General features: G+C 68.5%; 46 protein-coding genes and 1 riboswitch. Of the genes, 17 read left to right on the forward strand and 29 right to left on the reverse strand.

Translation table 11 applies throughout. The annotated features are described in order from the left end of the window. Positions 1-194 precede the first annotated feature (194 nt). The 3 genes from VFU06_08145 to dnaE all read right to left on the reverse strand — a co-directional run bounded on the left by VFU06_08145 (position 195) and on the right by dnaE (position 5,733). On the reverse strand, positions 195-1,424 hold the full coding sequence (locus VFU06_08145) for a crosslink repair DNA glycosylase YcaQ family protein (protein ID HEU5209366.1): 1,230 nt from the start codon (positions 1,422-1,424) through the stop codon (positions 195-197). Between the two features lie 67 nt (positions 1,425-1,491). Continuing rightward, on the reverse strand, positions 1,492-1,905 hold the full coding sequence (locus tag VFU06_08150; protein ID HEU5209367.1) for a VOC family protein: 414 nt from the start codon (positions 1,903-1,905) through the stop codon (positions 1,492-1,494). Between the two features lie 24 nt (positions 1,906-1,929). Next, positions 1,930-5,733, reverse strand: a complete 3,804-nt coding sequence (dnaE, locus tag VFU06_08155) for a DNA polymerase III subunit alpha (GenBank protein ID HEU5209368.1) — start codon at positions 5,731-5,733, stop codon at positions 1,930-1,932. Positions 5,734-5,954: 221 nt separating this feature from the next. Here dnaE and VFU06_08160 point away from each other — a divergent pair, with 221 nt between their 5' ends. Both VFU06_08160 and VFU06_08165 read left to right on the forward strand, forming a co-directional pair. Beyond that, positions 5,955-7,919, forward strand: coding sequence for a serine hydrolase (locus VFU06_08160; protein HEU5209369.1), 1,965 nt, complete (start codon positions 5,955-5,957; stop codon positions 7,917-7,919). Between the two features lie 177 nt (positions 7,920-8,096). After that, entirely contained in the window at positions 8,097-9,500 is a 1,404-nt protein-coding gene (locus VFU06_08165) for an NAD-dependent succinate-semialdehyde dehydrogenase (protein ID HEU5209370.1), read from the forward strand. 89 nt (positions 9,501-9,589) lie between these two features. Here the strand turns inward: VFU06_08165 and VFU06_08170 are convergent, their stop codons facing one another. The 3 genes from VFU06_08170 to VFU06_08180 form a co-directional block, all read right to left on the reverse strand. Further along, the gene (locus VFU06_08170; GenBank protein ID HEU5209371.1) at positions 9,590-10,969 is read right to left on the reverse strand and encodes a hypothetical protein; all 1,380 of its coding nucleotides are present in this window, start codon (positions 10,967-10,969) and stop codon (positions 9,590-9,592) included. Continuing rightward, positions 10,966-11,823 (reverse strand): hypothetical protein, encoded by an 858-nt coding sequence (locus tag VFU06_08175; GenBank protein ID HEU5209372.1) that lies wholly within the window; start codon positions 11,821-11,823, stop codon positions 10,966-10,968. The genes VFU06_08170 and VFU06_08175 overlap by 4 nt, the downstream gene beginning before the upstream one ends. Before the next feature lie 993 nt (positions 11,824-12,816). After that, complete coding sequence (locus VFU06_08180; protein HEU5209373.1) at positions 12,817-13,524, reverse strand: DUF559 domain-containing protein; 708 nt, start codon at positions 13,522-13,524, stop codon at positions 12,817-12,819. A gap of 673 nt (positions 13,525-14,197) precedes the next feature. On the opposite strand from VFU06_08180, the gene VFU06_08185 reads away from it, so the two are divergent. Beyond that, the gene (locus tag VFU06_08185) at positions 14,198-14,803 is read left to right on the forward strand and encodes a TetR/AcrR family transcriptional regulator (protein ID HEU5209374.1); all 606 of its coding nucleotides are present in this window, start codon (positions 14,198-14,200) and stop codon (positions 14,801-14,803) included. After that, positions 14,803-15,672, forward strand: coding sequence for an alpha/beta fold hydrolase (locus VFU06_08190; GenBank protein HEU5209375.1), 870 nt, complete (start codon positions 14,803-14,805; stop codon positions 15,670-15,672). Before VFU06_08185 ends, VFU06_08190 begins: the two co-directional genes overlap by 1 nt. 213 nt (positions 15,673-15,885) lie before the next feature. On the opposite strand, the gene fusA is transcribed toward VFU06_08190, so the two are convergent. The 6 genes from fusA to mutS form a co-directional block, all read right to left on the reverse strand. Then, the gene (gene fusA / locus VFU06_08195; protein HEU5209376.1) at positions 15,886-17,994 is read right to left on the reverse strand and encodes an elongation factor G; all 2,109 of its coding nucleotides are present in this window, start codon (positions 17,992-17,994) and stop codon (positions 15,886-15,888) included. Positions 17,995-18,245: 251 nt separating this feature from the next. Beyond that, positions 18,246-19,115, reverse strand: a complete 870-nt coding sequence (locus tag VFU06_08200) for a rhomboid family intramembrane serine protease (protein ID HEU5209377.1) — start codon at positions 19,113-19,115, stop codon at positions 18,246-18,248. A gap of 60 nt (positions 19,116-19,175) precedes the next feature. Further along, on the reverse strand, positions 19,176-20,195 hold the full coding sequence (locus VFU06_08205; GenBank protein ID HEU5209378.1) for a D-alanine--D-alanine ligase: 1,020 nt from the start codon (positions 20,193-20,195) through the stop codon (positions 19,176-19,178). 110 nt (positions 20,196-20,305) lie between these two features. Continuing rightward, entirely contained in the window at positions 20,306-21,697 is a 1,392-nt protein-coding gene (locus tag VFU06_08210) for a cystathionine beta-synthase (GenBank protein HEU5209379.1), read from the reverse strand. Further along, positions 21,690-22,082, reverse strand: a complete 393-nt coding sequence (locus VFU06_08215) for a TonB family protein (protein HEU5209380.1) — start codon at positions 22,080-22,082, stop codon at positions 21,690-21,692. Before VFU06_08215 ends, VFU06_08210 begins: the two co-directional genes overlap by 8 nt. Positions 22,083-22,093: 11 nt before the next feature. Beyond that, entirely contained in the window at positions 22,094-24,727 is a 2,634-nt protein-coding gene (gene mutS / locus VFU06_08220; GenBank protein HEU5209381.1) for a DNA mismatch repair protein MutS, read from the reverse strand. A gap of 147 nt (positions 24,728-24,874) precedes the next feature. On the opposite strand from mutS, the gene VFU06_08225 reads away from it, so the two are divergent. The 7 genes from VFU06_08225 to VFU06_08255 all read left to right on the forward strand — a co-directional run bounded on the left by VFU06_08225 (position 24,875) and on the right by VFU06_08255 (position 30,674). Beyond that, positions 24,875-27,679: a 2-oxoglutarate dehydrogenase E1 component gene (locus tag VFU06_08225; GenBank protein ID HEU5209382.1), complete on the forward strand. Its 2,805-nt coding sequence runs from the start codon at positions 24,875-24,877 to the stop codon at positions 27,677-27,679. A gap of 140 nt (positions 27,680-27,819) precedes the next feature. Then, positions 27,820-27,999 (forward strand): hypothetical protein, encoded by a 180-nt coding sequence (locus VFU06_08230; GenBank protein ID HEU5209383.1) that lies wholly within the window; start codon positions 27,820-27,822, stop codon positions 27,997-27,999. Positions 28,000-28,149: 150 nt separating this feature from the next. Next, positions 28,150-28,710, forward strand: a complete 561-nt coding sequence (locus tag VFU06_08235; GenBank protein HEU5209384.1) for a hypothetical protein — start codon at positions 28,150-28,152, stop codon at positions 28,708-28,710. Positions 28,711-28,820: 110 nt separating this feature from the next. Next, positions 28,821-29,654 (forward strand): uracil-DNA glycosylase family protein, encoded by an 834-nt coding sequence (locus VFU06_08240; protein HEU5209385.1) that lies wholly within the window; start codon positions 28,821-28,823, stop codon positions 29,652-29,654. 48 nt (positions 29,655-29,702) lie between these two features. Beyond that, positions 29,703-29,942: a hypothetical protein gene (locus VFU06_08245; protein HEU5209386.1), complete on the forward strand. Its 240-nt coding sequence runs from the start codon at positions 29,703-29,705 to the stop codon at positions 29,940-29,942. A gap of 8 nt (positions 29,943-29,950) precedes the next feature. Next, on the forward strand, positions 29,951-30,253 hold the full coding sequence (locus tag VFU06_08250) for a hypothetical protein (GenBank protein HEU5209387.1): 303 nt from the start codon (positions 29,951-29,953) through the stop codon (positions 30,251-30,253). Positions 30,254-30,449: 196 nt separating this feature from the next. Continuing rightward, the gene (locus tag VFU06_08255) at positions 30,450-30,674 is read left to right on the forward strand and encodes a hypothetical protein (protein HEU5209388.1); all 225 of its coding nucleotides are present in this window, start codon (positions 30,450-30,452) and stop codon (positions 30,672-30,674) included. On the opposite strand, the gene VFU06_08260 is transcribed toward VFU06_08255, so the two are convergent. The 5 genes from VFU06_08260 to trpS all read right to left on the reverse strand — a co-directional run bounded on the left by VFU06_08260 (position 30,671) and on the right by trpS (position 36,205). Continuing rightward, positions 30,671-32,911 carry a carboxypeptidase regulatory-like domain-containing protein gene (locus VFU06_08260; GenBank protein HEU5209389.1) on the reverse strand — a complete coding sequence of 747 codons (2,241 nt, stop codon included), beginning with the start codon at positions 32,909-32,911 and terminating at the stop codon, positions 30,671-30,673. The two genes, VFU06_08255 and VFU06_08260, sit on opposite strands and share 4 nt — an antisense overlap. Before the next feature lie 149 nt (positions 32,912-33,060). Continuing rightward, on the reverse strand, positions 33,061-33,906 hold the full coding sequence (locus tag VFU06_08265) for a zf-HC2 domain-containing protein (protein ID HEU5209390.1): 846 nt from the start codon (positions 33,904-33,906) through the stop codon (positions 33,061-33,063). Continuing rightward, the gene (locus VFU06_08270) at positions 33,890-34,387 is read right to left on the reverse strand and encodes a sigma-70 family RNA polymerase sigma factor (protein ID HEU5209391.1); all 498 of its coding nucleotides are present in this window, start codon (positions 34,385-34,387) and stop codon (positions 33,890-33,892) included. The genes VFU06_08265 and VFU06_08270 overlap by 17 nt, the downstream gene beginning before the upstream one ends. A gap of 117 nt (positions 34,388-34,504) precedes the next feature. Beyond that, entirely contained in the window at positions 34,505-35,143 is a 639-nt protein-coding gene (locus VFU06_08275; protein ID HEU5209392.1) for a DUF2911 domain-containing protein, read from the reverse strand. 48 nt (positions 35,144-35,191) lie between these two features. Continuing rightward, on the reverse strand, positions 35,192-36,205 hold the full coding sequence (gene trpS / locus VFU06_08280) for a tryptophan--tRNA ligase (GenBank protein HEU5209393.1): 1,014 nt from the start codon (positions 36,203-36,205) through the stop codon (positions 35,192-35,194). A 158-nt stretch (positions 36,206-36,363) separates the two neighbouring features. On the opposite strand from trpS, the gene VFU06_08285 reads away from it, so the two are divergent. Beyond that, positions 36,364-36,861 carry a DUF892 family protein gene (locus tag VFU06_08285; protein HEU5209394.1) on the forward strand — a complete coding sequence of 166 codons (498 nt, stop codon included), beginning with the start codon at positions 36,364-36,366 and terminating at the stop codon, positions 36,859-36,861. A gap of 2 nt (positions 36,862-36,863) precedes the next feature. After that, positions 36,864-37,190 carry a Rieske 2Fe-2S domain-containing protein gene (locus VFU06_08290; protein HEU5209395.1) on the forward strand — a complete coding sequence of 109 codons (327 nt, stop codon included), beginning with the start codon at positions 36,864-36,866 and terminating at the stop codon, positions 37,188-37,190. Here VFU06_08290 and VFU06_08295 read toward each other — a convergent pair whose 3' ends face one another. Further along, positions 37,191-37,517: a hypothetical protein gene (locus VFU06_08295; GenBank protein ID HEU5209396.1), complete on the reverse strand. Its 327-nt coding sequence runs from the start codon at positions 37,515-37,517 to the stop codon at positions 37,191-37,193. Between the two features lie 118 nt (positions 37,518-37,635). Beyond that, entirely contained in the window at positions 37,636-38,070 is a 435-nt protein-coding gene (locus tag VFU06_08300; protein HEU5209397.1) for a 6-carboxytetrahydropterin synthase, read from the reverse strand. A gap of 170 nt (positions 38,071-38,240) precedes the next feature. Here VFU06_08300 and VFU06_08305 point away from each other — a divergent pair, with 170 nt between their 5' ends. Both VFU06_08305 and VFU06_08310 read left to right on the forward strand, forming a co-directional pair. Then, a complete protein-coding gene (locus VFU06_08305) occupies positions 38,241-38,666 on the forward strand; it encodes a response regulator (protein ID HEU5209398.1) in 426 nt (141 codons plus the stop codon). Between the two features lie 68 nt (positions 38,667-38,734). Then, entirely contained in the window at positions 38,735-39,310 is a 576-nt protein-coding gene (locus tag VFU06_08310) for a YIP1 family protein (protein HEU5209399.1), read from the forward strand. Positions 39,311-39,316: 6 nt separating this feature from the next. On the opposite strand, the gene VFU06_08315 is transcribed toward VFU06_08310, so the two are convergent. The 6 genes from VFU06_08315 to VFU06_08340 form a co-directional block, all read right to left on the reverse strand. After that, positions 39,317-39,886, reverse strand: coding sequence for an HNH endonuclease (locus tag VFU06_08315; protein ID HEU5209400.1), 570 nt, complete (start codon positions 39,884-39,886; stop codon positions 39,317-39,319). A 180-nt stretch (positions 39,887-40,066) separates the two neighbouring features. Beyond that, on the reverse strand, positions 40,067-42,430 hold the full coding sequence (gene priA, locus VFU06_08320) for a primosomal protein N' (GenBank protein HEU5209401.1): 2,364 nt from the start codon (positions 42,428-42,430) through the stop codon (positions 40,067-40,069). Position 42,431: 1 nt separating this feature from the next. Next, complete coding sequence (locus VFU06_08325; protein HEU5209402.1) at positions 42,432-43,121, reverse strand: GvpL/GvpF family gas vesicle protein; 690 nt, start codon at positions 43,119-43,121, stop codon at positions 42,432-42,434. After that, positions 43,121-44,308 carry a M24 family metallopeptidase gene (locus VFU06_08330; protein HEU5209403.1) on the reverse strand — a complete coding sequence of 396 codons (1,188 nt, stop codon included), beginning with the start codon at positions 44,306-44,308 and terminating at the stop codon, positions 43,121-43,123. Before VFU06_08330 ends, VFU06_08325 begins: the two co-directional genes overlap by 1 nt. A gap of 104 nt (positions 44,309-44,412) precedes the next feature. Then, entirely contained in the window at positions 44,413-45,384 is a 972-nt protein-coding gene (locus VFU06_08335; protein HEU5209404.1) for a histone deacetylase, read from the reverse strand. After that, positions 45,381-46,976, reverse strand: a complete 1,596-nt coding sequence (locus VFU06_08340) for a hypothetical protein (protein ID HEU5209405.1) — start codon at positions 46,974-46,976, stop codon at positions 45,381-45,383. Before VFU06_08340 ends, VFU06_08335 begins: the two co-directional genes overlap by 4 nt. Positions 46,977-47,150: 174 nt before the next feature. On the opposite strand from VFU06_08340, the gene VFU06_08345 reads away from it, so the two are divergent. Next, complete coding sequence (locus VFU06_08345) at positions 47,151-48,779, forward strand: SpoIID/LytB domain-containing protein (protein ID HEU5209406.1); 1,629 nt, start codon at positions 47,151-47,153, stop codon at positions 48,777-48,779. 98 nt (positions 48,780-48,877) lie between these two features. Here the strand turns inward: VFU06_08345 and carB are convergent, their stop codons facing one another. Next, on the reverse strand, positions 48,878-52,114 hold the full coding sequence (gene carB, locus VFU06_08350; protein ID HEU5209407.1) for a carbamoyl-phosphate synthase large subunit: 3,237 nt from the start codon (positions 52,112-52,114) through the stop codon (positions 48,878-48,880). A 335-nt stretch (positions 52,115-52,449) separates the two neighbouring features. Between carB and VFU06_08355 the strand changes: the two genes are divergently transcribed. Beyond that, positions 52,450-52,734, forward strand: coding sequence for a hypothetical protein (locus VFU06_08355; GenBank protein HEU5209408.1), 285 nt, complete (start codon positions 52,450-52,452; stop codon positions 52,732-52,734). A gap of 54 nt (positions 52,735-52,788) precedes the next feature. Here VFU06_08355 and VFU06_08360 read toward each other — a convergent pair whose 3' ends face one another. From VFU06_08360 to VFU06_08370, 3 genes are all read right to left on the reverse strand, one after another. After that, the gene (locus VFU06_08360) at positions 52,789-53,349 is read right to left on the reverse strand and encodes a cytochrome c (protein HEU5209409.1); all 561 of its coding nucleotides are present in this window, start codon (positions 53,347-53,349) and stop codon (positions 52,789-52,791) included. A 561-nt stretch (positions 53,350-53,910) separates the two neighbouring features. Further along, complete coding sequence (locus VFU06_08365; GenBank protein ID HEU5209410.1) at positions 53,911-55,368, reverse strand: S8 family serine peptidase; 1,458 nt, start codon at positions 55,366-55,368, stop codon at positions 53,911-53,913. Positions 55,369-55,415: 47 nt separating this feature from the next. Beyond that, positions 55,416-55,490, reverse strand: a riboswitch (cyclic di-GMP riboswitch). A 224-nt stretch (positions 55,491-55,714) separates the two neighbouring features. After that, positions 55,715-55,991: copper-translocating P-type ATPase (locus VFU06_08370; protein ID HEU5209411.1), on the reverse strand; the 277-nt coding region annotated here is incomplete at its 5' end.

Raw genomic sequence — 55,991 nt, forward strand, 5'->3', positions numbered from 1 at the left:
AAGTTGCCGTCCTGGCGCAAGGGAATTACCGACGCACCAGCGTGACAGACATTGAGTGTCGGCAAGTCGACGCGAGATGATTCCTGGTCGTGGCACTCGAGGGCGGCCTGTTTCCGTGCAAGACCTGATCTCGGCGGGCCTGGAGGCGACGCTGAACGGGAGAAGCTGCGCGTGGCTCGCCGCTGCCCTGCTGATCAGGTCTTTGCGAGCGCGCTGCGCAGCGAGCGCGCGAACCCGGCGGGCGCGGTACGGCTCACGACCACGTCGGGCGTCTCGTGCCAGTCGGCGAACGCCCGGAGCGACGTCGCAAGGGCGGCAGCCAGCTCGTCGCTCGCATCGACGCCATCTTCCAGGTACAGGCTGCGGATCTCCATGCGGCCGTCCGCGCGATGCGCCTTGGGATCCAGTCGGCCGACGAGCCTGCCCCGGTGGAGGATCGGCAGCGTGAAGTAGCCGTAGACACGCTTCGGTGCGGGCGTGTAACACTCGAGCCGGTAATCGAAGCCGAAGGTCGTGAGCGCACGACGGCGATCCCAGACGAGCGGGTCGAACGGGGAAAGCAGCGTCGTGTGGCGGGGCCGGATGCGTCCACCGGCAGCACGCTCGATGAGCTCGGCGCTATCGGCGTGCGTGTACGCGGGTTCCTTCCAGCCGGCGACGTCGATGCGCAGCAGCTTCCCTTCCCGCGCGAGTGCCTCGACGCGCATGGCCGTTTCACCGGGCCGTGTCCGGTAGTAGTCAGCGATCCATCGTGCCGTCGCGACGCCGAGCGCCTGCACCGCCTGCAGCACGAGCGTGCGCTCCGCGGTCTCATGATCCGGCAGCATGGTGTCGTCCCAGTCGGGCAGCACGCGTTCGCGCAGATCGTAGACGCGCTGGAAGTTGTCGCGTCGCCTGACCATCAGGTGGCCGGCGGTGAGCATCACCTCGAGCGCACGCTTCTCCGGCTTCCATCCCCACCATGCTCCGCTGCCCTGGTCGATGCGCTCGAAGTCCGCGGAGCGCACCGGCCCATGCTCGCGGATCACGTCCAGCACGTGCGCGATGGTGTCGCGATTCTTCTCGACCCAGTCGTGCCGGTACTTCCAGCCCTTGCCATCCAGGTCGAGCATGCGGTGGCGCAGCAGCGGATAGTCCTCGATGGGCAGAAAGCTCGCCTCGTGCGCCCAGTACTCGAACAGGTTGCCCTTCGCGAGGTGCGCATCGAGCCAGCCCTGCCGGTAATCGCCCAGTCGGCTCCAGAGGACGAGGTACGGGCTGCGCGCGACGACGTGGATCGTGTCGATCTGGAGCACGTGCATCGCGCGTATGGCGGCGAGCACGTCCTTCATGCGGGCGCGGCGCCGCGGCGGTTTGGCGAGCCCGAGCGCTTCCAGCTGCGCGTGGCGCGCGGCGGTCGGGGTGATGCGGAGCGGCGCGCTCACGCTCGCCCCGAGGATCGCTCGCCTCCGCCGCGCGCGACCGGCGATCCGGTATGATCTGCGTGAACGCTCATGTGGCCGGCAGTGTCGGATCGATCTCCTGCTGCGTCGCGACCCACCATGTGTGGCCGGTGGGGTCACGGAACCCGCCGCGCTTGTCGACGTCCCCGCGCCGAACCGGCTCCTGGACGGGCTCACCGCCCGCCGCGAGTCCGCGCGCGTACACGGCGTCCACGTCCTGGACGTAAACGTGGATGTTCGCAGGCGACGAGGGCCATTCCGGCACGGCGTCGGACATCATCACGACCGTGTCGTCGATGCGCACTTCGGCGTGCATGACGCGGCCGTCCGCATCGAAGCGACGCAGCTCCTGCGCACCGAACACCTCCTTCAGGAAGTCGATCAGCTTCTGCGCCCCGTTCACGCCCAGGTACGGTGACACGGAGTTGAAGCCCTGCGGTTTCCAGTCCACTGCGTCTGCCATCCCGTCCTCCCCTGGTTCACTGGTTCAATGGAAATCCCGCGACCGGTAATTCACCTTCTCCACCTGCGGCCGGTAGTTCACCGTCTCACGCTGCGGCCTGTGCACACGCAGCTCGCGGAACCGCCGCCCGACGATGCTGACTGCACGATCCTCGCGCTCGAGCCGCCCCTCGATCAGCAGGAACGGCGCGTGGCGGACGACTTCCCGGTTCGCTGCATACAGATCACGTGAGACGATTACGTTCAGAAAACCGAACTCATCCTCGAGCAGCACGAATACCGTGCCCTTGGCAGTGGACGGATGCTGGCGTGCGACGACCAGCCCGCCGACACACACCCGCCCGCCGTCCGGCACCCCGTCCAGCTCCGCACTGGAGCACACGCCCGCCTCGTGCAGCCGCGCGCGCAGGTGCTGCATCGGGTGGCCGTTCGTGCTGATGCCGGTCGCGAGATAATCGAGGAAGATCATCTCCGCGCCTTCCAGCTCGCGCGGCTCGAAAGGCAGCACGCGCGCGGGCGCCAGCGGCAGCAGGTCGCCTGCCACCCGCAGCGCCTCCCACGCCGCACGCCGACGGCCGGGCTCGAACGCCTCGAACGCGCCGGCGCGCGCCAGGTGCAGCGCGTCCGCCCGGGAAAGTGAGGCACGCCGCACGACGTCCGCAATCGATTCGAACGGGCCGTCCTGGTGGGCTCGCTGGAGGGCGTTTCTGGTTTTTTCGCCCAGGCCACGGATATGGCGCCAGCCTATGCGCAGGGCTGGCTGTTTTTCTACCACGGAGAGCACGGAGGACACAGAGTCGCTTTCGGTATCGTTCTGCGACTCCGCACGTTCATTAACGGCATTTACCGCATCGCTCTGCGACTCCGCACGTTCATTAACGGCATTCACCGCTGAGAGCGCAGAGGACGCTGAGGATTGTCGCTGAGAAGCTTCTGCAGTGCTGATTGAGTCGTCTGCCGCTGAGCTCCGGCCACCATTCAGAACAGGATTTGTAGCTGCTTCATCCTCTGCCGCAGGTCCGCGGCCATTGTATAGAACATTGTTTGTGGTTGCTTCGTCGCCGAAGTCGTGCGGCCGGCGAGAAACATCACTGTTCGTATCTGTTGAGTCTCTGTGAGCACTGTGTTCTCTGTGGTTGAAAGCTGTTCCGCTCTCCGCGTGCAGTTCTCCGCGCTCTCTGCGCTCTCCGCGGTGAAACTGCTGTTCTCCGGAAGCAGTCTGCCCATCAGACTCCAGCTCGATCGTGCAATCCCACTCGCCGTGCGCGAGGCACGGTGGCCGTACGATGACACCGTGGCGCATGGCGTCGTGGACGAGCGTGGCCGGCGGGTAGAAGCCCATGGGCCAGGCGTTCAGCATGCCGAGGTAGAACTCCGTTGGAAAGTTGGCCTTGAGCCAGGCCGTCGCATACGCGATCAGCGCGAAGCTCCACGCGTGCGACTCGGGGAAACCGTAGTTCGCGAAGGAGACCAGGTCGTGCGTGATCTGCTCGGCGACCTGCTCATCGATGTCGCGCGCGACGATCGCACGCTTCAGCTTTTCCAGCGCGGCCTGCAGCTTCGGGAGCTTGCGGTGGTGACCCATCGTCCGGCGCAGCTCGTCCGCTTCGCTGGCGCTGTAGCCGCCGAGCGCCATGGAGATGGCCATGGCCTGCTCCTGGAAGATCGGCACGCCGTAGGTGCGGCGCAGGATTGGCTCCAGCAGCGGGTGCGCGTAGCTGACGTCCTCCCTGCCGCGGCGTCGCTCCGTGTACGGATGGACGAAACGCGCCTGGATCGGGCCGGGGCGGATGAGCGCGACCTGCACGACGATGTCGTAGAGTCGCTCGGGTTTCGTGTGCAGGATCGACTGGATCTGTGCGCGGCTCTCGATCTGGAACGTGCCGACCGTGTCACCGGCACTGATCATCTCGTACGTCTTTCTGTCGTCGACCGGCAGCCGGTACATCTCCATCTTCTCGCCCGTGCGCTTCTCGATCGCGTCGAAGGCGAGGTGGACGGCGGAAAGGCCGCCGAGCCCGAGGAAGTCGAACTTGGGAACGCCGGCGGCGTCGAGGTCGTCCTTGTCGAACTGCAGGATCGTCCGACCCATCGACGTGTGCTCGATCGGCAGGTACGCGCCGAGTGGATCGGACGAGAGGACGAAGCCGCCGGGATGCGTCGAGCGCATGCGGGGGACGTCGTCGAGGGATTGCAGTGACGAGAGCAATGCGCGGCCGCGCGGATCGTCCAGCTCGAGGCCGTACTCCTTTGCCATGCCGCCCTTCAGCTCCTCCGCGAGCTGCGACGGCTCCCAGTGGTGCGAGCGCTTCGACAGCGTGAACGCGAGGTCGGCCGGATAGCCGAGCGCGCGCATCATGTCCTGCAGCGCGGTCGGTGCATGGTAGAGCTGCGTGACCGCCGTGATCGCCGAGTGCGCGCGGCGGTAGCGGTCGTACATGTAATCGAGCACCTCCTCGCGACGGTGCATCTCGAAATCGACGTCGATGTCCGGTGCTTCCGTGCCGCCGTCCGTGCGCACTTCCGAGAGGAAGCGCTCGAAGAGCAGACCGTGTCGCACCGGATCGACCGCCGTGATGCCGAGGCAGTACGCGACCGCGCTGTTCGCGGCGCTGCCGCGCCCCTGGCAGAGGATGCCGCGCGAGCGCGCGAAACGCACTGCGTCCCACATCACGAGGAAGAAGCCCGCAAAGCCGAGACTGCGGATCACCCGTAACTCGTGCTCGAGCTGCGCGCGCTGCCGCTCGTCCGGCTCGCCCCACCGCTCGCGTGCACCCGCCCACGCACACTGCGCGAGGAACGAGTCGTCGTCGTGGCCGGCTGGAACGTCGAAATGCGGAAGCGGCGGCCGCAGCCAGCGCAGATCGAACGCGGCACAGTCGGCGGCGATGTCGCAGGAGAAGCGAAGGCCGGCTTCCCTGCCCTTCCACAGCGACGCCATCTCGCGCGGCGACTTGAGCCGCCACTCGCCGTTCGGCAGCAGCAGCCCCCACGACGCCGCGGTGTTCACGCACACGTCCGCGCGGTTCGCGGTCAGCAGGTCGTGAACCAGACGGCCGCCGTTGTCCAGATAGCGCGGATCGTTCGACACGACCCACGGCAGCCGCTGCCGCTCCGCCAGCTCGATCAGTGCATTCGCGAGCGCCGACTCGCGACCCGAGACGTGATGGAGCTGCACCTCGATCGTGAGACGGTCGGCAAAGACATCGCGCCAGCGCTCGAGCAGGAACATCGCTTCCGACGTACGCTCACTCCCCACGTACGTCGCCACCTCGCCCGATGCGGGACCGGTCATGCACCACAGGCCGTCCGCGCACTCGGCCACGTCCTCGAAGGTGAGCTCCGGCCGGCCGCGATCGGGCAGCGGCGTCGCATAGCGCTTCACCAGGTCGTGACCGCGGCGATCGACTGCCGGGCGCGCACTCGTGTGGTGCAGCACCGGCTGTTCTGGGGAGTGCAGAACGTTGCGCCCGCCATGCGACGTCCCGTCCGCAGCACCAGCCGCCTCCTCGCCATCCCGCAGCCGCCACGACTCGACCCGGCCGATGCGCGCGCGCGTGACCAGCCTGGCGAGGTTGCGGTAGCCGCGCTCGTTGCGCGCAAGGAAAGCCGTCGGATACCCGTCCACCTTCAATTCCGCGCCAACGACCGGCTTGATGCCCTGCGCGTTCGCCTCCAGCGTGAACCGGATGATCCCGCCCAGGTCCGACGTGTCCGTCAGGCCGAGAGCGCCGTAGCCGAGCTCGGCCGCCCGCGAGACCAGCTGCTCGGGGCTGCTCGTTCCGTCGCCGAAGGAGTAGGCACTGTGGGCTCGGAGCTCTGCGTACATCGGGTTCCTGCGGTCGAAGGGCCGGGCGGCCGCCTGGCAGGTGCGGCTCGCTTCGGGAGCATACCGAACAAATCCCGAACCTGCAACGGGCTGCGGCCGGCAAGGGACGAACGTCGTTCTCCTGTCTGCGCTCCGCGCTTGCGCGCGGCGTGCATCGTATACCAACTTGTCGACAGCTTGCCCGCTGACATTGCCGATACGTCCGCTGCCCAGGACCCATCATGAAAACCGCGATCCCATTCGGCCTGGCGCTCCTCCTGTCCGCCGGCCCTGCCGCCGCGCAGCAGCCGCGCCTCGAGGTCGGCCAGACTGCAAACGCCACGGTGTCGCCGAGCGACACCGTCCGCTACGCGCTCGACCTGCCGGCCGGTCATTTCGTTGCCGGACGCGTCGAGCAGACTGGAGCCGATGCCACCGTGACGGTTACGAGCCCGGGCGGTGAGCGTGTGCTGCGTGCCGCACGTGTAGGTCGCGGCGGCCCGGAGGCGTTCGCGTTCGCTACGGACTCGGCCGGTCGCTACGTGATCGAGGTCGCTCCCGGGGACTCCGCTGCGAGCGGCGCGGTGAAGGTGCGCCTCACGCGATCCGAGCCGGTCGCGACGACGCCGGAGGGCAAGGTGGACCAGGCGGCGGCGTTCCTGTACGAGGACACGCCGGGCGCCGTCGTCGGCGTGATCCGGGATGGCGAGCTGGCGTTCGTGAAGGGGTACGGCGCTGCCGACCTCACGTACGGCATGCCGTTCACGCCGGAAACGCCGACCAACATCGGCTCCACGTCGAAGCAGTTCACCGGCTTCGCGCTGGCGGTGCTCGAGTCGCGCGGCGCGCTGTCGCTGGACGACGACGTGCGCCAGCACATCCCGGAGCTGCCGGACTTCGGCACGAAGATCACGCTGCGTCATCTCCTGACGCACACGACCGGGTACCGCGAGTTCATCAACACGCTGATCATCGCAGGCCGGCAGGTGCTGGAGGGCGACTACATCGGTCCCGACGAAGTGATCCGGGTGATCCAGAATCAGCCGGAACTGCAGAACGAGCCCGGCACGGAGTTCAACTACAACAACTCGGCGTTCAGCCTGGCGACGATCGTGGTGGAGCGCGTCACCGGCCGTCCGTTCGCGGAGTGGATGCGCGACGAGGTGTTCCTGCCGCTCGGCATGACGAGCACGCGCGTGCGCGCGAATCCGGGACAGATCATTCCCGGCCGCTCGATCGGCTACATCCCCGGCGAGGGTGGCTTCCGCGAGGTGCGCGACCTGCACGGTTCGGCTGGCGCGGGCGGCATCTACACGACGCCGGGCGATGTCGCGAAGTGGATGGGCAACTTCCGTACGGCGAAGCTCGGAGGGCCGGAGGTGATCCGGAAGCTGACGACGTCGTACGTGCTCGAGAGTGGAGACTCGACGAACTACGGCCTGGGCCTGTTCGTCGGCACGGACCGCGGGCTGCGCCGCTGGCAGCACGGCGGCAACGACATCGCGCACAGCTCCACGTTTGTTTACTACCCGGATCTGAATGCGGGTTACGTCGTGTTCAGCAACTACCAGGGCGTTCCGGGCAGGATCGCGTCCGTGGTGGCGGACGCGTTCTTCGGCGAGCACATGACGGAGGCCGAGCGTCCGACGGCAGCATCCAGCGTGGACGTGCCCGTTGCGACGCTGCGTCGTTACGCCGGCAAGTACGAGATGACGACACTGGGCGGCATGCTCGTCACGGTCGAGCTGGAGGACGGCGAGCTGCGCGTGGAATTGCCCGGCCAGCCGCCGCTGCCGCTGCAGGCGACGTCCACGACATCGTTCCAGGTCGTGGGTGCACCCGCGCAGATCTCGTTCGAGACGGCGGACGACGGCACCGTGGAAGGGATCGTGTTCCACCAGGACGGCGAACATCCGGGCCGGCCCGTCGCCGCGGCCACGCCGCCCGACTTCGCCGCCTATGAAGGTCGCTACTTCAGCGAGGAGCTGGAGACGTTCTACGACCTGGTCGTGGAGGACGGAAAGCTCGTGATCCGCCACCGGCGCTTCGGTCCGGCACCGCTGACCTGGACGGAGGGGGACAGTTTCTCGGGCACGATGCCGGTTTCGCAGGTGGTCTTCCAGCGCGATGCGCAGGGCAACATCACCGGCTTCCTGGCAGGCAACGGGAGAGCGCGCGACATCCTGTTCGAGAAGGTCGGGCAGTAGCGAGGAAACGAACAGGCGGCGCGCCCGCACGCGGATACGCGCGGGAGTCGATTCCAACGCCGAACGTCAGCGGCTCCTTGCGCTGCGCGGACCTTTCCCATCAAATGAGATGAGACTGCGGCCGGTCGCACTCCACGTGCACCGGCCGCTCGTTTTTCGAACAGTGAGGCAGTGACGATGGCAACGGCCACGATCAACCCCGCCACGGGTGAAACCCTCGAGACCTTCGACGAGCTGAGCGACGCCGGCGTCGAGCGCGTACTCGAGCGCGCATGGCGGACGTTCCTGTCCTACCGCGAAACCAGCTTCGCCGACCGTGCGACGTGGATGCACGCCGCCGCGGACATCCTCGAGCGCGAGAAGGAACAGTGGGGCGAGCTGATCACGACGGAGATGGGCAAGCTGCGCTCGGCCGCGATCGGCGAGGTCGAGAAGTGCGCGTGGGTGTGCCGGTTCTATGCGGACAACGCGGAGCGTTTTCTCGCGGACCGCATCGTCGAGACGGACGCGGAAGCCAGCTATGTTAAGTATCAGCCCCTCGGCCCCGTGCTCGCGGTCATGCCCTGGAACTTCCCGTTCTGGCAGGTCTTCCGCTTCGCCGCGCCGGGGCTGATGGCCGGCAACGTCGGGCTGCTCAAGCACGCGTCCAATGTGCCGCGCTGTGCGCGCGCGATCCAGGAGATCTTCGAGCGCGCCGGCTTCCCGGAAGGCGCGTTCCAGAGCCTGGTCATCGGCTCGAGCCGTGTTGCCGCGGTCATCGATGACGATCGCGTGCGTGCGGTCACGCTCACCGGCAGTGAAGGCGCCGGCAGCAGCGTGGCGGAGCGCGCGGGCAAGCGGCTCAAGAAGGCCGTGCTGGAGCTGGGCGGCAGTGACCCGTTCATCGTCATGCCGAGCGCCGACCTGGAGCGCGCCGTCGCGACTGCGGTCAAGGCGCGAACGGTGAACAACGGCCAGTCCTGCATCGCGGCGAAGCGATTCATCGTCCACCGTGACATCGCCGACGAGTTCACCCAGCAATTCGTCCGCGCGATGGAATCGCTGCGCGTCGGGGATCCGATGGATGCGGACACGGAGATCGGCCCGCTTGCAACGCCAGCCATCCGCGACGAGCTGCACGAGCAGGTGCAGCAGACCGTGCGTGCCGGCGCACGCGTGCTGACTGGTGGCGAACCGCTGGACGGCAACGGCAACTACTATCCGCCGACCGTGCTGGTCGACGTTCCCGAGAACTCACAAGCCTGGCGCGACGAGCTGTTCGGGCCGGTTGCATCGGTGTTCGTCGTGCGCGACGTCGACGACGCGCTGCGCGTCGCGAACGCGACCAGGTTCGGGCTCGGCAGTGCGGCGTGGACGCAGGATCCCGACGAGCAGCTGCGCTTCATCGAAGGCATCGAGGCGGGCGCCGTGTTCATCAACGGCATGGTCGCATCCGATCCGCGCCTGCCGTTCGGCGGTGTGAAGGCGTCGGGCTTCGGGCGCGAGCTGGGCGAGCACGGGATCCACGAGTTCGTGAACATCAAGACCGTGGTCGTGAATCCTGCGCAGCAGTCGAAGGGGAAGACGGCCGCGCCGGAGTAGGGGCGGACGCCGGCCCAGGAATCCCGGGACGATCTGTTCGCCGGGCGCCTCTTCGATCGCGTCGGCCGTCCGGCAGAGTTCGTTGATGGTCAGTCCCACCAGCCGTGCAGGTACCACTGCGCCTGCACGGCGTCGCGGAAGATCCAGAGCAGCAGTCCATCCTCCGTCACGACCCGAAAGTACTCGCGCGCGTAGCTGCGATCCCACTGCCCGCCCGACAGCCGGTCCGGCCCCGCTACGTCCATGATGCGCTTCCACGCGCCGTCATGACAACGCACTGGTGCCTCGTGATCGCGACGTCGTACGGTTTCCACTTCGATCGGCTTCGGCTTCGCGAGAAGCTGCAGCGTGAGCTGGTCGGGCCGGCCGTCGAATGCGTCCGTCGCGATCGCATCCGCATTGCGTGGCGCGCTGACGCGCGAGGAGCCTGCAGCTGCGTCGCGTGCTGCAGGCGACGTCGCACGCGAGCGTACCGCGTCGCTTTCCTTCACTCTCCGCTCCGCCACCGCCGCGAGCGGCACCGGCTCCAGGACGGTGCGCTTTTCCGCCAGCGGGTGCGCGTTTGCATCCGGCTCGTATACGACGCCGCCGATGCTCTCCAGCAGGCGCGCGACAGCGGCCTCGACCGCCGCGGCGGTTGCGAAGCCGGCGTCGAAGAGATCACCCTGCACCGCCCGCGCGGGCTCGGTCGCGCCTACCTCGAGCGCGATGCCCGCGATCGAGTCGGGTACCGTCAGCTTCTCGAGCAGAGAGCGCACCAGCCGCAGCCATGCACTCCGGCTCGCGGTCGGTCGCGCCGCGCGCAACGTGCGACGCCACTCGCTCCCGTTCGCCAGCGACAGCGTGAGCAGCAGCGCACGCGCGTGCAGCCCGCGCGCGACCAGCTCGTCGCACAGCCGGCCGAGCAGCGCGTTCACCGTGAACGCGAGCCGCTCCGGGTCGCTGACCACGTAATCGACGAAGTCGAGCGATGCACGCGCACGTTCGGGCACCGGCGCGCCGAAGAGCATGCGGTCATCTTCCGCACGCGCGCGTCGCCAGAGCTCCACCGCCTCCGCGCCGAAGCGCACTTCGACCGCTTCGCGTGCGAGCGCGGCGAGGTCGCCACACGTCTCGATGCCGACGCCGAAGAGCAGCGTGCGCAGTCGCTCCTCCGGTTCGAGCACGTCGATCGGCTGACCCGCGATGAACGATGCCTCCTCGCCGGATGCAATGACACGCACGTCGTCGCCCGAGCCCGCTGCAACCCATGCAACGATCGGCACGACGGACACACCGCAGCCCACTGCGACCTCGATGCGCTCACACGCCGCGCGTGCAACCACGGCGGCATCGAGCCCGCGCGCATCCAGCCACACGCAATCGTCCGCATCCACCGCGACGCGCGGCGCCACGGCGAGGAGGACCTCGGCGGCGCCCTCGGCCCAGCCGGCCGGCGCTTCGTCCCTGCGTCGCAGACAGACGATCATGCTTCACGCACGCGACGCTGCACGTCGCCCTCGCGGTTGAGGTTCGATTGCTCGTCGTGGGCAGGACGCGCGGTCGTGCTCGCATCCATTGCCGCACGACGTCGGGCGGCCAGCTCCGCCATGCGCTTCGCATACGCACGCCGCCACGCCGTTCGCCGGTCCGTGACGCCGCGGCGGTCGACGAGCAGGTCGTCCACGCCGCTGCGCGGCGCATGCGTCCATACGGGCAGATCGAACGACGTCGCACCGCTCCAGCCGAGTGCACGCGCCTCCAGTCGCAGGCGCACACTCACCAGCTCGCCCGGACCGCCGAACGGATCGCGCCGCCAGCGCAGACCACCCTCCTCGATCCGGCACCCGACACGCAGTGCAGCTACTTCGGCGGCATCGCCCACGAGCACGAGACCGCTGCCACCCGCCTTCGCCGCGCGCGAAAGCCTCACGCTGCAGCGCGCACCATGGCGGCCAAGCCCCGTCACGACGACCAGGCCGAAGCCACCGCTCTGCAGCAGCTCCTCCGCACACGCCAGCGCCTCGACCTCGCCGTTCGGCCGCAACAGCAGCGGACCGCGCGTCCAGCCGTCCGCCGTCACCGTGTGCGCACCATCGATCCACGCCGCGCGTTCACCACGCGCGATCACCGCACTGCACGTGGAACGCAGCACCGCACTCGAACCGCCACCCGGCGCCCACGACGTGAGCCGGCCACGCGGCAGCCCCGAACCGGGCAGCAGCGCGTCCACCGCGCCGATGCCAGTGGGCACGGACGATGGGGTCGCCGCATGGTGCAGCGGCAGCGCGTCGGGAAAGCGCTGCTCGATCGCCTGGCGGAGTGCGGTCAGTGGGGAGGCCATGAACCGAATATAAACCGAAATGGCGGGGCGGACGAGGGTTCGTTGAAGGCGGGCCGGGGCCCCGGGCCAGGGCCTGGGCCAGGAACTGCCGGTAGTTCGCAGGGGATCGCGGGACGCCGGAGCTTTGTCGGATCGCGGACCCTGGACCTTTGGACTTCTTGGGAACCGCGGAATCGCTGAACCGCTGAACCGCTGAACCGCTGAACCGCTGAACCGCTGAACCGCTGAACCCCTGAACCCCTGAACCGCTGAACCGCTGAACCGCTGAACCCCCTGAAACCTTTGCCGTGGACCGGCGGACCGGACCGCGCACCGGCGACCTCGAGGACGAGTTCGAGGCGAGGCCACTATGGCCTCAACCCCGGAGCCAGAACCGTGGATGGCCCCACCCTGGAGCCTGAGTTCCCTGGCGAGCAAGGCGCCACCCGTGCGCCGCCACGGATAACAACCTCTGCGACTCCCCGGCGCTTTAGCGGTCCCGGTGACCGCTCCGCCGCCAAGGATATGCGGCCGATCCGAGAAGAGTGGCGGCAAATCGGTGTTGCCGACCATCCCGACGCCACGCATCGGCTGGGCACGCCATCCTTGGCGCCGCACCGGTTGAGAGCCTCCTTCAAGCCCGTCGCACCCGGGCTGGTGAAGCCGCAACGGCACCCGTGCCGGTCGCCTGGCCCAGCTCGAGGTGCCGGACCTACGCCCCCGACCGGCCCGCCGCCACGCATCGGCTGGGCACGCCATCCTTGGCGCCGCACCGGTTGAAGCCTCCTTCAAGCCCGTCGCACCCGGGGCTGGTGAAGCCGCAACGGCACCCGTGCCGGTCGCCTGGCCCAGCTCGCGGTGCCGGACCTACGTCCCCGACCTTCCCGGCGCCACCGGTGCCGACCTGCGCCCCCGACCTTCCCGGCGCCACCGTGCCGACCTGCGTCCCCGACCTTCCCGGCGCCAACGGTGCCGACCTGCGTCCCCGACCTTCCCGGCGCCAACGGTGCCGGACTACGTCCCCGACCTTCCCAGCGCCAGGGCCACCTTCACCAGCGTAGCCTGCGAGCGCGTGGTCAGGTCGGTCCAGGTGAAGCGCAGCACGCGGATACCGGCTGCTCCCAGGCTGCTGTCACGGCGACGATCGCGCTGCTGCGCAGCGGGCGTAGCGTGGTAGGCGAACCCGTCGATCTCCACCGCGACCGCATGCGAACGCCAATAGAAGTCGATCTCGAATCCATGGACACGCACGTTGACCTGCGGCACTGGGAGTTCGCCGCTCCGGATCAGCGCAAGGAAACGCTCTTCGGCCTCCGAGCGTGTCATTGCCGGCTGCTGCTCAGCGGCGAGGATCGCGCGCAGCCTCGGCGCTCCTGCTCGACGCGGGTAGCGTGCGATGATGCGCCGCAGCTCCAGCTCCGTCACTCTGCCAAGCCGAAGGCCACGCGCCATTGCCTGTTCCAAACTGCGATTCTGGAGCACGGCAGCCAGATCGAGAATGGTGCGGGCAACGGATGTGACAGGCACACCGTCGCAGACTGTGCGTTCATCAGCAGGTAGTTGCACGCGGTGCAGCTCCACGCCGTCACGCCGAGCGGGGTGGCCGCGCCACGTGCTCACGACAACTGGCGTTGTGATGTCCACCAGCAGGTCGTGGAGACGTCCGGCGGTCTGGTGGCTTCCGACGGCGTGCGGCCCGAAGCCGTAGACGCTGGCGAGCACGTCGCGATGCGGACCGTCGAGTCCCGGCACGCGATATACGCAGTGCCCGACCCGCACCAGTCTCCCGCTCTTGACCCGTTCGTCGATCAGCGTGCGAGGCACACCGGATGACACGAGTTGCCAGCGTGTAACGACGCCGTGCTGCGCCTGGCCGAGCGCGAGAATCCGTTCATCTGCATGGAGCGAGCGCATGCACCATGATCAACGGCGAACGTGTGCGTGAGTATGGCTCGACGGGTCGGGCATGGGCATGTCGGCCGGCATGGAGTTCGGCGGAAACCCAGCGTCGCAGTGACGCTGCAGCCCGCACGCAGAGAGCATTCACCGATGCGTCGCCAGGAACGCGGTGCATGGGAGATCCGTGGCGGGTAAACGGTTGCCAGACCCGATCTGCCGCCATTCATCCCGACCGGCCGCCCGATACCTGGCGGCAGAGCGGTGGCGAGGACCGTTGGCACGCCAAACAGTCGCAGAAGTTCTGTTCCGTGGCGGCGCACCGGGATGTCAGGGGCCAGTCCGTACGGCCGCCCTCGGCCTTGGCACGATGCCGCGTCTACGCACTGCCGCAATCGCCGCAGACCTCTACGGGCAGCTGCCGGTTGCCTCGCGGCCTCGCCTTCGCTACGATTGAACAATCGTTCATTCAACCGTCGCCAGCACCCCGTCGAGACGCATGCCCCGAACGCCCGAACAGCTCGAGACCATCCGCGCCGAAAGCCGCGAGCGCATCCTGGAGGCGGCGCTGCGGCTCTTTGCGCGCCAGGGCTACGCAGCGACGTCGGTGCGCAGAATCGCCGAGGAGGCCGGGGTCTCGCAGGGGTTGCTCTACAACTATTTCGAGGGCAAGGAAGCGCTGCTGCGGGCGATGTTCGAGCGGAGCACGACGGACGTGGAGCAGTCGCTGTCGGAGGCGGAGACCGGTGCAGCGCCACAGGAGCGGATCGAGCGGCTGGTGCGCTCCGCGTTCGCGATCGTGGGCGAGCATCTCTCGTTCTGGCGGTTGTCGTACCAGCTGCGGATGCAGCCGGGAGTACTGGAAGGGCTGGAGGAAGCGACCACTGCCTGGACGGAGGCGACGCGAGCGCGCATCGAGCGGCTGCTTGGCGGTGCGGGTGTGCGCGATGCGGCGATCGACGCGCGGGTGTTGTTTGCGGCGATCGACGGTGCGGCGCAGCACTTCGCGCTGGACCCGGAGGGATATCCGGTGGAACAGGTGACGCGCGCGCTCGTGCGGCGCTTCACTCGAATCGAGCAGCACGAGCAGAACGGGAGGGAGTGATGGGTGGACGTGAGTGGGTGGATCGGGATCTCTATCCGTTTGAATCCAGGTACCTGGACGTCGGTCCGGGCCGCATGCACTACGTTGATGAGGGCAGCGGTCCCGTCGTGCTGATGGTGCACGGCACACCGACGTGGTCGTTTCTGTACCGCGAGCTGATCCGCGACCTCGCGCGCGATCATCGTGTGATTGCACCGGATCATCTCGGTTTCGGTCTGTCGGACCACCCCGACGAATTCGGTTACCGTCCGGAAGACCACGCGCGCGTGCTGGAGCAGTTCATCGAGCGGCTCGGTCTGCGCGACATCACGCTGGTCGTTCACGATTTCGGCGGACCGATCGGGCTCTCGTACGCGGAGCGGCATCCGGAGAACGTGCGCGCGCTCGTGCTGTTCAACACGTGGCTGTGGTCGCTGGCGGGATCGAGCGCGGAGCGCGTCGCACGCGTCATGGGCAGCGGGTTCGGCCGTTTCCTGTACACGCGGCTCAACATCTCCCCACGCATGATCGTGCCCGCTGCGTTCGGCGATCGCCGCCGGCTCTCGAAGGCGGTACATCGCCACTACATCGACGCACTCGACACACCGCGGGCGCGCTACCCGTCCTGGGTGTTTGCGCGGGAGGTGCTCGGCTCAGGCGAGTGGTACGAGCAGCTGTGGAAGGACCGCGGCACGCTCGAGCAGCACCCCGCGCTCCTGATCTGGGGCAGAAAGGACCCTGCCTTTGGCGGCGCCCTGTCCCGCTGGAAGGAGGCCTTCCCCGCGGCGCGCGTTGTCGAGCTGCCGGATGTCGGCCACTTCGTGCAGGAGGAAGCGCCGCGCGAGGCGACGTCGGCGATCCGCGAGTTCCTGGCGAGCCTCACGTTCTGAAACGGAATTCACCGCAGCGAGCGCTGAGAGCGCAAAGGTACGTGACTTCGAAATGAACGCCATTACGGAGTGAGTCCAACGTGCAGGTAGCAATCGACAGACTTGGCACCTGCGTCGAAAAAAAGGCGCCGAAGACGAAACTCCGCGTCCTCGGCGCCCTATGCGGTGAAATGACGTTCCTCCGGTGAAAGTCTTCCTGCGGAGGAAATACCGCTATGCGTGCACTTCCACTTCCTTCTCGCGCTTCGCCTCCTCGACGATCTTCCCGGTCACGTGCTGCGGCGCCTCCTCGTAGCCGTAGAAGCGGCGCGTGTGCACCGCGCGGCCCTGCGTGAGTGAGCGCAGCATCGTCGCGTACTTGTAGAGCTCGGCCTGCGGCACGAGTGCCTTGATCCGCGTTTTGGCGCCTTCCTGCTCCATGCCGAGGATGCGGCCGCGGCGGTGGTTCAGGTCACCCATCACGTCGCCCATGTACGCTTCGGGCGTGATCACTTCGACTTCGACGATCGGCTCGAGGAGCACGGGATCGGCACTGGCGGCCGCCTTCTGGAAGGCGAGCGACCCGGCGATCTGGAACGCCATGTCGCTGGAGTCGACCGAGTGGTAGGAGCCGAAGAACAGTTCCGCCTCGAAGTCGACGACGGGGTAGCCGGCGATGATGCCGCGGCGGGCGGCTTCCTGGACCCCCTTGTCGACGGACGGAATGAACTTGCCCGGTACGACACCGCCCGTGATGGCGTTGGTGAACTCGTAGCCCGCTCCGCGCTCGCGGGGACGGAGCCGCACGTGGGCGTCGCCGAACTGGCCGTGGCCGCCCGTCTGCTTCTTGTGCTTGCCCTGCGCCTCGGCAGGCTTTCGGATCGTCTCGCGGTACGGGATGCGCGGCTCTTCCGTGACCACCTCGACGTGGTACTTCCGCTTGAGCCGCTCCATCTGCACGTCCAGGTGCAGCTCGCCGAGCCCGCGGATGATCGTCTGGCGGATCTCGGGGTCATAACCGAACACGAACGTCGGGTCCTCCTCGTGGAGGCGGTTCAACGCGCCGCCGATCTTGTCCTCGTCGCTGCGCGAGGCCGCGCGGACGGCGAGGGCGATATCGGGCTCGGGGAAGCGGATCGGATCCAGCTCGACCGCGTCGTCCTCGGCGCTCAGCGTGTCATTCGTGTGGCTGTTCTTCAGCTTCGCGACGACGCCGATGTCACCGGCGTGCAGCCGCTCGACCTCGATGCGATCGCGCCCGATGGGCACGGAAAGGTGCGCGAGCTTCTCGGCCGCGCTGCGCGTCGCATTGTAGACGTCCTGCCCGTTGGCGACGGTGCCGCTGAAGATGCGGAAGTAGCTGAGCTCGCCGACATGCGGCTCGGCCATGGTCTTGAAAATCAGCGCGGCGAACGGGCCCTCATCGGTGCCGAGCAGCTCCATCTCGTCGTCGCGACCGACATGGTGCGTGAACTCGTGGTGTGCCTGCGCGGGATTCGGCACGATCTCGACGAGTGCCTCGAGCAGCGCACGCACGCCCCAGGTCTTTTCGGGGGCGCCGCAGAACACCGGAAACAGCTGGCCGTGCAGCATGGCGTCGCGGCAGGCGGCGAGCGCTTCCGCCGTGGTGATCTCGCCGCCTTCGAGGTAGCGCTCGAGCAGGGCATCGTCGGTTGCCGCGATCGCTTCGAACAGCTCCGTGCGCAGCTGGTTGGCGCGCTCTTCCAGCCCGGCCGGGATCGGCTCCGCCGTGTACTCGCCTGTTTCTGTGCCCTTCCGGTAGATGTGGGCCTGGCCCGTGAACAGGTTCACGATGCCGCGGAAGTCCTCCCCTTCCCCGATCGGCAGTTCCGCCGCGAAGGCGTTCGGCGTCATGTGCCGCTTCAGCTCGTCGAGCACCTTCTCGAAGTTGGCGTGCTCGCGGTCCATCTGGGAGATGAAAAAAAGCCTGGGAATCGACCGCGCCTCGCAGTACTCCCAGACCTTCTCGGTCCCGACCTCGACGCCCGTGGTGGCGCCCACCACGATTACAGCCCCATCGGCGACCCTGGTCGCGGCGACGGCGTCGCCGGTGAAGTCCAGGTATCCTGGCGTATCGAGCAGGTTGACCTTGACCCCATTCCAGTCGGCGAATGCGACGGCGGTCTGTATCGAGATGCCGTGCTCCGTCTCCTCGTCGGTGTACATCGTCAGCGCGGTGCCGTCCCGCACGCTGCCGTGCCGGCGCGACGTCCCCGTCGCGAAGCAGAGCGCATCGATGAGAGTGGTCTTTCCGGAGCCGCCGTGGCCGAGCACGGCGACGTTGCGGATTCGATCCGAGGTGTATTCCTTCGCAGCCGCCATGAAGCCTCCTGACCGGAAGAGCCCCTGAGGGTGGGTGGGGATCCGGATCGTACCGCAAGCGCCGACGAGGCGTCAAGCGTCGCTGCTCACAGCACGGAAAGATCCGGGAAAAACCACCATCCGGTCGGGAGAACCCGGGTAGTGGATGGGGTTTCGACCGACTGGTCAGGACGCAGGAATGACGCCGGGCAGGCGGGCCAGCGCGCGAGGGGAGCGGCGGCCTCGATTGACGGCCGCGCTCCGGGCAGCGCCTAGTTCTGTCGGTACCGCTTCGATGCCTCGTCCAGCAGCCGCCGCTCGTCCGCGGTAAGGCTGGCGATGCCCTGGGTGCTGATCTTGTCCAGCACGCGGTCGAGCTGATCGAGCATGCGCGCATCGTCGGCCCGCCGCTGCTGCGGCGGCGGCTGCTGCGGTGGCGGCGGCGCGGCGCTGCTGCTGCCGCTGCGCCCGCCGGGAACGACCGTGAGGTTCTTGTTCCGGCGCTTCGGCATCGCCCCGCGGATCCGGGACATCATCCCCCCGCTTCCGTAGCGTCGGTGTCCGGCGAAGCGCAGGTAGAGGTAGCCACCCGCGAGGCCGCCCAGGTGGGCGAAATGTGCGACGCCGTCTCTCGCTCCACCGACCGCGTTCATCAGGCTGAGCACGAACATGAACGCAACGAGCCACTTCGCCTTCACGGGCAGGATGCCCCAGATGTAGATCGGCATGTCCGGATAGAACATGGCGAACGCGAGCAGCACGCCGTAGACGCCCGCGGAGGCGCCGATGATGGGCGCATCGTAGGCGAAGAAGAACGAGAGGGCCGCGCCGCCCAGCCCGGACACGAGCCAGAAGATGAGGAAGCCCCGCGAGCCGAGCCGGTCCTCCAGCGGCGGCCCGAAGAAGAACAGGGCGATCATGTTGAAGATCAGGTGCCCGAACCCGCCGTGCGCGAACATGTACGTGATCAGCGTCCACGGCCGCACGAGTGTGAGTGCGGGGACGAACGCGAGCTGCATCGTGAGGGACGGAATCACGTTCTGCAGCAGAAACACCACGGTGTTCGCGATCAGCAGCCGCCCCACCCAGGGAGACATGCTGAAGCCGCCGAAACCGCCGAAGGAAGAACCTCTGTACGCCATCTGATCGTCCTGGTGCGCGCGACCGCACGCACCTCGAATTTCGTTTGTCGGAAGAGAGTGCTAGACCCCGCGACGGCGGGCGTGTTCCTCGATGCCGAGCCTGCAGATGCGCTCGCAGACTTCCGGGAACGGCATTCCGGCCGCTGCCGCGCCCTTCGGGAACAGCGAAGCGGCGGTCATCCCCGGCAGCGTGTTCGCCTCGAGACACCAGAACGTGTTCTCGGCATCCAGCCGGAAATCGACGCGGCTGTAGCCGCGCAGCTTGAGTGCGCGGTGTGTCTTGAGCGCAAGCATCTGTGCTGTCACGACCTGCGCTCCCGTCAGGTCTGCCGGGAAGATCTCTTCCGCCATCCCCGGCTGGTACTTGCACTCGTAGTCGAAGATCTCGTGCTTGGCGATGATCTCGCCGACCGGCAGCGGATCGTCCCCCAGGACGGGGACGGTCAGCTCGCGGCCGGGGATGAAGCGCTCGATCATTACCTCGTCGTCGTAGCAGAACGCCTCCGCAACGGCGGCGTCGTAGTCCTTCGGGTCCTTCACCACCGTGAGGCCGACCGTGGAGCCCTGCTTGCTCGGCTTCACGACCGCCGGCCACCCGACGACTTCCGTCACGTCGTCGACGGTGGCGGGCGCCATCAGCCACTCCGGTGTCGGCACGCCGGCGCCGAGCATGAGTCGCTTCGAGATGTCCTTGTCCATCGCGATCGCGCTGCCCAGCATGCCGCTGCCCGTGTACGGAACGCCGGTCAGGTCCAGCAGCGCCTGCAGCGTGCCGTCCTCGCCGGATCCGCCGTGCAGTGCGAGAAAGGCGACGTCGACACCCGCCAGTTCCGGCGCGCGCAGCAGCGCGGCGACGTCGCCGGTACGCAGCACATCCAGCTCGCCGCGCCCCGGCGGCAGTGGCGACACACCCGCATCGAGCAGCCGCGCCTCCTCCTCGCCGCGCAGCACACCGCGCGCGGTGTCCACGGAAACGACGTCGTGGCCGCGCGAGCGCAGTGCCTTCACGACCTGCGCGCCGCTTGCAATGGAAACGTCCCGCTCCTCACTGGTTCCGCCGAACAGCACCGCGATCTTCATCCACGCCACCCTTCAGGGGCCCTGCCCCTCTCGCTCCACTCGCCTCGTTGCAAACCGATCTACCCTGTTCACGAGCTGGCCGCCGCACCCGACGGGCCGCAGCGGCCCGCTTACTGGGTCAAGTACCGTACCACGTCGTAGCGTGTGATGATGCCGCGCAGCTCGCCATTCGACGCCACCAGCACGGCCGGGTTCTGCCGAGTCAGCATGCGACCCACCCCGCTCATGGGCGTGGCCGCATCCACGACGGGGAGCGGCTCGTCCATCACTTCCTCGACGGTCCGGTCGAGCACGGCCGGGTCCTCGATGACGCGCGCCATGAGCGACGACTCGGCGAGCGAGCCCACGCAGCGGCCGTCGTCGCAGACCGGAAGCTGTGAGATGTTGTACGTATTGATCAGCGCGAGTGCCTGGCGCAGCTTCGCGTGCGGCTCGACGGACACGAGTGCCGGCGCCGGGCCCTCCTTGCGCTCGATCATCTCCTCCGCGCGCAGGCGCTCGGGCTCGAGCAGCCGGTTCTCCCGCAGCCACTCGTCGTTGTAGACCTTGCTCAGGTAGCGCTCGCCGGTGTCCGGCAGCACGCAGACGACGAGCGCGTCCGGATCGTCCACCTGCTGCGCGACCTGGACAGCGAGCGTCGCGATCAGCCCCGCGCTGCCCCCCACGAACAGGCCTTCCTCGCGCGTCAGCCGGCGCGCCATCCGGAAGGCGTCGCGATCGCTCACGGAATGGAACTCGTCGATGATCTCGAAGTCCAGCGTCGAGGGCAGCTTGTCGTTGCCGATCCCCTCCACCTTGTACGGTGCGCCCTCCCCCTTCTCGTGCGTCGCGTGGTAGTGCGCGAAGATGGAGCCGACCGGGTCGCCGGCGATCACGCGCACCTTCGGGTTGCGCTCCTTCAGGTAGCGCGCGACGCCGCTGGTCGTGCCGCCTGTCCCGGCCGAGCCGACGAAGTGCGTGATGCGCCCCTCCGTCTGCTCCCAGATCTCGGGGCCCGTCGTACGGTAGTGAGCCTCGGGGTTGACCGGGTTGTAGAACTGGTCGGCGAGGATCGCACCGGGCGTCTCCTGCACGATGCGCTTGGCTGTCTGCACGTAGTTGTCCGGGTGATCGGGCGGCACGGCCGTCGGTGTCACGACGACGTCCGCGCCGAACGCCTTGAGCAGCCGCACCTTCTCCTGGCTCATCTTGTCCGGCATCGTGAAGATGCAGCGGTAGCCCCGGATGGCGGCGGCGATCGCGAGCCCCACACCCGTGTTGCCGCTCGTCCCCTCGACGATGACGCCACCCGGCTTCAGCCTGCCGTCCCGCTCGGCCGCCTCGATCATCGCGAGGCCGATGCGGTCCTTGACCGAGCCGCCCGGATTGAAGAACTCCGCCTTGGCATACACCGGCGTACGGGCGGTGCCGGTCACCCGGTTGAGGCGGATGAGCGGCGTCCACCCGATCGTGTCCAGCACGTTCGCGTACGGGCGCGCATGTGCACGCGGTGCATCACTCATCCGAGCCTCCGGTCGGGGTGCCCATCGCGTCGAGCGTATCCACGCGGAAGCGCACCGGCACACGCGTCCACGCCGGCACGCGACGATCCGCCCGACGAGCCGGCGTGAAGCGCAGCTTCCACGCGCCGCGCACGGCGGCGGAGTCGAACTGGTTCACGCCGCTCGACACGTCGACGCTCACGCTGTCCACGTCGCCGCGCTCCGTCACGTGCACGAGCAGCATGGTCTCACCCTCGGCCTGCGCGTCCCACAGCTCACCCGCGGGATACTCGAAGGGGGTACCATCCGGGATGAGCGCGGGTGGCTCTTCGGACGACTGCAGCTCACCCTCGCACGCGGCCAGGAGCGCGGGCACCAGGAGAAGCAGGGGCAGGCGGATCTTCATCGGTCCTCGGGTCAGGGGTTGTGCCGCGTCGGCGTGCCGGGGGCAGCGCCGATCATGTCGTGCAGCTCGGCAAGGATCGTCAGTGCCTGGATGGGGGTCAGCCGGTCCACGTCGAGTCGACGCAGGCGCTCCAGCACCGCCGGCTCCGGCTGGTGGAAGAGCGAAAGCTGATCACGCGCCGCTGCGGCCGGCGCATGAGCGCCACTGCGGCCGAGCCCCGCACCCGCGCCGCCGTGTGCGCCCTCGAGCTCGTGCAGGATTTCGCGGGCCCGTGCGACGACCTCCGCCGGCAGCCCTGCCAGCCGGCCGACCTCGATGCCGTAGCTGCGGTCGGCGCCGCCCGGCTGCAGGTGGTGCAGGAACACGATGTCGTGACCGACTTCGCGCACCGCGACATTGAAGTTCACGAGTGCCGCCAGCAGCTCCGACAGCTGCGTCAGCTCATGGTAGTGCGTCGCGAAGATCGTCTTGGCGCCGGTCGTCTCGTGCAGGTGCTCGGTGACCGCCCATGCGATGCTCACCCCGTCGTACGTTGCCGTACCGCGGCCGATCTCGTCGAGCAGCACGAGCGAGCTGCGTGTGGCGTTGTGCAGGATCGCCGCGGTCTCGTGCATCTCGACCATGAACGTCGACTGCCCGCGCACGAGATTGTCGCTCGCCCCGACCCGCGTGAAGATGCGATCGCACACCGGCAGCCGCGCCCGTCCCGCAGGCACGAAGCTGCCGATCTGCGCGAGCAGCTGGATCAGTCCGACCTGGCGCAGCAGCGTGCTCTTGCCGGCCATGTTGGGGCCGGTCAGGATCATGATGCGCTGGTCTTCGTCGAGCACCACGTCGTTCGGGATGAACGCTTCGCGCGGCATCATCGTCTCGACGACGGGATGGCGGCCCGCCCGGATCTCGAGCGCGTAGCCGCTGTGCACCTCCGGGCGCACGTAGTCGCGACGTTCGGCAAGGTGTGCAAGCGTGCAGAGCACATCGAGCTCTGCAACCGACGCGGCGGTATCCTGCAGCCGCGTCGTCTGCTCCGCCACCTGCGCGCGCACCTCACCGAACAGTCTGACTTCGAGCGACGCGATGCGCTCCTCGGCGGTGAGCACCTTCTGCTCCCACGACTTCAGCTCCGGCGTGACGTAACGCTCCGCATTGGCGAGCGTCTGCTTGCGCTCGTAATCGGCCGGCACCCGCTCGGCGTTCGCGCGCGTCACCTCGATGAAGTAGCCGAACACCTTGTTGTACCCGACCTTGAGCGAGCTGATGCCGGTGCGCTCGCGCTCCTGCGCCTGCAGCCGCGCGATCGTGTCCTGCGCACCGTCGCGCAGCAGGCGCAGCTCGTCCAGCGCCTGGTCGTACCCCTCGCGGATCACGCCGCCACTGCCGGCCGCGGGATCGGGCGTGTCCGCAAGGGCACGCGCGAGGAGTGCGTGCACGTCGCCCAGCGTGTCCAGTGCCGAGATGCGGTTCAGCATCGGCGCGCGCACACCCTCGAGCGCGCCATGCAGTGCAGGCAGTCGCTGCAGTGCCGCGCGCAGTGCGCCGAGATCGCGGGGCTGCGCGCGGGCCGCACCGACCCTGGCCGCGAGCCGTTCCAGGTCGCGGATCTCCTTCAGCTCGGTCCGCACCGCCCGCCGGCGCGGCGCGTCCTCCAGCAGCTCGGCAACCGCGTCCTGCCGCGCCCAGATCCGCTCGGCGGAGAGCAGCGGGCGGAGCACCCAGCGACGCAGCAGACGGGCGCCCATCGCGGTGAGCGTTTCGTCGATGACGTCGATCAGGGTCGCCGCACGACTTCCCCGCGCATCGGAGCGCAGCGGCTCGACCAGCTCGAGGTTGCGGCGGGTCATCTCGTCCAGCGCCATGGCAGCGCCGCTGCGCTCCAGGCGGGGCGGCCGCAGCGCCGCGAGCGCCCCGGGCTGCACCTCGCCCAGGTACGCGACCAGGGCGCCCAGTGCGCCGATGCAGGGACCGTCCTCGGGCTGGAACCCGAACCCCGCGAGGCCGTGGACACGGTAGCGGCGCTGGAGCTCATCGGCGGCCGCGTCGGCCTCGAACAGCCAGTCCGGCCGGAAGGTCCGGACGGGCAGCGGTCCGGACCACTCCCGGCTCTCCCACGACGCCGGCAGCAGCAGCTCCGCCGGCTCCAGCCGCGCCAGCTCCGCCTCCAGCGCCGCCTGCTCCACCTGCAGCGCGATCACCTCGCCCGTGGAGATGTCCGCGGCCGCAATCGCCAGCTCCCCGGCACCCGCCTCGCGCAGCGCGACGAGGAAGTTGTTGCGCCGGTCGGACAGCAGTGAGTCCGACAGGAGCGCGCCCGGCGTGACGGTCTCGAGCACCTCGCGGCGGACGATGCCCTTCGCCTCGGCCGGGTCCTCGACCTGCTCGCAGATCGCGACGCGCTGGCCAAGCCGGATCAGGCGCTCGATGTACTCGTCGCGGGCCCGCGCCGGCACACCCGCCAGCGGGACGTTCGCCGCGCCGCCGTTGTTGCGGGACGTGAGTGTCAGGCCGAGCAGCCGGGCCCCTTCCTCGGCGTCCTCACAGAACATTTCGTAGAAGTCGCCGACGCGAAAAAATACGAGCGCATCCGGGTGGCGCGACTTGGCGTCGCGCCACTGTTGCATCAGCGGGGTGTCGTCCGACTTCGGCATGCCGGCACGATAACCGCAGCGTGGATCGGGCGGCAACACGAGCACACGCGTGCGCTTTACTTCCCTCTGTGGCAGGGTCATCTTTCAGTGCTTTGTCCGGGCGCCGGAGTGGCGCCACAGAATTCGCCCTTCACGGGCGTCGATCAAATGGATGGCACCACTGTGATCAAGCCGAGTTTTGACGCATACAATGCCGCCTACGTGCAGTCCCTGTACGACCGCTACCTGCAGAATCCCGCGGCGGTCGACGAGGTGTGGCGTGCCTGGTTCGAGACGGAGGAAGGGCGGCGCGGGTTGCTGGGCGCACCGTCGCACAACGGTGCGGTCGTCGCGGCCGCGCCGGAGGCGGGGGGACTGACCCGCTCTCATCTGCGGGCGGCATTCGCGGCCGGCGAGCTGGTGGACGCGTACCGGCTGCACGGCCACCGCGCGGCGCACCTGGACCCCCTCGGCAGCGAGCCGGTCGGGCATCCCATGCTGGATCCGTCGTTCCACGGCACGAGCGAGGACGAGCTGGCGAGTGTGCCGACCGACCTGTTCGGCCTGGAGCACGCCGGCGACAACATGCGCGACGCCCTGCACTGGCTGCGCTCGATCTACTGCGGCCCGATCGGCTACGAATACGAGTTCCTGGAGGATCCGACCAGCCGCGAGTGGCTGCGCGAGCGGATCGAGACGGGCGTGCACACCGTGCAGCTCGACGCGGCCGGCCAGCGCCGGCTGCTCGACCGGCTGACGCAGGTGGAGGCATTCGAGCAGTTCCTGCACCGCTCCTACCTGGGACAGAAGCGCTTCTCGATCGAAGGCAACGACATGATGGTGCCGATGATCGATCGCGCGATCGAGCAGGCAGCCCGGGCCGGTGCGCAGGAGGTCGTGATCGGCATGGCGCATCGCGGCAGACTGAACGTGCTGACGCACGTGCTGGGCATGCCGTACGCTTCGATCCTCAAGAAGTTCGAGGGTCACTACGACGAGGGGCCGGGCACCGGCGACGTGAAGTACCACCTCGGCTTCGAGGGCAGCATCGAGACGCCTGCCGGAACGGTGAACGGGCTCCTTTCGCCGAACCCGAGCCACCTCGAGTTCGTGCATGCCGTCGTCGAGGGAATGACGCGCGCCAAGCAGACCGACCGCTCGCAGCGCACGATCACGCAGGACCCGGATCTCGTCGTCCCGATCGTCATCCACGGCGACGCCGCGTTCTCCGGCCAGGGCGTGGTCCCCGAGACGCTCAACCTGGCGCGGCTGAACGGCTACAGGACCGGCGGCACGCTGCACATCATCGCCAACAACCAGGTCGGCTTCACGACGGACCCGCGCGATGCGCGCTCGACCGACTACGCGAGCGATATCGCACGCGGCTACGACGTTCCCGTCTTCCACGTCAACGCCGACGATCCCGAGGCATGCCTCGCCGTGATCAACCTCGCGATGGCGTACCGAGCCCGCTTCCACAGCGACGTCGTCATCGATCTCATCGGCTACCGCAAGTACGGGCATAACGAGGGCGACGAGCCGACCTACACGCAGCCGGTACGCTACCGCAGGATCGCATCGCATCCCACGGTGCGGACGCTCTGGGGCGAGCAGCTCGTCAGGCGCGGCACACTCGCGGAGAGCGACGTCACCGCAGCATGGGATCGCGTCTACAACGGGCTGATCGCCGAGCAGCAGCAGATCCGGGACACGGGTGCGCGGGACGAGGAGATCGAGCTGGAGATGCCGCAGGTCGAGGCGCCGACGCCGATCGACACCACCGTGCCTGCGGTCGTGGTGAAGTCGATCGACGCGCAGCTCCACCAGTGGCCCGACACGTTCAGCGTGAACCCCAAGCTGCAGCGCCAGCTGGACCGGCGCGGCAAGGTGGTGCCAGAGAACGGCAACCTCGACTGGGCGCACGGCGAAGCACTGGCATTCGGGTCCCTGCTGCGCGACGGCGTGCCGATCCGCCTCACCGGACAGGATGTCGAGCGCGGCACGTTCAGCCAGCGACACCTCGTGCTGCATGACGCCGAATCGAACCAGCTGCACACGCCGCTCGCGAACCTCGAGGAGGGACGCGCATCCTTCGAGGTGTACAACAGCCCGCTCAGCGAGCTCGCGACAATGGGCTTCGAGTACGGCTTCTCGGTCGTCGCACCAAAGGCGCTCGTGCTGTGGGAAGCACAGTTCGGCGACTTCGTCAACGGCGCACAGGTCATCATCGACCAGTTCATCACGGCCGGCAGGGAGAAGTGGGGGCAGGAGTCACGGCTCGTGCTGCTGCTGCCGCACGGCTACGAGGGCCAGGGGCCGGAGCACTCCAGCGCCCGCCTCGAACGCTTCCTGCAGCAGGCGGCCGAAGGCAACATCCGCGTCGCCAACTGCACGACGCCCGCACAGTACTTCCACCTGCTGCGTCGTCAGGCACTGCTCGACGACAAGCGCCCGCTCATCGTGATGACGCCCAAGAGCCTGCTCCGTCATCCGCGTGCGACGTCCAGACCCGCGGAACTCTCCGAGGGCGGCTTCCGCTTCGTCATCGATGACGAGGCGATTCAGGATCGCCAGGCCGTCGAGCGCATCGTGGCGTGCACCGGCAAGGTCTACTACGACCTGCTCGCCCGGCGCGAAGAGGAGAACAGCGACGCGATCGCGCTGGTCCGCGTGGAGCAGCTCTACCCGTTCCCTTCGGATCAGCTGCGCGAGCTCGTCGCGTCGTACCCGAACGTGCGCGAGATCGTCTGGACGCAGGAGGAGCCGGCCAACATGGGCGCATGGCGATTCGTCCAGCCGCTGCTCCAGGACGTGGCCGGCTCGGCGGAGGTCCGCTACAACGGCCGCCCCGAGCGCGCATCTCCGGCCGAGGGGTACCTCAGCACGCATGAGGCAACGCAGCGCGAGATCGTGCAGCGGGCCCTCACCGTGCAGCGGCCCCGGCGCGCTGCGCGCAAGCGCGCAGAAGCGTAGTCCGGGCGGTCCCGGGCTGCCGGGCAGGCCTCACGCGACGGCCGGCGGTACAGTACCGCCGGCCGTTCGCTCACTGCCCCGCTGCAGGGCACGCGACTTGCCCCCGCAAAGCGCCGATCGTGCACATTCCAGGAGGCGCCATGTCCTCGTTCGGCATCTACATCATCGGCTTCGTCATCCTCATCATCGGTCTGGCCATTGCCGCGACCCTGCTCGGCGTACCGACGGTGTGGATCGGTGTGGGAATCATCGTGCTCATCGGGCTGGGCATCCTCAGCGGCGTATCCCGCACGCGGAACCCGGATCCGCCGGAGTCGTAGGCCACGAACTTGGCCGGGGCGCGAACCGGCCTTCCGCGCGGTGTGCGAGACCGCCCGCGATGCCTGCTGACACGGAACGGCCGCGCGGAACGTTTTTCCTGAAGTGGGGCTAAATTTCCTTCTGCGTACACAGGTTCACCGGGAAGGAACGTGGATTCGCTGGTCGTTGTCACGCATCCGCAGCCGCTGCTGCTCGAGGCCCGTCCGATCCGACACCCGGACACCCCGCCCGGGAGTGCCGCGCTCGCGTATTACCACGAGAACCGACTCGTTGCGCGCGGCGTCGTCGCGGAGACGGCGGTGCCGGCGATCCGCAGCCTGCTGCGCATGCCGGTCGCCGTCGCACTGGCGGCGACGGAGGATCCCGATCACAACATCGAGGCGCGTGTCTGCCTCGTCCTGCCCGTGGATGCGGGCGAGCTGCAGCGTTTCATCGAGGACGACGAGGAGGAGCCGGACGAGCCGTGGAAGGCCAGCGTGCCGGCGCCCCCGTTCGAGACGGAGTCTTCTTCCTCCTATGAAGACGACGACGAGGAAGATGACCAGGCGCGGCTCGCGCTGCTGCCGATCGGCAACGTCGTACGCGGCGCAGGCGACCGGCACCATGAAGACGTTGCTGCAGACGCGCGTGAGATGCTGCAGAACCTGCTGGCCGGCCGCGCTCGCGGTGCAGTGGACAAGGCCATTGACGATCTGCTCGACAGCCTCTGAGTAAGCTGGCCCCTGCGAACGCGGAGACGCAGGCCGCGGAGGAGCGACGCTTCCGTCGCATCTTCCGTCGCGTGCATGCCGGACACCCCGCGTGTCTGCGAGACGAGTGGGTGAGCGAGACGTGCCGCACTGCCGGCGGCGACGTCGTCCAACGCCCGATGGTATGGAGCCGGCGCAACGGCCCATGGCGCCGCGTGCCGATCCTGTTCGTCGGGGCTGCGCCGGGCAATGCGGGTGGTCGCGGGCGCGGTGAGCTGGGTGCGCACGGCACGCGGATCCCGTTCGGCGGTGACATCGCGGGCGCAAACCTGGATGCGCTGCTCGGCAGCATCGGCCTGGACCGCAACCAGGTGTTCCTGACCGCATCGTACAATGCGCTGCCCGCTGCGGGCGGTGGCGAGCCGACGCCAGCCGAGCTGCGCGAGCCGGTCGGAGAGTACGAGAGCAGCCTTCACCTGCTGCGCGATACCATCCTTGCAACCGGCGCGCCGCTGCTCGTGGCGCTTGGCAATGTCGGCATGCGCTCGATCGCGACGGCTGCGCGCCTCGCGGATGATGAACGGATTGTCACGCAGAACGCGCTGGCAAAGCGCGGTGCGACGCGCAACATTGTATTCGATCTCGCGCTGCTCGAGCCGGACGCAGGGTTCCGACGCACGTGGGAACGCGCGTGGACATCGCCCCTGCCACGGGTGCTCTGGACGACGCATCCCAGCGCGCAGAACATGAGCCCCTTCGCACGCACGGAAACACTGTTCCACGCGCGCATGCTCGAGACGCGCGCAGCGCTGCGTGAGGCAGCACACAGCGTCCTCGGCCTCCCGCTGCCGGAGGAGAGACCGCATCCGGAACCGGTGGGGATCTACGCTCTGCCCGAATGGCGGGAGCGCGTAGCACCGCACCATGAGCGGCTCGACAGGCTGTGGCGGGAGAAGGGCGTCTGATCAAGACCGTTGCTCCCGCTGCGCCACGCGGTTAGCGTTCAGAGCGAAATGGTTTACTACGCTCGTACCCCGCTGCGCCGGCTGATCCCCACCGTGCTCGTCCGCCTCGCCACCGATGATGGTGAGGTGACGTTCCGGGCACGCTGGCGACAGACGCCAATCGAGTTGCAGCGGATGATCATGTTCCGCCTGCGCCGCGGTCACCCGCTCTGGTTCGAGGATGATCGAGGCCGGGACCTGTGCTTCAAGCCTGAAGCGGTCTGGGCCGCAGTCGTCGACGGTCGGTAGGAGGTTTCATGTCACAACTCATCGTTGCCGTCATGCAGGCGGCTGCCAGTGGCGCGGATGCCGTGCCCACGCCGGGCTGGTGGCAGTGGCTGATGGACTTCATCGACACGCCCGCTCCGTACTCCCCGTTTTCCGAGTACCTCCTCGTCCTCTTCGTCCTGTGGCTGATGGCACGCCGCGACGCGCGCAAACAGGGCGACTTCGGCCGCCAGGCGCAGGAGGTGCTGGACGAGAAGTACCAGGCGGGCGAGATCAGCGAAGCGGCCTACAACAAGTATCGCCAGGACATTTCGTTGCGCCCCAAGCACTAGGTTTCTTTGTCTACCACAGAGGGCACAGAGGCCACAGAGTTTTTTTCACCGCGGAGGCGCTGAGGTTTTTCGCGGAGGTCCGCTGAGGTTTTTTTATCGACGACGCTGCGTTCCGGTGGGACGCAGCGTTTCGTTTTTGTGGTTGGTTCGCGGTGCGGATGGTTGCCGGCGTTTCCGCTTAATCTGAGCAGCAACGTTGCAGTTTCCGCGCGATGACAGCGCAGCAGGATGCGGGGATGAAGCCAGCGTCGCGACGAAGCAACTACAACAAAAAGCGCGTGCGTTCGGCGCGGACATCGAAGTGCGCGAAGAACATGCGCAACAGGCAAATCCTCCGCGTACCTCCGCGAAAAATCTCAGCGCCTCTGCGGTAAAAAAAAGCTCTGTGCCCTCTGTGTCCTCGGTGGTAGATAAAAACTAGAACCGCCACTCGACGCCGAGCACCGGCAGAACCGGCAGGGATGCCAGCGGCTTCAGCTCCGTACCGGATGGTGTACGATCGTAGTGGTAGAAAATCGCGTCACGGCGGTTCAGCGCGTTGAGCAGCTTCAGGTATGGCGTGACATCGAACACGGCACCGTTCAGCTCGCCACTCCACGTGTGCTCGACGCGTGCATCGACGCGCAGGTAGGGACGCTCGGGCTGCTCGCTGGTCGCGCTCGGGATGGACGCGACTTCGGTGTGGATGTGCGGGCCGGGTGTGCTGGCGCTCATGGTCGAGAACACGGGCGCGGCATTGTCGGGCTCGGGGATCGCGGTGTACGGCAGCCCCGAGCCGTAGGAGACGCGGACGTCGAATGCGCCGCGTCCGAAGGTGGGCCCGGCTACGCCGGCGCTGATCAGGTGGCGTCCTGCGAAGCGGCGCGCGTCGGCCGCGTAGCGGTCGTCGGCGTCATTGGACCAGACCCAGCCCAGGGAATAGCCGAGCCAGCCGGCGATGCGGTCGCCGTCGCGCCGCACCCAGAGCTCCACGCCGGATGCCTCCGCGCGATCGCTGATCGCGCTCGGCAGGCCGTCGTATGCCTTGTAATAGCCTTCCAGTGCGAGCACCATCGCATCGCCGAGATCCTGCGCGAGGTGCATGGTGACGTGTGACGCGCGCGCGACGGTCAGCGGCGGTGTCGCGATCGCGTCGTGCACGACGGAACCGACGAAGATGATCTCGTCTTCGGGTGCGCGGACGTACTGGTGGTAGCGGCCCCCTGCCACGGTGATCGCGGCGCGCTGGCCCAGCGCGAGGGTGAGCGAGATGCGCGGCGCGAAGCGCATGTCGTCGATCAGCTCGAAGCGATCACCGCGCAATCCGGCGCGCAGCCGGAGCCCGCGCAGCAGATTGAGCGATGCATCGACGTACGCGCCGCCCGAGTCGCCCTGCCCTTCCGCGCGCAGCAGCACGGAATCCTCCTCGGCACCGCGCACTGCGGCCGTGTAGTCGAACGTCATCCGGTCGATGGACGCGCCGTACGCCAGGCGAACCGGGCCGGCCATGCGCTCGAAGTCGGCCGCGATGCGCGAGCGTGAGGACTCCGCCGACGTCAGCAGCGGGCGGATCCCGCCGATCGGCAGCGTCGTCTGGAACGTGCCACCCGCGAGCGTGAACAGCGCGTTCGAGCCGAGCACCCGGCCGCGGTAGCGAAGCGACGCCGCGCGGTTGCCCCAGGCGGTCTCACCGTCCGCGCGCGAGGTGCTGTCGAGCTGTATCCCTTCCTCGTTCCAGAAGCCCGTGAGCGAGAGCTCCCCACCGGCCAGCGGTGCGTCGAAGCGGGCGATGGCGTCCCCGTAGCGGTAGGGAAACGCATCCGAGAAGAAGGGCTCCGCACCGAAGCCGTGCACGGCCCGTCCAGCGATCAGGAACCCCGCATCGTGCGGCAGCGGGCCCTCGATGCGGCCCCGCGCCGACAGCATGTCTGCGCCGACCTCGGTGTGCACGCGCCCGGTGCGCGCGGAGCGGGACTCCAGCTCCATGATGTAGGAGAGGCCCCCGTCGAAGCGTGCCGGCGCACCGCCCAGGTACAGGTTCGCGGTGCCGAGCCAGTCCGTATCGAGTGCTGCGATCAACCCGCCCAGGTGGAAGGGGGCGTACACCGGCGCCCCGTCCAGCAGCACGAGCTTCATGTCCGCCTGGCCGCCACGGACGTACAGCACGTCCGAGGGATCGATTGGCTCATAGCCGGGAATCGCCCGTGTCATCTCGCCCAGGCCGAGCTCCGCGATGCCCGGCGACGCCTCGAGCACGTGAACACTCGCCGGCCCCAGCGCGCCTACCCCCGACGGCGTGCTGTCAGTCCGTGTCGTCGGGATCGATGCCGCGCGTGCGAACACCACGGGCAGCTGGACCGGGCGGAGCCGGAGCGCAAAATCGAGCGACACGCGACCACTGGACGGCACGGACACCTGCACGTCGAGTGGTGCGTGGTCGATGTGCGTGGCCCGCAGGACGCGCCGGCCTGCCGGCACGTTCCGCAGGATGTAGATCCCGTTCTCGTCCGTGGAGGTGCGCAGGTCGTCGCGGCCGCTCAGCGGGATCTCGACGACCGCGAAGCGAAGGGGCGCACCGCTGTTCTCACTGCGCACCTGCCCCCACACCAGTCCGGTCGCCTGGGCAGGTCCGGCCTGCAGCGACGCAATCAGGGCAAGGGCGGCGGCGATGGGCAGCATGGACTGCGCGACACTCCGTGGCAGGCGGATTCGCGGTACGGCCTGCCCGTCAGGCGAGCGGGTCGTTCAGGGCACTTACGAAGGAATAACACAAAAACGCGCGCAGGTGCAATCCACCTGCGCGCGTCTGCAGAACTGGCCCGGCAGAATCAGGGGGCGCGGAACACGATCACGTTGTCGCTGCGCTCGACCACATCCCCCGGCGTCTGCAGCGTCGTGCCTTCCTTTTGCAGCAGCGTCTGGCCATCTGCGACGATGCTGGCGTACGCCAGGCTGCGGGGCAGCAGGACGTGGACGACGCCGCTGCCGAGGCCTGTCGCCTGGATGCGGCTGGGCCCGGTGCTGAAGCGTGTCGCTGCCGAGGCCTCCGTTTCGACCGTGGCGGTCGGAGCGTCGACCAGCACGACGCGGATCGACTGCACCCGCTCCGCGCCGTCGAGCAGTACGGTGAGCCTGCCGTCGACGGGCTCGATCGAGATGGAGGCGAGCTCCGTCGATGTCGCGGGTGCCGTTGCCGGCCCGATCGTGCCCGGAGCGTCCGGCTCCTGGACGCTCACGGGATCCGGCCGCGTGAGCTGGTCCCACGCGCCGATCAGCCAGCGCTGGACCGGCGAGCCGGGGATCGCCGCGGCGGCCGCGCTGGTTACCAGCAGCGCGAGCATGGCAGCCTTCAGGAAACCGACCCGCGCCGGCCGCCCCCAGGAACGGTGGGCGTCGATACGAAGCACATCCGCATCATCATTTGCCCCGACGACCTCCGTGGCACGTTCGGCCGCGAGGGCCGTTATGCCAGGCTGAATTGCAGCCGCCGTCGACGCGGGTCGATCGAGCCAGGCGAGGGCATGCGAGACGCGAACGGCCGTGGCGCGCATCCCGGCGAGCGTGTCCGTGCACACGGCACACGCCTCCAGGTGCACGGCCAGGCTGCGCGCAGCGGCGCCCTCGACTTCGCCGTCGAGGAATGCCTGAAGCTGTCCCTCACTCAGGTGGTTCATCCGGAACGCCCTGTGAATCCAGTGCCTCCGCGAATCTGCGGAGCGCACGTGCAATCAATGTACCGACGGAAGCGGGCGCGACTCCGACGACGCCCGCGATCTCTTCATACTTGAAGCCCTCTTCGCGCATCAGCAGCAACTGCTGGTCCCGCTGCGAGAGCGTGTCGAGCGCACGTCGCACGATGGCGATACGCTCGTTTCGTTCGACCTGCGCATCCGGCAGCGGCACGTGCGCCGAAAGGGAGGGCGCCGTCTGGAGCAGCCGCTGGCGCCGATCGGTCCTGCGCGCGCCGTCGCGCACCAGGTTCATCGCAACGGTGAACAGCCACGGACGCACTTCCTCGTCCGGCAGCGACTGGCGAAGCAGTCGCACGAAGGCTTCCTGCGCGATGTCCTCCGCCACGTCCGGATCACCGGTGAGGCGATGCAGGTAGCGGTACAGCGACGGATACAGCTCCTGGAACTGCGCCTCGAAATCCACTGGCCTCCGGTCCAGACGGACTCAATCTAGGAACGCCCGAAGCGGGCCGGTCGTGACAGGGCGGCCGGCCGCGGCAGGCTGCCGCGACCGGCCGGGAAAGCGCCGGTGGCGCAACGCCTAACGGGCGAGCACCGGAATGGCCACGCGGGTGTGCTCCCACTCCAGGACGAGGGTGGCCCCACTGTCGGCCGGCTCAGAACGGATGGTGAACTGCTCGACGTGGTCTTCGAGACGCTCTGCCGCGACGGTGCCGCGGCCAACCTCCTGCGCCTCGATTTCGGGCGTGTACGAGCTCTCGTGACCCCACTGGTCGATCGCGCGGTTCACGATGACCGTCCACTCTGACTCACCCGGAATCGTGTACAGCGAGTAGGCGCCGGGCTCGACGTCGATGCCCGCGATGGAGGCGGGCACCGACACGTGGAGGACGGTCGGCTCGTTCGCGCCGGTCCGCCAGAGCCGGCCGAACGGCACGTTCTCGCCACCGATCATGGTGCGCCCGCGCGCGCTCGGGCGGCCGTAGCACACCAGCACCTCGCCGCCGTCGATGGTGAACCGGGTCGAGTCGTAGGGGCTCGCGCGCCCGGCCGGGTCGCGCTGCGGCTCGCAGCCGAGCTGCCCCGCATCCTGGTCCTGCGTGGCGGCGAGCGGCGCCGCCTGCTCTGCCTCCGCCGCCGGCGTTCCGTCGCCGGGCTGCTCACCGCCACAGGCGAGCAGCGTAGCCGTCATCGCCCACATGGCCTGCCGCAACTTCATCGTGCCCCTCCCCTGGTGTTATGTGGTCCGGTGCCGCCGGACGTCCGCTCAGCGATAATACGTCAGCCCCATCGCATCGCGCACGCGCGTCATGGTATCCCGCGCGACCGCGCGCGCCGCGTCGTTGCCCTCCTCGAGGATGCCTTCGATCAGCCCCTGCTGCGCGGCAAAGTGCTCCCGTCGCTCGCGCACCGGGCCGAGAAAGCCCTCGAGCGCGGCGACCAGCTTCTTCTTCACTTCGACGTCGCCGACGCGGCCTTCCCGGTAGCGCACTTTGAGGTCCTCGACCTCGTCACGATCCGGGTTGAACGCGTCATGGTAGATGAACACCGGATTGCCCTCCACGGTGCCGGGGTCCGTTGCCCGCAGCCGGTTCGGGTCCGTGTACATGCGCATCACCCGTTGACGAACGACGTCGGGCGGATCCGACAGGAAGATCGCATTGTCGAGCGACTTGGACATCTTTGCCTGGCCGTCGATACCGGGCAGTGTCGGCACCTCGCTGATCAGTGCCTCCGGCTCGGTGAACACCGGACCGTACAGGTAGTTGAAGCGACGCGCGATCTCACGCGTCACCTCCACGTGCGGCACGTTGTCCTTGCCCACGGGCACGACGTCCGCGCGCGGCAGCAGGATGTCAGCAGCCTGCAGCACGGGATAGCCGACGAGCCCGTAGGGCAGCACGTCGAGATGTGCGGCCTCCGCCATGTCCTTGATGCTGGGCAGCCGCTCGAGCCGCGGCAGCGAGACCAGCATCGCAAAATACAGTGTCAGCTCTGCCGTCTCCGGCACGGCGGACTGCACGAAGATGCGCGCGCGCTGCGGATCGATGCCGACCGACAGGTAGTCGAGCACGATCTCCCGGATGTAGCCGGGGATCTTCGCCACCGACTCCTTCTCCGGTTTGGTCGTGAGCGTGTGCAGGTCGGCGATGATGAAGAAGCACTCGTACTCATCCTGCAAGCGCACGCGATTCTGAATGCTGCCCAGCCAGTGACCGAGATGCAGCCTGCCCGTCGGCCGGTCGCCGGTCAGGATCCGGCGGCGTGGCGTGTTGTTCAACGTTCCTCCCGAATGTGGCACCTGGGGCGCGAAACATGGGGCCGGTATGCTGCCGCGTCCACCGTCCCGCGGCACGGGAACGCGTCTTGCCCCGCTGAGCCCTTGACACGGCGCGGATGCGCCGCGCCCCCCGGATCAGGAGCGGAACCGTGGAGTCGATGCGGGAATTGTACAGGCACCTTCTCGCGGAGGTGTACGACGCGGAGCGGCACACGCTGATGCTGCTCGACGAAGTCGAGACACACCTGGGCGCACCCGAGGCGCGCGACCAGGCGCGCGGCTGTCGTGCGGCCACCGGGCGCCAGCTCGAGATGCTGGAGCGCGCGATGGAGCTGCTGGGCGGCGCATGCCCGCAGGTATCGAGTGCGGCCATGGCGGGCGTCCGCGATGATCACCGGCGGCTCGTTGCCTCCGCGGCCGCGCCCTCGGTGCTGGAGACCGGCGGCATGATCGCCCTCGCCCGCGCGAGCGAGCTCACTGGCGCGATGTACCGCACGCTTGCCGCCCTGTCGGCGAGCTGTGGCCAGTCGGATGCCCGGCGGCTGATCGATCGTGCGATCGAGGAAGAGGCGGCCGTCGCCAGCCAGTGCACCGCCGTCGTTCCGCGACTGGTCGCAGCGGCTACCCTGCAGCGCGGACCGGCCGTCGTCGCCTGAGCATGGACGCACCCGGCTACGCGACCGTGCTGACCACGCCCGAGCTGGGGCCCGGTGCCATGGCGGGAGTCGAGGCGGCGGGCCGCCGCCTCGTCGTGCTCAATATCGCGCAGACGTACTATGCGCTCGATGGCACCTGCACGGGGTGCGGGCAGCGACTCGCGGAGACCGGCACGGTCCGCGGCGACGTCCTGGTCTGCACCAGCGACGACGCCAGCTTCGATGTTCACTCCGGCACCCGGATCGATGCACCGGGTGACCCCCTGCTCCGTTATGCGATCCGCATCTCGGGCAACGAGATCAGCATCGGTCCGCCGCTGGGCGACTGATCACCAGTCGCGATTCCGGCGGTCCCGCCGCTTCGGCTCCTGGCGCGGCTGCTCACGATTGATCGGGGTCGCCTTCTCGAACAGCGCGCGCAGCTCCTCGTCGTAGAGGCCCGCGAAGCGTCCTCGTGCAAGCAGCGCCTCGCGCTCCGGCTGCTCGGCTGTGCCCGCCGGCGCGAAGTGGATCGCGACCACCATGCCGAGTCCGTACGCACCGGAGCCCCACGCGCCCTTTCCTGCCACCCACGCGACCCAGGGAGCGCCGTTCACCTCGAACGTGCGACGCTCCGCGGGATCACGGTCCAGTTCGCGCGGCGGCCGCGGCTCCACCCCGTTCCTGGGCGGCTGCGACTGCGGCGATGCCGGTACGGGCGTGCGGCCTTCGCGAGCGGGTCCGGAGCCACGGCCATGACCGCGGTTGCGGTGCGAGCGGCCGTCACCGCCGCCGCTACCCCTGGGTGGACGGCCCGGCATAATCGACATACAGACTCTCGTCCTCGCGCAGTCTCAGGCGAACCAGTTTTGCACCCTGCGGCAAACCTTGCTCGATGCGAGGCCACAGCCATGCCGCGATGTTCTCGCAGGTCGGGATCGCGCGACCCGGACCGAACGCGTCGACGGCGTGATTCAGGTGCTGGTGATCGAGGCGCGCAACGACCTCGCGCTGCAGCAGCGCATCCAGCTCGCCGAGGTCGACGGAAAAGCCGGTCTGCTCGTCGATCTCGCCTTGCACCCGTACCTCGAGCACGTAATTATGCCCGTGTCCATGCGGATTGCTGCACGCGCCGAAGCGCTTTCGATTCTCCGCCTCGCTCCACTCCGGACGGTGGTAGCGGTGCGCGGCAGAGAAGCGGACTGTGCGTGTGAGCAGTGCTGAGGGCATGGGTCAAGCTACGCCGCTGCGCCCGATCTCGTCCAGCCTGCGGGGTGAGTGGGCGCGGGATTTGCGGCGCGGCGTGCGGACGTGTTCGCGCCGATCGCGCCGTGGCGCTCGGCGAAGTCAATTCCAACTGGTCTCGCCGCGCATTGCGTGTAGAACCTGGACTGGGCCTGTTGCAGCCGATTCGAGCCGAGCTGAGGTCGGAGCACGACCTGAGCAATAGATCGCCGACGATCCTGATCGCCGAGGACCATCTCGACAGCCGCGATGCCATGCGTGCGCTGCTCGAGGCATTCGGCTTCCAGGTCATCGTCGCCGTGGACGGCCGCCAGGCGGTCGATGTCGCGCTCGCGCAGAATCCCGACCTGATCCTTATGGACATCATGATGCCGGAGCTGGACGGCTTCGAGGCGACGCGCCAGCTGCGCCAGCATCATGCGACGGCGAGCATCCCGATCATCGCCGTCACCGCGATGGAGGGTGCGCAGCGGCTCGCGCTGCAGGCCGGCGCCAACGACTATGTCCGCAAGCCGATCGATATCCGGGGCCTCATCGCAAAGGTACACGACTGGCTGCCGAATTCGGATCCGGAGAACTGAACAGCGCGCCACCTGAAGCGGGTGAGCCGACGTCCAGTGCGAGCTGGCCGCCGCCACCGGGCGCGTCCCTGCTCGACGCCGTCGCGCATGCGTGGAAGGAAAGTGTCTTCGCGCCGCGCCGGTTCTTTCCACAGCTCGGGCGCGAGCAGCAGCTTGCGCCCAGCCTCTGGTACTACATTGCGCTGGGCCTGATAGTCAGTGGTGTCGGGCTGTTCTGGCAGATGGTGTTCCCCGCCGCACAGCCGTCCTACCTGCTCGCCCGCATGAGCGGAGCGGCCGTGGAGCAGATGAACCCGCTGCAGGACTTCCTGCTCGCCCCGCTCGTCCTGGTTCTCTCGCTGTTCATCACGACGGGCGTCGTGCACGTGATGCTGTTGATCATGGGTGGCGCGAAGAACGGGTTTCCGACGACCGTTCGTGTCTTCTGCCACGCCTACAGCCCGCAGATCGCGGTGATCATCCCGTTCGTGGGTGGCGTGATCGGCGGGGTGTGGATGCTCGTGGTCGCGGTGGTCGGCGTGCGCGAGGCACACGGCACGACGAGCGCACGCGCCGCGATCGCCGTGCTGCTGCCGGCCTTTCTGCTCATCGTGTTCGGGATCCTGGCGGCCCTGCTGCTGATGGCGGGCTCGGTCGCTCTCTGAGGCCGGTCAGGCCGCCTCGTCTGCCGGCAGCGGCTGCAGCGCGCGCAGCACTTCCTCTCCGTAGAACATCCGGATGTACTTGGCCTGCACGCTGGTGATGCGCCGCACCGCCCAGACCAGCTCGACGTAGTTCGGCTCGAGGGGCGGATGCAGCGGATGCATCGCCACTTCGATCGGCAGGTGGCTGCCCTTGCGGTTGTTGCAGGGGGAGCAGGCCGTCACGACGTTGTGCCAGGTGTTCGTCCCGCCGCGCGACATGGGCACGACGTGATCACGCGTCAGGAACTCCCGGTGCCGCAGGTCGGTGCGATGGCGCCCGCAGTACATGCAGCGGTAGCCGTCGCGAGCAAAGAGGAATGTGTTGGTGACCTGGCGGCGGAACTTCCTGGGAACGTGAACGAAGCGAACGAGGCGGATCACGGCGGGACAGGCGAGCTGTCGTTTCTCGGACCTGAACGTTCTACTCTCGTCCACCTCGAGGATTTCGGCCTTGCGGTCGATGACGAGGCGAAGTGCCCTGCGGATCGGCAGGATCGTCAGAGGCTCGAACGATGCGTTCAGCGCCAAACACCCCATGGCCAAGCGCATTCCTCCTTCACTCGGGTGCGCCCTTCAATACAACGGCCGGGCCCGATGGTTCACACGACCGGCGTGGCGGCGTGCGGGACGCGCTGGCAGGGAGAGCGGATGCGGCCGGCGCGCGGCCCATCCAACAGTAGCACCGGCCGGTGCCGGAGATCAATACAGGGGTGCGAGTTACAGGAGCGATACCGGATCGCGGTCGAGGATCAGGCGCAGCTCCGCTCGACCGGGCCGGAGGGGGTAGCGCTGCAGCAGCCGGCCGGCCGCACCGATCGCGCGCGCTGCGCTCGAGCGCACCACGAGGTGCCAGCGCCAGCGGCCGCGCACCCGGTCGATGGCGCAGGGCGCAGGCCCGATCAGCTCGACCGGGGCCTGCGGCGGCAGTGCGGACTGCAGCCAGCTCGCGCAGTGCTGCGCCGTATCGGTGACGGCGCGCTCGTCCGTGCCGCTCAGCACCACGTTGAGCAGCCGGGCGAGCGGTGGATAGGGTGGGCTGCGCCGCTCGGCCAGCTCGTGCTGCGCGAAACCCTCGAAGTCGTGCGTGACCGCGCACTCGATCGCGTAGTGGTGCGGCAGCGACGTCTGCACGATGACGTCCCCGCCCTTCGGCCCCCGGCCGGCCCGGCCGGCGACCTGTGTCAGCAGCTGGAACGTCCGTTCGCTCGCCCTGAAATCCGGCAGGTTCATCGCGATATCCGCATTGACGACGCCGACGAGCGTGACGCCCGGGAAATCGAGTCCCTTGGCAATCATCTGGGTGCCGAGCAGGATATCGATCTCGCCACGTTCCACGCGCTCCAGGATCTCGTGGTGCGCCCATTTCGCAGAGGTCGTGTCGACGTCCATGCGCGCGATGCGCGCGTGCGGGAAGCGCTCCGCGACCTCCCGTTCGACCTGCTCCGTGCCCACGCCGCGATACGACAGGTCCGCACTGCCGCAGCGGTCGCAGCGTTCCGGCGGCGCTTCCTCGTGAAAGCAATAGTGGCAGACGAGACGCCGTCGGGCGCGATGGTACGTGAGCGTCACGTTGCACTGCGGGCAGTGCCATACCGCGCCGCACGAGCGACACTGCACGAAGGTGGAGTAGCCGCGCCGGTTGAGCAGCAGGATCGTCTGCTCGTCGCGCGCGAGTCGCTGGCGGATCGCATCGACCAGCACGGGTGAAAGGCTGCCATCCTGCCGGGGCGCGCTGCTCACGTGCGGGCTGCTCGTGCGTGCAGCCACCCCACGGCCGTGCGACTGCGCGTCCTCGATGCGCCTGCGCAGGTCGACGACCTGCACCGGTGGAAGCGGCCGCCCCTCGACACGATCGGGCAGCCGCAGCAGCTCGTACTTGCCGCGCCCGACGTTGTGCCAGCTCTCCAGCGACGGCGTCGCACTGCCCAGCACACAGACCGCGCCCGCGAGCCGCGCGCGCACGACGGCAAGCTCGCGCGCATGGTAACGCGGCGCTTCCGACTGCTTGTAGCTCGCCTCGTGCTCCTCGTCCACGATGATCGCGCCGAGGTTGGCCACCGGGGCGAAGATCGCGGAACGCGCGCCGATCGCGACCCGCCGCTCCCCGTTGCGCAGCGCACGCCACGCGTCGTAGCGCTCGCCGTCGGAGAGCGCCGAGTGCAGGACGGCGACGACGTCGCCGAACTCGGCGCGGAAGCGCGCGACCGTCTGGGGCGTGAGCGCGATCTCGGGCACGAGCACGATCGCGCCGCGCTCCTGGCGCAGCACTTCCTTGAGCAGCTCGATGTAGACGAGCGTCTTGCCGGAGCCGGTCACGCCCAGCAGCAGGTGCGGCAGGGGTGCCGTCGATGCGGCCAGGAGCTGTGCGACGCTGTCGCCGCCGGGTTCCGTGTCCTGGGCTGCGCCGCCGAGCGGTGCTGCGGCCGCGTGCGTCGCGGCGACCAGTCGCGCGATCGCTTCCGCCTGCGCCGCCGTTGGCGTGTGCGTCGATGGCGGCTGCGGCGGCATGGACGCAAAGGGATCACGCACGAGCGGCTCGTCGTGCACCGTGACGAGCTGCTTCTCCACGAGTCCGTTGAGCACGGCCGACGAGAAGCCCAGCTCGTCCGCGAGGTGCGCGGCATCGAGGGACCCGCCACTCGCCTCGAGCACTTCGTAGCACTCGCGCTGGCGACGCGCGCGACCGAACGTCTCGTCACGCTGCTGCAGGCTGGGCAGCTCGCGCGCGATGCGGACGACGCGCCGGGTGCGCACGGGCTCCTTCGTGCGCGCGGTCTCGGTGAGCAGCGTGGGCACGGCGGTCCGCAGCATGATGCCCAGCGACGCGAAGTAGTAGTCGGCGGCCCAGCGGCAGAGGGCGAGCAGCTCGGGCGTGACGCTCGGTGCTTGCTCCAGTACGCGCTCGATCGTGCGGATCCTGTCCGGCGCACGGCGCCCCGGCCGCGCGGGGCCCACGACCCAGCCGATCAGCCTGCGTCCGCCGAACTGCACGCGCACACGCGTGCCGGGCGCGACCTCCTCCTCCGCACGGTAGGTGAAGGTGCGCGCCGGCGGCACCGGCAGCGCGACTTCTACGAGCATGTCAGGGGCTGATGTGGACGAAATCGTATGCCGGCCACGGACCGGTCACGTCGAAGCTCAGCTCGGGGTGCGCGACGCCCAGGTCGTCGGCATGCTCGACGAACTCGATCCAGCCGGTGCGCTCGACCAGGAACGCCGCGCTCACCAGCCGCCGGCCTTCGGAGGGAAATGGCACAGCCGCGCGCGCACGGCGGCGCATCTCGGAGTAGATCTGCATCGCGGCGTCGGCAAGCTCCGGCGCGGCCTCGGCCGCTGCAGGCGAGCTGATGTGCACGCGCAGCTCCCAGTAGCCGTCGAGGAAGGAGAGGCCCTCGTCGATCGCGACGTACTGGTCCTGCATCATGTGGATGAGCTGGCGACGGCCGCGGAACACGATGCCGTAGGGCGCGGGCAGCACGCTGCCACGGTGCATCGCGGCCTCGAGCACGCGCTGGTGCGCGAGGAGGTGCTCGTCATCGAAGGGCGGCAGGTCGTACGTCGCCGGTGCGACGAGCGCCTCCAGGTCGCGGTAGCGCACGCGCTGCACGTCGCCGTCCGTGCTGCTGATGCGGCCGCCACGCCAGCTGCGCGCGCGGGCGATGCCGTAGAAGTACAGTGCCTGGTGCGCACGTGCCCCCTGCGGTTCGCCTGCGGCGTCCAGCGTCGTGTGCGCGTCCACGGGACCGCCCTCGTGCGCGTGCGGATCGTTCATCACAGCAGTGCGAGCATCTCCGACTGGGGGCCCGGCGTGGTCACGATCGGACCGCTCTCGTCGATGTACATGTTGATCTCGCTGCGGACGCCGATCTCGCCCGGGATGTAGATTCCCGGCTCGATCGAGAACCCGACACCGCGCACCAGCCGGCGGGTCTCGTGCGTCTCGAAGTTGTCGATGTTCGGGCCCATGCCGTGCGTGGAGCGGTCGATCGAGTGGCCCGTGCGATGGATGAAGTAATCACCGAAGCCGCGCTCGCGAATGACGCTGCGCGCCGCGTCGTCCAGCTCATAGCCCTGCACATCCCTGCCGGCCTCGAACGCATCCTGGACGTACTTCACTGCGGCCTCGCGCGCGTCGCGCACCGCCTCGAAGACCTCGCGCGCCCGTGCGGGCACGCTGCGGCCGAGGCAGGCCATCCAGGTCTGGTCCGCGTAGACCATGTCGTCGGACTCCTTGGACCAGAGGTCGAGGAGCACGACGTCGCCTTCCTTGAACTCGGCGCCGCGGCCCTCCAGCTCGTAGTGGGGGTTCGCGGCGTTCACGCCGTTGGCCGTGATCGTGTCCGCCCCGACGCCCGCGCCTCGCTCGGCCAGGTCGGCGAGGACCCATTCGCGGAGGTCGCGCTCGGTGGGACGCAGCCCTTCACGCAACGTACGGGCGAGCCGCTCGAAGTTGGAGTGCGCGACCTGCGCCAGTACCGCACTCGCCCGCTTGTGGGAGGCGAGCTGCGCGTCCGTCCAGCTCGACGCGAACTGGGAGACGAGGTCACCCGACGTCACGACCTCGACGCCGGTGCCGCGGATCAGCTCGACGATGCCGGCGGGCACGAGGTCCATCGCGGGGACCGCACCGTTCGCGGAGATCTCCATGCCGACGCGCTTCGCGTCGCCGATCAGCCATGGCAGCGCCGCGTGCAATTCCCGCCAGCTGCTGTACTGCTGCTTTTCCCAGGCCCAGTGTGCGAACGGGTGCTGTTCGATGCGGTGTGTCAGCGCGCGGGGGGCACCCTCGGGCGGAATCAGCACGAAGTAGCGCCTCGTCAGGTCACCCAGGCCGAGCACGCCCATCGCCGCCGAGTTGCGCGCATGCAGATCGAAGAGCAGCCACCCGCCGAGACCGGCGTCGCGCAGGGCGGCCTGGATCTCCGGAAGATGGCTGCGGAGGTGGCTGAAGTCTGACACGTGCGGTCGCTCCCTCTGTCTGTCCTGCAGGTTCCGCTCAGCCGCTCTCAGTGCAGCTATCGATCCAGCAATCTAGCATGGCCGCCGCTGCACGCATCACCGGCTCACAGCGGCGGCAGTCCGGCCAGGGCCCGAATGGTCTGTACGACGGCCGTGCCGGTGCGGGCGGGATCGTAGCCTCCCTCCAGCACGCACATCGTCCGGGCGCGTGCGGATGAGGCCGCCTCGCAGATCATCGTGACCAGGGCGTGGACGTCGCCCGGCTCGAGCAGCAGGCCGCCCAGCGGATCGCGAGCCATGCAATCGTACCCCGCGGACACCAGGACCATCTCGGGCGTGAACTCGTCGAGGACGGCGGACAGCGCATCCTCCATCGCGCGGAGGTACGTCGGGCCATCCGTGCCCGCGGCGAGCGGGACGTTGCGCGTCGTGTTCCTGCCCGCGCCGGCGCCGCGCTCCTGTGCCGAGCCGGTTCCCGGGTACCAGGGCGACTGGTGCAGCGAAAGGAAATAGACGGACGGATCCTCGTAGAAGACGTCCTGCGTGCCGTTGCCGTGATGTACGTCGAAGTCGACGATCAGCACGCGACCCGCGCCGCGGTGCTGCACCGCCCGCGCGGCCGCGGCCACGTTGTTGAACAGGCAGAAGCCCATCGCGCGATCCGGCATCGCGTGGTGGCCGGGCGGCCGCGCGAGCGCGAAGGAGGCATCGGCGTCGCCGTCGTACAGCATGCGTGCCGCCTCCCATGCGCAGCCGGCAGCGGCCAGCGCTGCATCCCAGCTTGCAGCAGAAACGACCGTGTCGGGATCCAGGCGCTGCAGCTCACCGGTGTGGGCGGCCTGCGCGGCGCACGCGCGGATGGTGTCCACGTGCCGGGGCGTGTGCACGCGCAGCAGCATGTCCAGCTCGATGGGCTGCGGCTCGACGTGCACCATGTGCTCGAGCAGCGCGGGTGTGTCCTGCTCGAGCGCGCGCACGATCGCCGGCAGGCGGCCCTGGTGCTCACTGTGACCCCAGCCGGTGTCGTGCCGGCCGCACGCCGGGTGCATGACGAGCCCGACGCGGCGGATGCTCAAGGCTGCTGCGACGTGACGGGTGTGGTGCGCTTCGCGTCCGCGACCATGCGTGCGACATCCTCCAGCAGCGCCGGCGCGTCGTAGACGACGCCGTCCTTGATCGTCCAGCGGACGCCACCGACCGTCACGGGCTGCCCGTTGTCGTCCAGCCGCGTCGTGCCGGTGCCGTAGAGCACCTTGAAGTTGTGCAGCGGGTTCTCCGGCACGATGACGAGGTCGGCGAGCATACCCGTGCGCAGCATGCCGAACTGCGGGCGCTCGCCCTTCGGCTCCATCAGCGTTTCCGCGCCGCACACGGTGGCGCTGCGTACGACCTCGAGCGGGTGGAAGCCGGCCTCCTGCAGCAGCTCGAGCTCACGGATATAGTCGAAGCCGTACAGCTTGTAGATGAAGCCGCTGTCGCTGCCGGTGCAGACGCGACCGCCACGGTTCTTGTATTCGTTCAGGAACCGCATCCACACGCGGAAGTTCTCGCGCCACTCGATCTCGTCCTGCGTGGTCCAGTCGAACCAGTAGGAGCCGTGCGCCTCACGGCTCGGCTGGTAGAACTGCCAGAGCGAGGGCAGCGTGTACGGCTCGTGCCAGTCCGCATTGCGCGCGCGCATGACGTCGCGGTTGGCCTCGTAGATCGTGAGCGTCGGGTCCAGCACGAAGCCGAGCTCGAGCAGCTCTTCCATGACCGCGTTCCAGCGGTCACTGCCCGGCTCCGCTGCCTGGCGCCAGAGTCGGCCGGCCTGCGCGAAGCGATGGTACTCGTCGTTGTAGTTGTAGTCCGCAGGGTAATGCTGCACCGTGCGATCGTCGAACAACGCCTCCGGCAGACCGTACCAGTGCTCCAGGCTGCCGAGCCCGAGGCGCGCCGCATCCAGCGCATCCATCTGTGCGACGCCCGTCTGCGCGAGATGCGCCTGCGTGCCGAGGCCGCGTGCGCGCGCCTCGTCGATCAGTGCCTCCATCACGGGCGGGTCGTAGCTGCCCAGCTTGAAGCCGTCGACGCCCTGCTCCGCCGCCCAGCGGACGTACGCGCGTGCCTGTTCCGGGGTGTCGATCCGGCCGCGGTCCCAGCCGGCTCCGGGTCGCACGTAGACGAACACGCGGGGTGCTGCGATCTCGTTGCGCGCACTGCGCTCGCGTGCACGCAGCGTCCACTCGACGCCGTTGCCGCTGCCGGGATCGCGGATCGTCGTGACACCGTGCGCCAGCCACAGCTTGTAGACGTACTCCGCAGGCGTGCCCTGCTGGGCGCCGCCGGTGTGCGCGTGCAGGTCGACAAAACCGGGCAGTGCGTACATGCCGTGCGCATCGATCTCGCGCGTGGCGCCCTGCGGGCGGCGCTCATCGTCGATGGGCAGCCCGGGAGCACCGACGCCGCGGATCTCGGTGATGCGGTTGCGCTCGATCACGATGTCGGCCGGACCCCAGGGCGGTGCACCGGTGCCGTCGATGATCGTGACGCCGCGGACGATCAGCCGCTCGTGCGGGCCGTGCCCCTCGTCGCGCGCAGGGGCTTCCGGGACCGTACGCTGTCCGGCCGCCGGCGCGGCGGCTGCGATCAGCAGTGTGGCGAGTGCGGCTGTGTGGAGGCGGAGCATGGCCGGGACTCCTCTGGTGGTCGGCGCAGGAAGCTGGCGCAAGGTAGGCGGCCGGCCGAGGGGCTGGCAAATGGCGGTGAGAGCCATCGGCCTCTGGCGGTGGCAGGCGCCGCGCCTTTACTCTCCGCAGACCTGCCGATCGCCATCTCGTATCCCCCAACGAAAGGTGTCCACATGGGCAGCAAGCTGCGAACGTCGCTACCCCTCACCCTGGCCTCGGTCCTGGCCATCACCGCATGCGCGGAGACCGGTCCGCTCGCACCGGACGCGCGCGATACGGGTCTCAGCCCCACGCTCGCACTGCACGAGGCATCCCTGCAGGCGACGCCGGCCGGCTTCATCCGCATCGGCGTCGTGCCATCGGCCACGTCCGTGCGCGTCGGCGCTGCGGGTGACTGGATCGTGCGTGACAAGGCGACCGGCGCGACGCTGCTCAGCGGGAGCGGCGATGCGGTGACGGTCCGGCTGCTTGCAGCCGGCGAGGTCCGGACGCGCCGGTGGTTCCAGGTGACGTGCAGCGGCAGCCCCTCGACCGTCGCAGACCTGGTCACGCGAGGCCAGGCGGCGGGCTTCGAGACGTTGACCGAGGACCTGGGCTTCTGCACGCGCGTGCTGTTCGGCTCGCTGCCGGTAGGCGAGAGTGCGGCGGATCGGACGGCGTTCGTGGCGTCGCTCGGCGCGGCGGGCCTGCCGACGGCGGGGGGCTACTGGCAGACCAAGACCGTAGTGAGCGGCGAATCCCAGGTGGAAGCGTCGTACGGCGACGAGGAGCGCGTTGCGAACAACCCGGTCGTGCTGGAGTCCGCCGACGGCATCGTGCTGATCAACGGATCACCGTACCGCGGCGTCGTCGAGGTCTGGACCAACTCGGGCGGCACGCTCGCGGCGATCAACGAGCTGCCCATCGAGGACTACCTGTACGGCGTGGTTCCGCGCGAGCTGCCGCCCGGACCGTACGGTGAGCCCGAGGCGCAGAAGGCGCAGGCGGTCGCGGCACGCACGTACGCGCTCGCGAACATGGGCAAGCGCGGCGCGGACGGCTACGACCTGCTCACCACGACGTCGGACCAGGTGTATGGCGGCGTGGCCGCGGAGCACCCCGTGTCCACCGCGGCCGTCGATGCGACGGCGAACGTCGTCGCCGTCTACAACGGCACGCTGATCAGCACGCTCTACCACTCGACCAGCGGCGGGTTCACGGCGAACAGCGAGGACGTGTACGCGAACCCGGTCGCATACCTGCGCGGTGTCCCGGACGCCGAGCGCGGCAGCGCGCTGGATCATGTCCCCTCCCTGGACGTGTTCATGCGCCACGCGAATCCGACGAACCTGCGCGCACGCGCCGAGGGCGATTTCGAGGCCGACTGGTCGATTTACCACCGCTGGGTGGTCACCTGGACCTTGGACGAGATGGCGCAGGCACTGTCGTCGAGCTTCGCCACGACCGTGACGCAGGTCGATTCGATCGTGGTCACCGACCGCGCGGATCATGGCCGCGTGCGCGCGATCGTGTTCTACACGGATGCGGGCGCCCTGGTCGGCACCAAGGACGGCATCCGCTCGCGACTGCCATACTTCAACGCGAGCGGCACACTGTCGTCGCTGCGCAGCACGCTGTTCTTCATCGAGCCGTGGCAGGAGCGCGGCGCGGTCGTCGGCTGGAAGGCGTATGGCGGCGGCTGGGGGCACGGCGTAGGCATGTCGCAGACAGGCGCCGTCGAAATGGCGCAGCGCGGCCGCACCTACCAGGAAATCCTGGCGCACTACTACCAGGGCAGCACCACCGAGGTGCGCACGTACTGATTACGCAAGCTCATCGACAATCACGGCAGAAATGACAGCGAGGCTGGCAGCACGGTTTGCGTGCGCCAGCCTCGCTCTTCTGCCGACTGCCTGCCCCGCTATCTCACGGGCGCCACAGTCTCGCTTCCACGCTCCTGCAGGCTCAGCACCGTGCGTTCGCGCGACCGCAGCGCGATCGCGGCGTCGCACGCGGCGCTCGCCGCAGACAGCGTCGTGCAGTACGGCACCTTGCGCGTGATCGCGGCGCGTCGCATGGCGTAGTCGTCGAACTGCGACTTCTTGCCGAGCGGCGTGTTGATCAGCAGGTCGATCTCGCCGCTGATCAGCTGATCCACGATGTGCGGGCGCCCTTCACCCACCTTGAAGATCCGCTCTGCCGGGATGCCGCGGGCGCGCAGGTAGCGCCAGGTCCCTTCCGTCGCGCGGATCTCGAAGCCGAGATCGTGGAACCGACGCGCGATCGGCGTGACGTTCGCCTTGTCGTGGTCGTTCACGGTGATGCACACGACGCCCTCGGTCGGGATCGGTGCACCCGCCGAGATCTCCGCCTTGGCGAACGCCATCCCGAAGCTCTCATCGAAGCCCATCACCTCGCCCGTGGAGCGCATCTCGGGGCCGAGAATCACGTCGACGTCGAACTTGTTGAACGGGAAGACGGCTTCCTTCACTGCGACGCCGATGACGTCCGGCTCCTCGGGCACATCGAGGTCCGCCAGCTTCTGCCCCGCCATCACGAGTGAGGCGAGGCGCGCGAAGGAGACGCCGGTTGCCTTGGAGACGAACGGGACGGTGCGCGAGGCGCGCGGATTGACCTCCAGGACGTAGACCGTGCCGTGTCGCACCGCGTACTGCACGTTGATCAGGCCGACGACACCGAGCTCGAGCGCGAACGCACGCGTCAGCTCGCGCATCTTCTCGACCTCCGCATCGCGCAGCATGTACGGCGGCAGCACGCAGGCGGAGTCGCCCGAGTGCACGCCCGCGTCCTCGATGTGCTGCATCACGCCGGCGATCACGACGCGCTCGCCGTCGCTCAAGGCGTCGACATCGGCTTCGAATGCGTCCTCGAGGAAGCTGTCGACGAGCACCGGGTGATCCGGCGATGCACGCACCGCGCGTTCGAAGTAGTCGCGGAGGGAAGGCTCGTCGTAGACGATCTCCATGGCGCGGCCGCCCAGCACGTACGATGGGCGCACCAGGATCGGATACCCGATGTCGTTGGCGATCGCGACTGCCTGTTCGGTGCTGGTCGCGATGCCGTTCGGGGGCATGGCCGCGCCCAGCTTGCGGCAGACCTCCGCAAAGCGGTCACGGTCCTCCGCACGGTCGATTGCCTCGACGCTCGTGCCCAGGATCGGCACGCCCAGCTCGGCGAGTGGTTTCGCCAGCTTGAGCGGCGTCTGGCCGCCGAGCTGCACGATCACGCCGACCGGCTGCTCGCGCTCGACGATCTCGAGCACGTCCTCCAGCGTCAGCGGCTCGAAGTACAGCTTGTCGGAAATGTCGAAGTCCGTGGACACCGTCTCCGGGTTCGAGTTGACCATGATCGTCTCGAAGCCGGCGTCGCGCAGTGCGAGCGCGGCCTGGACGCAGCAGTAGTCGAACTCGATGCCCTGGCCGATGCGGTTCGGGCCGGAGCCGAGGATCACGACCTTCTTTCGATCGCTCGGCGGCGCCTCGCTCTCCGACTCGTACGCGGAGTACAGGTACGGCGTCGCGGCCGGGAACTCGCCAGCGCACGTGTCGACCATGTGGTAGGTCGGGCGGACGCTGTACGACCAGCGACGCTCACGCACGTCGCGCTCCGACTCGCCCCGGAACTTCGCGAGCAGCCTGTCGCCGAAGCCCAGGCGCTTCATGCGCAGCAGCGCGACACGGTCGACCTCGGGCAGCGAGCGGTACCACTGCTCGGCGTCGTGCATCTCCTTCAGCTGCGCCAGGAACCACGGATCGACGAGCGTGAGCTCGTGGATCTCGTCGATGCTCAGGCCGGCATCGAAGGCGCGCTTGATCTGGAACACGCGCTCCGCCGTGGGGCGGCGCAGCGCACTGCGGAGCGACTCGAGCGAATCGTCGGGCAGCCCGTCGTCCTTCGGGTTGGCCGCAGCTTCCCAGCCGTCCCGGCCGGTCTCGAGGCCGCGCAGCCCCTTCTGCCAGGCCTGCTTCAGTGTCCGCCCGATCGACATCACCTCGCCGACCGCCTTCATCTGCACGCCGAGCGTAGGATCCGCCGTGGGGAACTTCTCGAACGCGAAACGCGGGAACTTGCAGACAACGTAGTCCAGCGTCGGCTCGAAGGAGGCGGGCGTCGACTTCGTGATGTCGTTGGGCAGCTCGTCGAGGCGGTAGCCGACGGCGAGCTTGGCGCCGATGCGCGCGATCGGGAAGCCGGTTGCCTTGGACGCGAGCGCGGAGCTGCGCGAGACGCGCGGGTTCATCTCGACGACCAGCATCTCGCCGTCGGCGGGGTTGACCGCGAACTGGATGTTGCAGCCGCCCGCCTCGACGCCGATCTCGCGGATGATCGCGAGCGCGGCGTCGCGCATGACCTGGTACTCGACGTCCGTGAGGGTCTGCGAGGGCGCGACCGTGATCGAGTCGCCGGTGTGCACCCCCATCGGGTCGAAGTTCTCGATCGCGCAAACGATGACGACGTTGTCCGCGCCGTCGCGCATCACCTCGAGCTCGAACTCCTTCCAGCCGATCACGCTGCGATCGATCAGCACCTCGCCGATCGGCGACTGGTCGATGCCGCGGCGGACGAACTCCTCGAACTCGTCGCGGTTGTACGCGATCGCGCCGCCCGTGCCGCCGAGCGTGAACGACGGGCGGATGATGGCCGGATATCCGACGTCCTCGACGATGGTGCGCGCGTCTTCCATCGAGCGCGCGAAGCCGCCGTGCGGGACCTTGAGCTTGAGGCGCGCCATCGCCTCGGCAAACTCCTCGCGGTCCTCTGCCATGCGGATCGCGCGCGCGTCCGCACCGATCAATTCGACGCCGTGCTTCTCGAGCACCCCGCGATCGAACAGCTCCAGCGACACGTTGAGCGCCGTCTGGCCGCCCATCGTGGGCAGCAGCGCATCCGGCCGCTCGCGCTCGATGATGCGCTCGACCCACTCCGGCGTGATCGGCTCGATGTAGGTCCGATCCGCGAGGTCCGGATCGGTCATGATCGTGGCCGGATTGCTGTTGACGAGGATGACCCGGTAGCCCTCTTCCTTGAGGGCGCGTACGGCCTGGGTACCCGAGTAATCGAACTCGCAGCCCTGGCCGATCACGATCGGGCCGGAGCCGAGGATGAGGATGCTCTGGATGTCGTCTCTTCGCGGCACGGCTGCGGCTACCCTTCCCGCTTCCGGCCCTCGAGGCGGATCGCGGTGACGGCGATGGTGATGAACCCGCCCCACACGATCCCGGCTATGACGATGAAGGTGATTACGGCGGCGCTCGACATGTCTGCTCCCGGCAGGTGGTCAGGGACCGGTTACCGGGCGGGGAAAGTGCGGGCCGGGCGGGGACGCCGCAAGGTGAGGTCCGAAGGCCGGTGCGACTCTTGCGCGTCTCGCACGTCGCACAGGGCAGGCATCCGCGATCAACCGGATCGGAGCCGGCGGCCGGGGCGCCGCGGCCAGCAGATAGATCGACCTACAGTCGCGGAGCTACGCCCATGCTCAACCCGCTCGATACCATCGAGGAACGGCTCGGCTCGATCATCATCGATGGTCAACGCTGCGAGATGGCGGTTCGCTCACAGCCCGACGACGGCGGCACCTGGCACAATGCCCTGATCTTTCGACGCGACGGACGCGTGGCCGGCACGGACGAGCTGGTCGCGGGCGTCGAGTGGCACGTGCCACCCGGGATCGCGCTGCAGCGCGCGCACGAGCTTCCGGAGAAGGACCGGCTCGAGCTGTTCCAGAGGGCTCTGCGACCGCGGCCGCCACTCCTCTGAGCGACGGCCGCCTCGTACAACCTGCCGTGCTGGTGCGCCGTCCGGCGCGCGGCGTCAGCGGCTGATCGTGTAGATGTAGGCCGCGACGTCGCGGATCTGCTCGTCGGAGAGCTGGGCTCCGCCCATCGGGGGCATGGCTGCCGGGTACTGTGACGGCTGCGGCACGCCTTCGCGTACGATCCGCTCGATCTCCGGCAGCGAGCCGTCGATGTTCAGCCACTCGCTGTCGGCCAGCGGCGGGGCCAGCGGCGTACCGCCGCCGGTCGCGCCGTGACACGTGAAGCAGAAGCCCGCACCCCCGAAGACCTGCTCGCCCGCTGCGACCATCTCCTGCGTCACGCCCTCCGGCAGCTCCGCTGCAGGCGGCGGCTGCTGGCCGGGCTGCTCCGCGGGCGCCTCCTGCGCCGGCGTCGTATCCGGCATGGGCACCTCGGTGATCACCGGCGTCAGGGGCTCGCGCAGCAGCGCCATATCCGACGGCTGCTCGCCCCGGATCAGGAGCGTGGGATGCTCGAGCGGCGCCTTGGTATAGCCGCGGTCGTCGTTCGTCTCCAGGTCGCCGCAGGCTGCGGCGGCCAGTGCGCAGAACGCGAGTGTGCGGATCACTGCCTTCATCGTCTGAAATCCTCCGGAATTGGCCGGGCGGAAGATAGGGGGGCGTTTCGATGAAGGAAAGGCGGGCCGGGGCCCGGGTCCCGGGCCGGGGCCTGAACAGCGGAACAGCGGAACAGCGGAACAGCGGAACAGCGGAACAGCGGAACAGCGGAACAGCGGGCGCGAAACCGATCCTGAACGGCTTCCCCTGCCACTCGACACGCGTAGCGCCCGAACCAGCCCCTTGGCGCGGCAACGGGCATCATGACCGACAGGGCGCCAAGCGCCCGCTCGGGAAATGGGCTACTTGTCGCTTGGCCGGTCAGGGTGACCGTTGCCGCGCCACTCATCCACCTTTGTCGTCGTGCGTGGCGCCCCAGCGGGCACGAGGAAGACGAGTTCCCCGCATTCCCGTCCGTCGACTTCGCTGCGACCGGGAAGATCGGCGGCAGCGCGCTGCACGACCTGATCCGACAGACCTCGTTTGCCGTGTCGACCGAGGAGAGTCGCCGTGGCGGCCCCCCCGCGGGGGACCGCCCGTTCCATTCTACTCGGCGCACTACAGCGAAGCGCCTGCCAGGGTCAGTTCGCGCCTACGGCGCGCGCGACGTTGATGCGGCCCTTGCCGTAGTAGGCGGAGTTGCCACCCGCGATCGGGTCCGCCGAGTTGCGGATGTAGGCGCGCACCTGGGCCGGGTTGCGGCCGACATCCTCGACCGCGAGCGCGGCGAGGCCGGCGACGTGGGGGGTCGCCTGGCTGGTGCCGGCGACGCCAAACACGTAGTAGCCGTCCTCGCAGAAGTACAGGAAGCTGGTCTGCGGGCAGAGGGCGTATACCCACTCGCCAACGTCGCCGCCCGGGGCAGCAACATCGATCGCCGAGCGGCCGTAGTTGGTGAAGCTGGAGGGCGCATTCTCCATGCGCGTCGAGGACACGCAGATCACGTGGGTCGCGTCGCAGTAGGTCGCGAAGAACGAGGGGATGTGCACGCGATCGACGATGTCACCCCTCTCGTCCTTGATAGCGATGTTGTGCTGCCGGTCGAGGTCGTTCGCGTCGTTTCCGGCCGCAACAACGATCGTGACGCCCTGCTGCTTCGCATAGTTCATGATCGCGTTGTACGCCGCGACCTGGCCCGGGAACGCCGACTTACGGAACCAGCCGCCCAGGCTCATGTTGATCACATCCGCCCCGTTGTCGATTGCGTACAGGATCCCCTCGATCACACCGTGGCAGCCGCCGAATGCGCTGCACACCTTGACCGACATGAGCGTCGTCTTCGAGGTGACGCCCGCGAATGCCCAGGCATTGCTCGACACCTGCGTCGCCACGTTGGTACCATGGTAGTGCAGGTCGGTGCTCGGGTGGCGGCCGGGGAAGACGATGGACGTGATCAGGTCATCCAGCGGCTCGAACGACGTCGAGCGACCCAGGTCGACGAGCCCGGCCAGGTCCGGCAGCCCGTAGTCGATGCCGGTATCGAGAATCGCTACCGTGACCGAGGGACTCCCCAGCCGCCCGGCGGCCCACGCCTCCGGCGCGTGTACCTGCCGCAGGTTCCACTGGCGGGAGAACAGGATGGCTGCGGCCGGATTGTTCGCGCTGCTCACCGCATCACCAGCCTGCATCGCAGAACCCAGTCCCCGCTCCGGCTGTGCGATCGCCGCGGGAGAGATGAGCTGCAGCGCCGCCATCGACTCGACGTACTGCGCACCGACGCGCGCTCGCAGCTGCGAGGCACCCGCCTCGTCCAGCCCGAGCACGACCGCGATCCCGGTCTCGTGATTCAACGAAACGGTGCCGCCAAGTGCAGTAACCTGCGCTTCGAAGTCGGCGGGTGCACGCCCCCTGAACACCACGACGTGCTTGCCCGGGACCTGCGCGCGCAGTGCGTCGATATCGATGCCGTCCCGCGAAGTACCGGTCTCGTACGTTGCGACGTCCGGCGACAGCGCCGGCGCGACCGGGTCATCCGCGCACGCGGCGAGGAGCGCGCTGCCAGCCAGGGCCAACGCAGTGAGCTTGACGTGCTTCATCATGCCTCCTGGAGAGATTGCGGGGTTGGGCGCGTAAGTGCCCTCATGTGGCAGGCGGCCGGGCTGTCTCGGAGAGACCCGTGGCTTTGCGGACCGGCCTCGCGACCGGGGTGCCTTTGTGCAGCTACGTTGCTCGATCGTACACGCGGCATCTGCTGCCCACGGTACGGCAGATCAGGACCCGGCTATCGCGCCGGACTCGAATCGGTGCATGGTTTCGTCTGACTGGCAGGTGCGAAAACGATAAGGGGCCGGCGCAGGACCCGTCAAGCCGCGATTCCGGAGGCACGCCGGGGCTTGTCAGACCCGGCAGGCTCTCACAGGTCCGCGCGCCGCCCCTCGGCTCCTCTCACAGATCTGCCCGCCTCAACAGCTGCGCATTGAGCGCGACGATCACCGTGCTCAGCGACATCAGCACCGCGCCGATCGCGGGATGCAGCAGGATCCCCTGCCTGGCCAGCACGCCGGCCGCGAGCGGGATTGCCACGATGTTGTAGCCAGCAGCCCACCAGAGGTTCTGGATCATCTTCCGGTAGGTTGCCCTGGACAGCCGGACGATGCGTGCGACGTCGCGCGGGTCGCTGCGCACGAGTACGACGTCGCCGGCCTCCACTGCCACGTCGGTG

Source organism: Longimicrobiales bacterium (assembly GCA_035764935.1).
Classification (GTDB): Bacteria; Gemmatimonadota; Gemmatimonadetes; order Longimicrobiales; family RSA9; genus DASTYK01.

Bases quoted from the DNA above. Each gene is read 5' to 3' on its own strand.
- VFU06_08230 (HEU5209383.1), top strand. From the start codon at position 27,820: ATGTCCTCGTTCGGCATCTACATCATCGGCTTCGTCATCCTCATCATC.
- VFU06_08225 (HEU5209382.1), top strand. From the start codon at position 24,875: ATGGATGGCACCACTGTGATCAAGCCGAGTTTTGACGCATACAATGCC.
- VFU06_08250 (HEU5209387.1), top strand. From the start codon at position 29,951: ATGTCACAACTCATCGTTGCCGTCATGCAGGCGGCTGCCAGTGGCGCG.
- VFU06_08340 (HEU5209405.1), bottom strand. From the start codon at position 46,976: ATGCTCCGCCTCCACACAGCCGCACTCGCCACACTGCTGATCGCAGCC.
- VFU06_08315 (HEU5209400.1), bottom strand. From the start codon at position 39,886: ATGGGGTGTTTGGCGCTGAACGCATCGTTCGAGCCTCTGACGATCCTG.
- VFU06_08150 (HEU5209367.1), bottom strand. From the start codon at position 1,905: ATGGCAGACGCAGTGGACTGGAAACCGCAGGGCTTCAACTCCGTGTCA.
- VFU06_08175 (HEU5209372.1), bottom strand. From the start codon at position 11,823: ATGGCCTCCCCACTGACCGCACTCCGCCAGGCGATCGAGCAGCGCTTT.
- VFU06_08205 (HEU5209378.1), bottom strand. From the start codon at position 20,195: ATGAAGATCGCGGTGCTGTTCGGCGGAACCAGTGAGGAGCGGGACGTT.
- VFU06_08165 (HEU5209370.1), top strand. From the start codon at position 8,097: ATGGCAACGGCCACGATCAACCCCGCCACGGGTGAAACCCTCGAGACC.
- VFU06_08355 (HEU5209408.1), top strand. From the start codon at position 52,450: ATGCTCAACCCGCTCGATACCATCGAGGAACGGCTCGGCTCGATCATC.
- VFU06_08285 (HEU5209394.1), top strand. From the start codon at position 36,364: ATGCGGGAATTGTACAGGCACCTTCTCGCGGAGGTGTACGACGCGGAG.
- fusA (HEU5209376.1), bottom strand. From the start codon at position 17,994: ATGGCGGCTGCGAAGGAATACACCTCGGATCGAATCCGCAACGTCGCC.
- VFU06_08215 (HEU5209380.1), bottom strand. From the start codon at position 22,082: ATGAAGATCCGCCTGCCCCTGCTTCTCCTGGTGCCCGCGCTCCTGGCC.
- VFU06_08345 (HEU5209406.1), top strand. From the start codon at position 47,151: ATGGGCAGCAAGCTGCGAACGTCGCTACCCCTCACCCTGGCCTCGGTC.
- VFU06_08265 (HEU5209390.1), bottom strand. From the start codon at position 33,906: ATGAACCACCTGAGTGAGGGACAGCTTCAGGCATTCCTCGACGGCGAA.
- VFU06_08325 (HEU5209402.1), bottom strand. From the start codon at position 43,121: ATGAACGATCCGCACGCGCACGAGGGCGGTCCCGTGGACGCGCACACG.
- VFU06_08290 (HEU5209395.1), top strand. From the start codon at position 36,864: ATGGACGCACCCGGCTACGCGACCGTGCTGACCACGCCCGAGCTGGGG.
- VFU06_08200 (HEU5209377.1), bottom strand. From the start codon at position 19,115: ATGGCGTACAGAGGTTCTTCCTTCGGCGGTTTCGGCGGCTTCAGCATG.
- VFU06_08275 (HEU5209392.1), bottom strand. From the start codon at position 35,143: ATGAAGTTGCGGCAGGCCATGTGGGCGATGACGGCTACGCTGCTCGCC.
- VFU06_08365 (HEU5209410.1), bottom strand. From the start codon at position 55,368: ATGATGAAGCACGTCAAGCTCACTGCGTTGGCCCTGGCTGGCAGCGCG.
- VFU06_08360 (HEU5209409.1), bottom strand. From the start codon at position 53,349: ATGAAGGCAGTGATCCGCACACTCGCGTTCTGCGCACTGGCCGCCGCA.
- VFU06_08185 (HEU5209374.1), top strand. From the start codon at position 14,198: ATGCCCCGAACGCCCGAACAGCTCGAGACCATCCGCGCCGAAAGCCGC.
- mutS (HEU5209381.1), bottom strand. From the start codon at position 24,727: ATGCCGAAGTCGGACGACACCCCGCTGATGCAACAGTGGCGCGACGCC.
- dnaE (HEU5209368.1), bottom strand. From the start codon at position 5,733: ATGTACGCAGAGCTCCGAGCCCACAGTGCCTACTCCTTCGGCGACGGA.
- VFU06_08260 (HEU5209389.1), bottom strand. From the start codon at position 32,911: ATGCTGCCCATCGCCGCCGCCCTTGCCCTGATTGCGTCGCTGCAGGCC.
- VFU06_08190 (HEU5209375.1), top strand. From the start codon at position 14,803: ATGGGTGGACGTGAGTGGGTGGATCGGGATCTCTATCCGTTTGAATCC.
- VFU06_08245 (HEU5209386.1), top strand. From the start codon at position 29,703: ATGGTTTACTACGCTCGTACCCCGCTGCGCCGGCTGATCCCCACCGTG.
- VFU06_08300 (HEU5209397.1), bottom strand. From the start codon at position 38,070: ATGCCCTCAGCACTGCTCACACGCACAGTCCGCTTCTCTGCCGCGCAC.
- VFU06_08210 (HEU5209379.1), bottom strand. From the start codon at position 21,697: ATGAGTGATGCACCGCGTGCACATGCGCGCCCGTACGCGAACGTGCTG.
- VFU06_08160 (HEU5209369.1), top strand. From the start codon at position 5,955: ATGAAAACCGCGATCCCATTCGGCCTGGCGCTCCTCCTGTCCGCCGGC.
- VFU06_08170 (HEU5209371.1), bottom strand. From the start codon at position 10,969: ATGATCGTCTGTCTGCGACGCAGGGACGAAGCGCCGGCCGGCTGGGCC.
- priA (HEU5209401.1), bottom strand. From the start codon at position 42,430: ATGCTCGTAGAAGTCGCGCTGCCGGTGCCGCCGGCGCGCACCTTCACC.